This window comes from Psychromonas sp. SR45-3 (assembly GCF_014163575.1).
Taxonomy (GTDB): Bacteria; Pseudomonadota; Gammaproteobacteria; order Enterobacterales; family Psychromonadaceae; genus Psychromonas; species Psychromonas arctica.
This window is the reverse complement of sequence record NZ_JACJDP010000010.1, coordinates 57,672-115,342: the sequence shown is the minus strand read 5'-3', so window position 1 is coordinate 115,342 and position 57,671 is coordinate 57,672. Positions and strand designations below refer to the sequence as shown.

The following is a 57,671-nucleotide window of genomic DNA, read 5'->3' as shown; positions in this document are numbered from 1 at the left end:
TCACAATATCGCCTTCTACTTTAGCAATTTCGTTCAAACGAACTTCACCGCTAACTAGAGATTTACGAGATGTGAAACCAAATTTTGGTAAACGTTGTTTTAATGGCATTTGACCGCCTTCAAAACCAGGACGTACAGTACCGCCTGAACGAGATTTTTGACCTTTGTGACCGCGGCCACCTGTCTTACCTAGTCCAGAACCGATACCACGGCCTACACGTTTAGCAGCAGGCTTAGAGCCAGCCGCTGGAGATAGAGTATTAAGTTTCATTATTACCCCTCAACCTTAACCATATAGTAAACTTTATTAACCATACCACGTACAGCAGGAGTATCTTGCAACTCTACTGTGTGACCGATGCGACGCAGGCCTAGACCTGTTAATGTTGCACGGTGCTTTGGTAAACGGCCAATTGCACTTTTGGTTTGAGTTACTTTAATCGTTTTAGTAGCCATGCTGAATTACCCCAGAATATCACTAACGTTTAAGCCACGCTTAGCTGCGATTTGCTCAGGAGAGTTCATGCTCTCTAGTGCATCCATCGTAGCGCGGACAACGTTAATTGGGTTAGTTGAGCCGTAAGCTTTTGATAGTACGTTCTGTACACCAACAACTTCTAACACGGCACGCATTGCACCACCTGCGATGATACCAGTACCTTCCGATGCTGGTTGCATATATACCTTAGAACCAGAATGACGGCCCTTAACAGGATGCTGCAGAGTGTTACCTTTTAATTGGATTTCGCTGATATTGCGACGTGCTTTTTCCATAGCTTTTTGAATAGCTGCTGGAACTTCACGTGCCTTACCATAGCCGAAACCAACACGACCATTACCATCACCAACAACTGTTAGTGCTGTAAAGCTAAAGATGCGACCACCTTTAACTACTTTTGAAACACGGTTTACTGCGATTAGCTTTTCGTTCAGATCACCGGTTTGAGATTCTACTTTTGACATAATCTTTACCCTTAGAACTGTAGACCAGCTTCACGAGCTGCGTCAGCTAGTGCTGCAACACGACCGTGGTATTGGAAACCGCTACGGTCAAAAGAAATTTTAGAAATCCCTTTCTCTACCGCACGCTCTGCAACTAATTTTCCAATTAGTTGAGCTGCTTCTTTATTACCACCGTTCTTAACTAGTGCAATTACTTCTTTTTCTAATGTAGAAGCGCTTGCTACGACTTGTGCGTCTGCTGTAATTACCTGCGCGTAAGTATGGCGAGGTGTACGGTTTATCACAAGACGAGTTGCACCAAGATCTTGCAATTTCTTACGTGTGCGGGTAGCACGACGAAGACGAGATGCTTTCTTATCCATAGTGTCTTACCTTACTTTTTCTTCGCTTCTTTACGACGCACGTTTTCATCAGCGTAACGAACACCTTTACCTTTATAAGGTTCTGGTGGACGGAATGCACGAATCTCTGCAGCTACTTGGCCAACTTGTTGCTTGTCAGAACCTGAGATGATGATTTCTGTTTGGCTTGGAGCCGTAGCAGAAATACCTTCTGGTAATGCATATACAACAGGATGAGAGAAACCTAAAGTTAGGTTTACATCTTGACCTTTAACTTGTGCACGGTAACCAACACCTTGAAGAAGAAGAGTCTTCTTGAAGCCTTCAGTTACACCTACAACCATATTGTTAACGTTAGCACGTGCAGTACCTGCTTGTGCCCATGCGTCTTTAACACCTTCAACAGGTACGAAAGTTAACACGCCATCTTCAAAATTAACAATAACAGCATCATTAAGAGTACGAACTAATTCGCTTTTACCACTTTTAACAGTGATCTCTTGACCATTTACTTTTACTTCTACGCCAGCAGAAACAGTAATCGGTGCCTTAGCTATACGAGACATAGATTACTCCTTAAGATACGTAACAGATGATCTCACCGCCGATGCTTGCATTACGCGCAGCTCGGTCAGTCATAACACCTTGAGAAGTTGAAACGATCGCAATACCTAAACCAGCCATAACCTTAGGAAGATCATTTGCACCTTTATAGATACGAAGACCTGGACGGCTTACTCGTTTGATAGTATCGATTACTTTTTTGCCTTCGAAGTACTTTAAAGTAACTTCTAATTCAGGCTTTGTGTCACCAGCAACAGCGAAATCTGCAACATAACCTTCTGCTTTAAGCACAGTTGCAATTGCAACTTTTTGCTTAGAAGAAGGCATCTTAACAGATACTTTGCTTGCTGCTTGACCGTTACGAATACGCGTTAGCATATCCGAAATAGGATCTTGCATGCTCATAACTATTTACTCCGTGATTAATTGATTACCAGCTGGCTTTTTTCAGGCCAGGGATTTCTCCGCGCATCATATGCTCACGAACCTTAATACGGCTCATGCCAAATTTACGAAGATAACCATGTGGACGACCAGTAACGTTACAACGATTACGTTGACGTACTGAACTTGAATCACGAGGTAGCGATTGAAGTTCTAACACTGCATTCCAACGATCTTCGTCAGATGTATTTACATTGTTAATTGTTGCTTTTAATGCTGCACGCTTTTCAGCGAACTTAGCAACTAACTTCTCACGTTTTACTTCACGCGCTTTCATTGATTGTTTAGCCATTTTCTAACTCCTTACTTACGGAATGGGAAGTTGAACGCAGACAAAAGTGCGCGTGCTTCTTCGTCAGACTTAGCTGAAGTAGTAATTGTGATATCTAAACCACGTACTTTATCAACTTTATCGTAATCGATTTCAGGGAAAATGATTTGCTCACGAACACCCATAGAGTAGTTACCACGACCATCGAATGACTTAGCATTCAGGCCACGGAAATCACGTACGCGTGGGATAGCGATTGTTACCAAACGCTCAAAGAAATCCCACATACGTGCACCACGTAGTGTTACTTTACAACCAATCGGGTAGCCTTCACGAATTTTGAAGCCTGCCACAGAGCGGCGTGCTTTAGTGATCATTGGCTTTTGACCTGAGATTGCTGCCATATCTGACGCAGCGTGCTCTAGGACTTTTTTATCAGCCAGTGCTTCACCAACACCCATATTAAGGGTGATTTTCTCTATTCGAGGGACTTGCATGACAGACGTATAGTCGAATTGCTTTTGCAAATCAGACACCACGTTGTCTTTATAGAAATCATGCAGTTTCGCCATCGTAAACTCCAGTTACTTCACAAGTTCATTATTAGATTTGAAGAAACGTACTTTTTGTCCGTCTTCTAGTCTAAAACCAACACGATCTGCTTTACTCGTTGCCGAGTTGTAGATCGCAACATTTGATACTTCGATCGGTGCATTCTGTTCAATGATACCGCCAGTTACACCCGCTTGTGGGTTTGGCTTTTGGTGTTTCTTTTGAACATTTACACCTTCAATAATTACTTTACCGTTCGCTAAAACTTGAGAAATTTTCCCAGTTTTACCTTTATCTTTACCGGCAATAACAATTACTTCATCGTCACGTTTTATTTTTGCTGCCATTTTCGGTTCCTTACAGTACTTCTGGCGCCAGTGAAACTATCTTCATGAAATTTTCATTTCGAAGCTCACGGGTTACAGGGCCAAAGATACGTGTACCGACTGGCTGGTTGTTTGCATTCAAGATAACCGCAGCGTTGCGATCAAAACGAATAACAGAACCATCGGGACGACGTACACCTTTTCTGGTACGCACTACCACAGCTGAATGAACATCACCTTTTTTAATTTTTCCACGAGGAATTGCTTCCTTCACAGAAACTTTGATGATGTCACCGATTGCTGCATAACGGCGATGCGAGCCACCAAGGACCTTAATACACATTACGCGTCGAGCGCCACTATTGTCGGCGACATCTAGCACACTTTGCATTTGGATCATTATAGTGCTCCGCTATTTACTATTGATACTCTCTAATGAGTCGTGTTCCCATATTTTCAGGGAGCGGCATCATACCACCAACTTTATTAGAAAGATAGTCTAAAAAAACGGCACTCAAAAAATGAGCACCGCTTAGCTTATGTAATCAAATTTAACTTACTGAAAACAGTAGGTTATGCTTTGGTTACGATTTGTGCCAATGTCCAAGACTTAGTCTTAGATAAAGGACGACATTCACTTACTAGTACAATATCACCTTCATTACATTGGTTTGTTTCATCATGTGCATGTAGCTTTGTAGTACGCTTCATGAATTTACCGTATAACGGGTGCTTCACTTTACGTTCAACAGCTACAACGATAGATTTATCCATCTTTGCACTGATTACTTTACCTTGAAGAGTACGAGTGTTTTTTTCGCTCATTACGCACCTGCCTTCTGATTTAATACTGTCTTAACACGGGCAATGTCACGACGCACTTGTTTGATTGAGTGCGGCTTTTCTAACTGACCTGTGTTTAACTGCATACGTAAGTTAAATTGCTCACGTAATAAGTTTAGAAGTTCAGCATTAAGCTCTTCAACGCTTTTTTCTTTAAGTTCGTTAGCTTTCATTACATCACCTTACGAGTTACGAAAGTTGTTGCCACTGGCAATTTAGCTGCTGCAAGAGCAAACGCTTCACGAGCTAATGCTTCTGGAACACCTTCCATTTCATAAAGAACTTTACCTGGCTGAGTTTGAGCAACCCAATATTCCACGTTACCTTTACCTTTACCTTGGCGCACTTCTAACGGTTTGCTGGTAATCGGCTTATCAGGAAACACACGGATCCAGATTTTACCTTGACGTTTAACATGACGAGTCATTGCACGACGTGCTGCTTCGATTTGACGAGCAGTAATTCGACCACGACCAGTTGCTTTTAGTCCAAATTCGCCAAAGCTGACTTCCGCACCTTTAGAAAGACCACGGTTGCGGCCTTTCATCATTTTACGGAACTTCATACGTTTTGGTTGCATCATAGCGTATTTCTCCTACTTACCGCGACCTTTGCGTTTTGGTTTAGCTGGCGCTTCTTCTTGTTGAAGTGGTAAACCACCAAGAATTTCGCCTTTAAAGATCCAAACCTTAACACCAATGATACCGTAAACAGTCAATGCTTCTGATGTTGAGTAATCAATATCGGCACGAAGAGTATGTAGAGGTACACGACCTTCACGATACCATTCGTCACGAGCGATTTCTGCACCACCAAGACGACCACTAACTTGAACTTTGATACCTTTAGCGCCTAGACGCATAGCATTTTGTACCGCACGCTTCATAGCACGACGGAACATAACACGACGCTCTAACTGAGAAGAGATTGAATCTGCTACTAGTTTTGCGTCAAGTTCAGGTTTACGAACTTCTGAGATATTGATTTGAGCTGGAACGCCCGCCATTTTAGCAATAGCTGTGCGTAGCAATTCAACATCTTCGCCTTTTTTACCAATTACAACACCAGGACGAGCTGTGTGAATAGTCACACGTACGCTTTTCGCTGGACGTTCAATAGTAATTTTAGACAAAGAAGCATTTTTCAATTTCTCTGTTAAGAATTTACGGATTTGAAAATCACTGTATAAGTTATCTGCAAAATCTTTTTTGCCTGCATACCAAGTAGAGCTAAATGCTTTAGTGATACCTAGGCGAATACCGTTAGGATGAACTTTCTGTCCCATTGTTTAACCCCTGTCTGATACCACTACTGTGATATGGCAAGAACGCTTCATGATACGATCGGCACGGCCTTTCGCACGCGGCATGATACGCTTCATTGTTGGACCTTCGTCAACACAAATTTTTGTGATAACTAGCTCATCAACATCAGCGCCTTCATTATGCTCGGCGTTTGCAATTGCAGAATCTACAACTTTCTTAATCAAAACAGCGGCTTTCTTAGGGCTGTATGATAAAAGTTCTAGTGCTTTTTCTACTGGAAGACCACGTACTTGGTCTGCTACCAGGCGCGCTTTCTGAGCCGAAGAACGAGCATATAAATGTTTAGCTAAAGCTTCCATAATTACCTCTATTTCTTCGCTTTCTTGTCCGCGGTATGACCACGGTAAGTGCGCGTTGGTGCAAATTCACCCAGTTTGTGACCGATCATTTCATCAGTTACAAATACTGGCACGTGTTGACGCCCGTTATGGACAGCGATAGTTAGACCAATCATATCAGGAATGATCATAGAGCGACGAGACCAAGTCTTAATAGGCTTTTTCTCGTTACTGTCAACCGCTTTCTCTACCTTCTTCAGCAAGTGTAGGTCAATAAAAGGACCCTTCTTGAGAGAACGTGGCATGGCGATACCTCTACTTATTTCTTATTGCGACGACGAACAATATACTGATCAGTTTTCTTGTTCTTACGAGTTTTGTAACCCTTAGTTGGAACACCCCAAGGAGAAACAGGATGACGACCGCCACTTGTTTTACCTTCACCACCACCATGTGGGTGATCTACTGGGTTCATTACAACACCACGAACGGTAGGACGAACACCACGCCAACGCGTAGCACCAGCTTTACCTAATTGGCGTAGCATATGTTCTGCATTACCAACTTCACCGATTGTTGCACGACACTCAGCAGGGATTTTACGCATTTCACCACTACGTAAACGTAGAGTAACGTAAGCACCATCACGAGCTATAATTTGGCTGTATGAACCAGCAGAACGTGCAATTTGTGCACCTTTAGCGGGTTTCATTTCTACAGCATGTACTGTAGTACCTACTGGGATATTACGCATCGGTAAGCAGTTACCTGCTTTAATTGATGCATCTTCACCAGATTGGATCATATCACCAGCAACCATGCCTTTAGGGGCAAGGATGTAGCGACGTTCACCATCAGCATAAAGTACTAGTGCGATATTTGCACTACGGTTTGGATCATATTCCAAACGCTCTACTTTTGCCGGGATACCATCTTTATTACGTTTAAAATCAACTAAACGATAGTGTTGTTTATGACCACCACCGATATGTCGAACCGTAATACGACCGCCATTATTACGACCACCAGATTTAGATTTTGACTCTAAAAGTGGAGCGTATGGCTTGCCTTTATGCAGATCGTTATTTACCACTTTAACTAAGTGGCGACGACCTGGAGACGTAGGCTTACATTTTACAATAGCCATAAAATAATTCCTCTACTCAGCGCCATCGAAACTGATATCTGCACCTTCAGCCAGAGTAACGTATGCTTTTTTCCAGTCGCTACGGCGACCCATACGTTGACCTGAACGCTTGGTTTTACCCTTCACGTTTAGTGTGCGAACACCAGTAACTTCAACATCAAATAACTTCTGAACTGCCGCTTTGACTTCTGCTTTAGTCGCAGTACCTGCAACTTTGAACACCATAGTGTTATGGTTTTCAGCAGATAAAGTTCCCTTTTCAGAGACATGCGGGGCTAGAATAACTTGCAGTAAACGTGCTTCACTGATCATGCTAGGCTCTCCTCAATCTTTTTCACTGCATCAGCAGTTACTAAAACTTTATCAAACGCGATTAGGCTAACTGGGTCAATGCCTTGCACATCACGAACGTCAACTTTGTACAAGTTGCGCGCTGCTAAGAATAGATTTTCATCTAATTCTTCAGTGATGATTAATACATCTTTAAGATCCAGGTCTTTTAATTTAGCTGCAAGCTCTTTAGTTTTCGGAGCCTCAACAGTAAATTTCTCGACAACGATTAGACGATCCTGACGAACTAACTCAGAAAGAATACTTCTCACTGCACCACGATACATTTTTTTGTTAACTTTCTGGCTATGGTCCTGTGGACGAGCTGCAAAAGTTACACCACCACCAACCCAAATTGGGCTGCGGATTGTACCTGCACGTGCGCGGCCAGTACCCTTTTGACGCCATGGTTTTTTACCACCACCGCGAACTTCACTACGGGTTTTCTGAGCGCGAGTACCTTGACGAGCACCAGCTGCATATGCAACGACTACCTGATGTACAAGGGCTTCGTTGTATTCACGTCCAAAGGTAGTGTCAGAAACTTCAAGAGCACTTTGTGCATCTTTCAATACCAATTCCATTACTAACTCCTCGGCTATGCTTTAACAGCAGGTTTGATGAATACGTCGCCATTTTTCGCACCAGCTACTGCACCTTTAACGAGCAGTAAGTTGCGTTCAATGTCTACGCGTACAACTTCAAGGTTTTGAGTCGTAACACGCTCAGCACCCATGTGACCAGCCATTTTCTTGCCTTTAAATACGCGTCCAGGTGTTTGACATTGGCCAATTGAACCTGGAGCACGGTGGCTAATAGAGTTACCGTGAGTCGCATCTTGCATAGAGAAATTCCAACGCTTAACAGCACCTTGGAAACCTTTACCTTTAGATTGACCAGTAACATCTACTTTGTTTATTTCGTTGAACAACTCAACGCTTAGCTCAGCACCAACTTGAATATCTGCACCTTCGTCTTGACCAAGGCGGAATTCCCATAAACCACGACCTGCTTCTACACCTGCTTTCGCAAAGTGACCAGCTTCAGGCTTGTTTACACGGCTTGCTTTTTTAGAGCCAGCAGTTACTTGAATAGCTTGGTAGCCATCAGTATCAAGTGATTTAACTTGAGTAACACGGTTAGGTGAACATTCTAGAACTGTAACTGGAATAGAGACACCATCTTCAGTGAAGATGCGAGTCATACCAACTTTACGACCTACTAGACCGATTGTCATTGCGATAACTCCTCTCTAACCCAAACTGATTTGAACATCAACGCCAGCAGCTAAATCTAGCTTCATTAGTGCGTCAACAGTCTTTTCAGTTGGTTCTACGATATCAATCAAGCGCTTGTGAGTACGAATCTCATACTGATCACGTGCATCTTTATTTACATGCGGTGATGTCAGTACTGTGAAACGCTCTTTACGAGTAGGTAGTGGAATAGGACCACGTACCTGAGCACCTGTGCGCTTTGCAGTTTCAACGATCTCCGCCGTTGATTGATCGATCAATTTATGATCAAAAGCTTTAAGGCGGATACGGATTCTTTGGTTCTGCATGGACCAAAACTCCTAGTTAAAAATACAACATACAAATATACACCTGACAACCTATCCTAGATAGACCTCAAGTGTATATTCAAACTAGTAGCTCCCCAATTGGGAGACATTTTTGATAACCAATGATTCTGTTTTACAACAAAATCTGGCTATGGGTTAAAAAAACCCACCTGCCATATTGGCAAGTGGGCGTATAATACATTAACTACTTACTAAAGCAAGCAGTTATTGCCTATTTGTTTAAAAAACATTCAAAAGGATCTGTCTGACATTATTTGTACTTGGATCCAAGGTTAAAGGGGTGGTTGCTAGTATTAACACTCTCTTTTTATGTTACATTTTATGCTTATCGTGCAATCCATACTCATTTTATTGTTATTAGGATCTCCTGTGTCGGCTGCCATTAACTTTTACCAACAACGTAAACATATAGCAGAAAAATCTGCGCACAGACAGTTATGCTGCTTGCAAGGTAGTGACCTCTGGTGCCAGCAACAAGCACTGAGTATTATCGAGCACAGTGCCCTTCCCTATCGATGGTGTGGAGAAGCACCCTCATCAATAACATGCAGTGATGCTAAATCACTGCTAGGCCAAGATGTGTGCTTATTAATTTTGAATATGCACAAAACATTTGATGCCAATATGTTTGCGGCTGCTGAAGGCTCTGTATGTGCAGGGTCGGTTATTGTTTTATTACTTCCAGAGCAACAAAGTGAAATAGATTGTTTTTCTCATTACATGCAACAACAGCTTAAACGACATCAATTTCCAATATTGCTAGAAAATCAATCTATAGCAAATACACAGCCACACATCGTAACTGCAAAACCTTCCCCACTATTACGACAACATTTAGATATACCAGAACAACAACTCGCGATACACAAAATTATCAAAACCGTTACAGGGCATCGTAAACGTCCTTTAGTATTAACGGCAAATAGAGGAAGAGGAAAATCTGCAGCGCTTGGTATGGCGGCAGCTAAATTAATTAATCAAGGCTTAATGAAGATTATTGTTTGTGCACCGAGTAAACAAGCTGTAACTACTTTATACAAACACGCTAAATTAACCATTAATGATGCAAATAATTTACAACGATTACAATTCATAGCACCTGATGCATTGAATATAGAACAGCCAGCATGTGACTTATTGATCATCGATGAAGCGGCAGCTATCCCCATTAAACTGTTAGCTCAGTTTGCACAACGCTATTCTCGTGTTGTATTTGCCACGACTCAATTTGGTTACGAAGGTTCGGGGAGAGGATTTGCACTACGCTTTCTACAACAATTAAAGCTTATTTCACCTCAGTATCGAACTTTCCAGCTTGAACAGCCTGTGCGTTGGGCCAAAGGTGATCCAGTAGAAGCTTTTACTTTGAGTAGTTTATGTTTGATGGAATCGACTCTTGCAATGCATACATTAGAATCCCAACAGAAAACTCAAATCCGTGTGCTCAAAAAAACTGAATTGCTGCAATCAGGTACATTATTAAATCAAATTTTTTCGCTGTTGGTTAATGCCCATTATCAAACCAAACCTTCTGACTTAGTAGCTTTGTTAAACGATCAAGATTTAACACTGATTGTAATGCAACAAGAAGATAAAATATTAGCAGTGGCTTTAGTCAAACATGAAGGAGGGCTTGATAACATTACTAGCGAACAAATTTATCAAGGCAAGCGCCGTCCTGTTGGGCACTTAATCGCGCAATCACTGACTTTCCATAGCGGATTCGAACTTGCTGCTACTCAACGTTTCGCTCGTATACAGCGCATTGCTGTACAACCCGATCTGCAACAACAATCCTTTGGTAGCCAATTATTAAACTGGATAGTTGATTGGGCAACAACGCACGCATTTGATCACCTATCCGCTAGTTTTGCTGGAAGCGACTATTTACTGCGTTTTTGGTTAAAAAATCAGTTACAAGTATTACGCATTGGCACCCGCAAAGATAAAAGTAGCGGACAACACTCATTGATGGTTAATTTACCTTTAAGTCAGCAAGGTGAAGAATTACATCATCAAATACAGACTGAATTCCATAAACAGGTTAAAGTACAACTTAGTCGACAACTTAACCAATTAGACGCATCATTAGTGGCAATTTTATGGCCACAAATAGTAGTAACCAAGTCAATTCAGAATATAAAGCAATCATTATCAGCTTATATTAATGCGCATCGCGGTTATGAGAATGTTGAATACCTTTTAATTGAGTTATTACATATTACGTCGCTAAAGGGGTTAACTCAGCAACAACAAAGGTGTGTGATTGAAAAAATCATTCAAAATCACAGTTGGCAAAGTATCGTCCAAACACATCAATTTAGCGGACAAAAACAGGCGCAAACTTTTTTAAAAAACTGTATCTGCGATTTACTTACAAAAACCACGACGACCGAAGAGAATACACAACATAATGAGACTCGATAAATTTATCTGTGAATCAACAGAATTAACACGTAGCGAAGCAAAAAGTGCAATCCGTAAAGGCTTGATCAGTAATCAAACAGGCACCTTACGTAGTGGCTCTTATAAAGTAGATGCTAACGATATTATTGAGCTTAAAGGCAAAGTGCTCACAATCCGAGGGTTTCGCTACATTATGCTTAATAAACCGCAAGGATATATTAGCTCTAATGTTGATGAACAAATGCCAAGCTTATTAAACCTAATCGATATAGAAAAAAAGCAGAATGTGTTTATTGCCGGACGATTAGATGCTGATACAACGGGCTTAATTCTAATCACAGATGATGGTCAATGGTCGCACCAAGTTACTAGCCCACGTAAAAAATGTGAGAAACGTTACCGCATAACGCTACAAGACCCAATCAACGATGAAGCCGTTGCTTTATTTGCAGAAGGTATTCAATTAAAAAGTGAAACGAATCCTTGTTTACCAGCAAAACTACAAGTGCTTTCAGATCATGAGGTGTTGTTAACCATCAGTGAAGGGAAATACCATCAAGTAAAACGTATGTTTGCTGCGGTAGGCAACTTTGTGACAACCTTACACAGAGAACAAATAGGCAATGTAGAATTGGATCATAACCTAGCACTCGGTGAGTCTCGTTTTTTAACGGAGCAAGAGGTCAATGGATTCAAATAAGCCTTTTAACCAACAATGCTATGACCTGCTACGCCAAATACCAAAAGGCAAGGTGGTCACTTATGCAGATATTGCACATCGTCTAGGTGGCAAAGCTTATCAAGCAGTCGGTAATGCAATGGCTAATAATCCTGATGTCATTATTGTGCCTTGTCATCGTGTAGTTAATAGTAACGGTGCGATAGGAAAATATGCATTAGGTACAGAAAAGAAAATAACTTTATTGCAAGAAGAAGGTGTTGAACTTGATACTGATAAAGGCAAAGTACTTAATTTAGACAAGCAACGTCATACTTTTTTATAAAGTCTAAGTACGTCACTTAACCTAATACTCTATTGTTGCCACTTAACCTAATAATAGGGCTCTGTTACTTTTTTAATAAAGTCCAATAGAGGCCTATACACTTCTTCTGCCCGCTTCCCTCTTACAATAACGTGATGATCCGTATTGATACTGTGTAATTGCTTATCTTTACTCAATACTTTTTCTATTATTTCCTCCGCACCATCCACATCAATAGTTGGGTCGTTGCTTCCTTGAATAACTAATAATGGTAAAATAACGCGCTCTAAATGCTCTCTACAACTATCCTGCAACAAAAGTAGTTGCCTCAACCCTGCAATGTATATTCGGTCGTAATTACTATCAGAACATTCAGGCTCATTGTCTACCCATTTGATAGTGCCAGTTTCCATGGAAAAACTGCTTAACATATTATTCCAGCTATCTAATAAAGAAGAAAAGAACACTGATTTTTGTTTTAAGACTAATGCCGGATTAATTGCCACTACCCCGGCAATATTATCGACATTTGCACAGCTTTTAATCAACGCCAATAAAGCGCCCGCTGAAAAACCAACGACAACAACCTTTTGATGATAATGAGATAAAACAGCATAGCCACGATTAACAGATTCTAACCAACCTTTAACCGTACAATTTCGCATCTCTTTGGATAACGTACCATGACCACTTAAACGTACCAAATATACCCCATAACCTAATTCATTAAGTTTTTGTCCCAAGGCTTCCATCTCTTTTGGTGAAGCTAAAAAACCATGAATTAAGATGATCCCTGGTTGGTTGGCTTTACCCGATAAATATTGGGGTTTACCAATATCACGACTTTTTGTATGTAAACGGTCAAAAGACCGCATACGTTCATCTTCAAATAAGCAACAATCTGTTTTCAATACTTGAGCTGACACTTGCAAAGATAATTTTTTAGGTGATGTCGCAATCAGTCGCTTTATATGCTTCACATATTTAGTCATTACTTCAAATTCATTAGCAAGCACACTAACGGTACTTTCGATACGCATGCGATGAAAAGAGTAAGGCATCGCAAATTTTTCATGATTAACCATGATTTGTCCATTTTCGATAGTCGCGGCTTGTTCATTCAACACTAATTTAATGATTAACTCATAGGGGCCATAGCGTTCACCAGACACAAGGTTGATCACCCCTTCCGATAAACTTTGATGAACACGGCGCTGTTTGTTCTCTTTAATATTAATAATGGCAAGATAGATAACTTTTTTGAAGTCAGTCTCTTTGATCCCCTGCGCCGGAACAAAACGTAATGCTGTTGCTACTAGATGATCCATATTAATAGTCAGGCTACTGTACACCCTTAACATAAACTCATTAGTTAATCGGTGGCGCATTGCTCCCATTAAATAATCCATGCGTTTAGCAGGAGAAATAAAAGGACTGAGTAATGCAAAGAAGCGTCGGTATGGTTTAGTAAAGCGTCGTAAATCAATTGCGTGCCCAAAGGAGATCGAAATATCACACTCTTCCAGAATAATGTTGCCCTCTACTAAAAGCTCTTCTTCCACAAAATCAGGAATATCCTTGAAAAAAAGCTGAGCCCCCGAAGATAACAAGTTTTTACCCGGCCGAAGTGGGTAATAACTAATATTAACCGGTACAATATGTAAATCTAAGGGAGACAGGTCCGACGGACCATGCAAGCTATAGGTTTCTTGATAGTAACTAATTAATGTTTCGTTATTATCTATAATTGCCTTTTTATAATCCTCTTTTTTAAGAAAGGTTTGTAACGCTAACATTGCAGCACCAGTGTGCGGGGCACGTGCCGTTGCATCGGATATTTGCATCGATAAACGGCCTTTATCTACTACTTTTTTATTTTTAACCATCGCACCTTCAGGATAAATAACCCAATTATAAGTACCACGCATTAACTCTGAGATAATTTTTTCATTACGCCCGGGTAAATTTAAAGGCAGCGCACCAACTGACTCTAAAATACTGCCAAACTTACCTACAAATAACGAGCTGTCAGCAAGCGAGTGCACCATTTGCCCGTTAAACTTATATAACGCCTGTGGTAACAAGGCCGTTTCCATACGCGTAAAGTGATTAACAACAAACAGAGTAGGGTTATTACTTAGGTACTCAACCCCCTCCGCAGAAACAGAAGACTTGGTAAATTTTTCAATAATTTGGATCAACCATCCTGATAACAAAAAAGAAGAACTAGGTTTTTCCAATGTAGGACGATCGCGCATAGCAATTATCCTCCCTCAGCAATAGGGTAAATACCTGCTTCCAACCATTGATACTGTTCACTCAAAATATCTTCAGCAATTGCTTTAGCGGTGCTACGCTGTGGAGTAGATAATGCTTTAAAATGCGCTTCTACCCTTTCCGTTGCTAGCACACAATGGTGATCCGCTAATGCAGTCGCATTTTCATGACCGAGCGCAACTTGGTTTTTTGCATAGGAGCAAGTTACTGCCATTGCAAACAATTCACAACCAATGGTCATTAAGTGACCTAACGTTTCTTGGCGCAACTCAAGTTTTTCACGATGTAACAACATCTGTTCAAATAGAACACGCGCTAAACGGTGTGAGGTACGTTGGCAATAATTAACATGTTCGGCTAAAGTGCCACTGAGAGTAAATTGTGTAATAAACTCTTTATTAATGATTTGTGATGGGTACCAAGAGGCATATTCTTTAAACAGTTTAAAAGCAGCATCACGCTTAGTAGTGAAATCAGCGCCTGGTTTAATAAGGTCAGAAGCCAAAGTTAAGTGCGTATCTAACGCTTCACGGCTTAAAAATAACTCCATAACATCAGTGGTGCCTTCAATAATACGATTAATACGACAATCACGTAACATGCGCTCCACTGGGAAAGGTAACTCTCCGCGGGCTTTTAATGAACTGGCTTTTTCATAACCTCTACCGCCAAACATTTGCACCGTTTCGTCCATCACACTCCATGCCATTTCACTACAAAATAGCTTCGCCATTGCAGCTTCCATACGAATATCCACATCGCCCTTATCAGCCATAAAACTAGTTATCCAAGTAACGCCTTCCATCGCAAAAGTAGTAGCCGCGATATAGGCAATACGATTTGAACCTTTCTCATGCTTTGCAATAGGCGAGCCCCATTGCACACGCTTTCCTCCCCAACGACGAGTCATATTTAAACACTGCTTGGCCATACCAGTACTCGCAGCGGGAATCGTTAAACGACCGGTGTTTAGGGTTGCTAATGCTATTTTTAGTCCTTGTCCTTCCTCTAAAATTCTATCTTCCACAGCGACTTCCACGTTTTTAAATTCAATTAAGCCATTTTGAATACCGCGGATACCCATGAAATCACAACGATGTTTGATAGTGATCCCAGAACTTTTTCCTTTTACGATAAAAGCAGAGATTTGCTTAACCTCTTTTCCATCAACTATTTTAGGCGCCGTGCAGGCCATCACAACCAAATAATCCGCAATCAATCCATTGGTACACCAGAGTTTTTCACCGTTAATAAGATAATGGGTTCCGGCGGCATTTAAGGTGGCAGTTGTTTCCATTTGTGCAGGATCGGAGCCTACACTAGGCTCAGTTAAGGCAAATGCAGAGATAGCACCATCTTTAAAAAGCGGTAAAAAACGTTGTTTTTGCTCTTCTGTTCCAAATAATTTAATCGGTTGTGGCACACCGATACTTTGATGGGCTGAAACGAGCACAGCGGTAGATCCACAATGACTGGCGATAGCCATAAGTACACGATTGTAGTTAACTTGCGATAGACCTAAACCGCCATACTGTTTAGGGATTTTCATAGAAAACACCCCTATTCCAGCCAGAGCTTGCATCGCTTCGGTGGGGATATTACGCGTTTCATCAACCAAATCAGCATCTAAAGTATCGGCTAATACTATGCCTACTTTTTCTACCAATTGATCGCCAACTAATTTATCTTCTGCGGTTTGAGTTGGGAAAGGGAAAATAGCATCAGATTTAAACTCCCCCATAAATAAGGATTTAGCAAAACTAGGGTGCTGCCACACAGATTCACGTGCCGCTTCGGTAAGGTTTAACGATGAGGCTTTTTCATCGCTCATCTTAGAGGTATCAATCACTACTTTTTTATCTTCAGGAAAACTCATAATAGCTCCTTAACTAACTACTTATATCCAGCCAATCAAATAGTGGAACAATTTTATCTCTTACAATGAGTTATTAGCTCTTTATTCAACTAACTCACTCAAGTAATGGTTGTTAATCTATTAATAATAGTGGGGTAACAGCCATTACTATTTACTCATGAATCCAAGTAATAAGTGCAATCGTTTCTCTACTTAAACCTAAAATATATTTCAACATTAAATAAACTTAATGATAGAAACCATGCCCCTGTTCGACACATTTCAACAGATAAGGAGCAACTTCGTAACGGTTTCCTACTTGTTGATGTAATTTCTGTAAGCGTTTCACCACTTCATCACAACCAATGCTATCTGCCCAACGGCATAAACCGCCTCGCCACGCTGGAAAGCCAGTTCCCATTATCATGGCAAGATCTAATTGCCCCGCATTAGTCACGATATCCTCATCAAGACATCGAGCAGCTTCATTGACCATCACCAGCATCAAGCGGTCAACAATATCTTGATCGCTAAAGTCTTGACTGTCAGCAACACAATCTGCTTGATACAATAATTCGTTAACTTCTATCTGTTTATTTTTATAATGATAAAAACCTCGTCCCCCTTTTTTACCCGATAATTTCAACTTATCGTGTATATGTTCCAGTACAGGCGCAACCGTCATCCGCTCACCAAAACCGTCTTGTAAAATTGCAGCTACTTTATAACCAACGTCAATGCCCACTTCATCGGCTAATTGGAAGGGGCCCATCGGCATACCAAAACTATTAATCGCCAAATCCACCTTTTCAATATCAGCTCCTTCCTGTAATAAATAAGCGGCTTCATTTAAGTAGGGTAATAAAATACGATTAACCAAAAATCCCGGACAATCGCCAACCACTATCGGTACTTTCCCCCACGCCTTACTAATAGCAATCGCTTTGGCAATGGTTTGCTCACTGGTTTGCTGACCTTTCACGATTTCTACTAACGGCATTCGATTAACTGGGTTAAAAAAGTGCATACCACAAAACTGCTCAGGACGCGCTAACACCGAAGCCATTTCAGTGATCGATAGCGCCGAAGTATTAGAACAAAGCAAACTATCTTCAGGCAGCTCGGCCTCCGCCTCTTGTAATACCTGTTTTTTAACCGACATCACTTCAACAACGGCTTCAATGGCAACGTGTGTCCGATTAAAGCCAGTAAACTGCAATGAACCACCAATCCGATTCATTGCATAGTCAATCGCACCTTGCTTAATACGACGTTGCTTTTGTAACTGACTAAAATAGCTGGCAGCTTGCTGATAACCGAGTTCAATAGATGCCCAGTTAATATCTTTAACACGAACCGACAACCCTTTATAACTCATTAACCAAGCAATGCCCCCGCCCATCACGCCAGCACCGATCACCGCGCCTGAAGTAGGTAATTCTACATTTTGTGGATAACTCTCAGATTGCTCTTTTTTAACTTGTTCATTGAGAAAGAATAAACCGATAAGATGTTTACAGATAGCCGTTGATGCTAAATCTGAAAAAGCCGCTAACTCTCGTTTTAAGCCTTCTTCAAAACTGCATTTGTTACGATATACGTCGAGCACTGCGAGTGGTGCAGGATAAAAACCTTTGCTGGTTTTCATTACATTCTGTTGCGCCTTCTTCAGGATCAGCAAGCGAGCAGGATGCGTCTGCATCGCAAAGGCAGTCACTTTTTGTAAGGGGCTTTTAGGTTGTCTTCTTTTTAATAGGCTTGCCTGAAAGGATTTATGTTTGAGGTTTTCTAAGAACTGTTCAACGTGCACATTAAATTGCGCAGATGAAACCACTTGATCAACAAGTTTTATACGATATGCCTTTTCTGCACTAACTAGCTTACCCGGCAGTATAATAGCCAGAGCCTCGGGTAACCCTATCAAACGTGGTAAACGTTGCGTGCCTCCCCAACCAGGAATAATGCCTAATTTAACTTCTGGTAAGCCTATTTTAGTTTTTGGGTTATCTGAGGCTAAACGAAAATCACAGGCTAAAGCTAACTCACAACCACCACCAGCACATGCACCATCGATAATTGCAATCGTTGTTTGTGGTAAGGCATCGAGTCGATTAAAAATTTCTTGCCCTAAGCGTGCTTTTTCTTTAGCCATTTCAGGGCTATCAATTTTTTGTAGCTCTTGGATATCCGCCCCTGCGATAAAAATATTGTTTTTAGCGCTTTCAAAGCTAACAACTTGCTGTGGTGAAGATTTAATGTCTCCTAGCAAAGAATCTAGCTCTTGCATTACATCAGATGAGAGCTTATTAATCTTTTGCTCTTGTAAATCAAAAGTAACGCGGATTAACCAATCATTTTTTTGTACGTGAATGTGTTTCATTACTCCACCTCCAACGCTAATGCAGCACCTTGCCCACCGCCAATACATAAAGTTGCTAAACCACGCTGTAACCCTTGACGTCTAAGCTCATGTAGCAGAGTTAAAATTAAACGTCCCCCGGTTGCGCCTACTGGGTGCCCTAAAGCAATAGCACCGCCATTAACGTTTAACTTGCTCGGGTCTAACTCACCCAATGCCTGCGTTCTTTGTAAATATTGTTGAGCAAATGCTTTACTCTCAAAGGCACATTGATTGGCAATCACTTGAGCCGCAAATGCTTCATTTAATTCAACCAAATCAAAATCAGAAAGTGCCAAACCTGATTTATCTAATAACTTAGCAGTAGCATAGGCAGGACCTAAGCCCATTCTATTTCCTGCTAATCCGGCATAACTATAATCAGTTAAATAACCTAATGGTGTTAATCCCATGGCTTTTGCCTTCGATTCAGCCATCACAGTAAACGCAACCGCACCATCGGTAATAGGACACGCATTCCCAACCGTAACACTCCCAGCTAGGCGGTCGAAATAAGGGCGTAACTTAGCCAGAGCGGCAAGGGTTTGATTATCACGAGGGCCATTATCTAAATGTTGCATATGCTGATACTTAGGCGCAATTGCAACGCTAATAATTTCATCGGCGAATTTGCCAGATTGTTGCGCTTTTATCGCTTGTTGATGGCTATTTAAAGCAAATTGATCTTGTTGTTCACGCGTAATAGCGAATTCTTTAGCAAGCACCTCTGCCGTTTGCCCCATGTTTAAGCCACAAACAGGGTCGGTTAAACCTTGTTCAATACCAATCACAGGCTTCAAAAAAGATAAACGAAATTGAGATAGGAGTTTGAGTTTTGCAATTGGTGTTTTAGCAAACATCATTTGCATCATGAACTTAGTCATTTTAGGGCTATACAGAAGTGGCACGCTAGACATAGATTCACTGCCACCAACCAATGCGGTGTCAATTTCTCCAGCCAATATTTTATTGGCAGCAGTAGTCATAGATTCCATGCCTGAGGCACAATTGCGATTGACGGTATATGCACTAGTGGAAACAGGAAACCCGCCCTGTAATGCAATCACTCGGGCAATGTTCGCCGCATGACCTGGTTGAGCAACGTTGCCCATGATCACTTCATCAATATCCGCATAGTCTAGTACCGAGTTGGCCATCACCTCGCGGACAACAACCGCCCCTAATTGATCTGCCTGCATGCCTTTGAATTCCGTACCGGCTTTACAGAATGGGCTACGCCAACCTTCAATAATCGCGAGTCTTTCTTTCATTAACCACCTCCAGCATTATTTCTATGCTTTAAAACAGCCATAAAAATAATAAAAATGCTTTCCTGAAGGAGTCAATAAATACCCTCAGGGCATAAAAATTAACAATTCACAGTAACTTTAAAAATGGTAAAAAGATGAGCATGATGTTGTAAATAGTAAGTATTTCATGACCACTTGCTTATATTACATACGATCTTCAGTATAAAGATGCTTTATTTTTGAGCAAGGCAAATACAATAAGGTCCATCGAATTCGCGAGGGGCATCGCATAAGTTACCTTTAAAAGGAGAAAAATAGCATTAAGAGCCATAAAATACAGGAGGTTATTATATCGCTCTTATGATATGAAATATTGAGGAGTGTGATCTTAAAAGTAAGCTCTCATGTTCACTTAAAGCTATTTAACTTTGAATTAAGCTTTCATTAAGCAAGCTTTCTAAGCAATGTTCTTGGATCCCATAATAGGTTTTAATATTAGCAATCTGAGTTAAAATTTTAGCTTGTTCTTTGGCATTAGTTGATGGTTTTTTGATCGCTAAAATCATCTTATTTTTGTTGGTATGCTCTAAACTAATAAACTCAAATACTTTAGTAGTATAACCATTAGCCTCTAATAATAGAGCCCTTAACGAATCAGTTACCATTTCTGCTTGCTGACCTAAATGCACACCATATTGTAACATTGGTTGAAATAATTCCGGGCTTTGCATTTGTGGGCGGATCTGTTTATGACAACATGGCGAACACATAACAATACTGGCGTTAGCACGGATCCCATAATGAATGGCATAATCAGTAGCAATATCACAGGCATGCAATGCAATCATGACATCAGTTTGTTTAGGCGCATGGGTTTTTACATCACCACACACAAAATCCAACCCCTGATGATCTAATGTTGCCGCAGTTTGATTACATAAATCAGCTAAAGCTTGACGTAACTCTACCCCTGTAACTTGTGCGTCATTTTGTAATGTATGGCGCAAATAATCATGAATAGCAAAGGTTAAGTAACCTTTACCAGATCCAAAATCGACAACGTTAAGTGGTGTGCTTGTATCCCTTGGAGAAACCTCCAATGCTTGGCTAAAAATTTCAATAAACTTATTGATTTGCTTCCACTTATTAGACATAGCAGGGATCAATTTTTGGTTTTTATCAGTGACTTTTAGTGCTGTTAAAAAAGGACGCTGAATATCTACATAACGATGTTTCTCACGATTATGAGTAGCTGGCGTAGCTTGTATTTGCTTGGCTCTATGTTGCGATATTTTTAACTTACCCTTTTTACTAAACTCTAATTGGATTTCTGAATCCTGCAGCGTTAGATAGGCACTTTTGAAGTCATCCCCCAAAAGTGCAGTGATCTCAAGTAGCCCATTTTGATGGCTATGGTTTTTGGTAATATGGTTAGTTTGATGTTCATAGACAAAACTTAATACCGCTTCATTTTGCAAAGTAAGTGGTCGAATATTGAGCCGATTTAAGCTTTTATCTTGACCTCGATATTTGCTCAAGAGTAGCTTCACCACCCCATTACTCTCAAGTTGAGTTGACAGTAATCGATAAAAATCTTCAAGCGAATTAAGTACAGGAGCTGACATAGTAATTTCCGAGAGAGTCTAAAATAAAATAGTAAGTCGCATTCTAACAGTTAAGTGATCTTAATAATAATTTAGCTAAATCTGAACCTATTTTCAGTTTAATTTCTTAAATAAATCTATGTTGATTCGGAATACTTTTTAGATACGCTATTTTTAACTTAATAGTGTTTAATATGAGGCCTATGCCAAATGACCATAACTTAGATATTCTATCTGAGTTTACCTAGTAATAAACAAACAAAAGCAATTTTATAGCTAACACTCTCTTTTTATAACTAGTATTAGGTAATTAAGTTGATAATATCTTACTCTTGGCTTTTAATAATAAAATTATAACTGACCCAATAAGGTTTCCATAATTGTGGATCAAACATCTGTTTATTATAACGTGTTCACTCACTCTCTATAGGATAGGAAACCCAATAAAGGCTGTTTAGTTTGAAATATAGCAAATAGCCATTTTTTTAGTTTAAAAGGAATTAACATGAACTCATTATCAGTACAGTGGAAAATAACTTTGCTTTCTGGAATTTGTATTTTATTTGTAGCCATCTCATTAATCGGTTTTACCCTCGTATCTTCAACCTCTAATCAAAAAATAATACAAGTACAGAGTAGTAAATCAGTCGCTGATAAGTCTGAAAGTTTGCTAATGAGTGAAGCAAATACACAAGCATCAATCGTGCAAAAATATTTAGATGAAGCGGCTTACCGTGCTGAAATGCTAGCTGAAAGTATTCTGTTTTTACAGTTAAATGCCGAAGACAACTTTACTAGCAGTGAACTATTAAGAGTATCAGTGTCGGAGCTCTTGAAACGTTCCGTACAAAACTTCGATAACATGCATGCAGCATTCACTACCTTCATTCCTGATATGCTTGATAGTGAAGATGGTAATTATATTGACGCCAGTTACGTAAGTTCAAATGATAAAGGTCGCTTTTCTCCTTATTGGTATAAAAATGATAACAATGAAGCAACCTTAAGTATCAAAACTGAAAAACAATTAAATGACAAATCCGCACTTTCTAATGGTCAAGATAAAAACAGTTGGTATACCTGCAGTATTGATAATAAACGCATGTGTATCATCGATCCTTATTTATCTAATGATGCAGGTGTAGGAAGTTTAGTAACAACTATTACTGTTCCATTGCGTAAACAAGGTGAGATTATTGGAGTAACTGGTATTGATCTTAAAATAGACATATTAAAACAGTTTGCACAACAGGCAGATCAAGCACTATTTAATGGTGTAGGCGAAGTTCAAATTGTTAGTAGTAATGCACTATTAGTTGCAGCAGATGGAAATACCCCTACATTTAGCAAACTCACTTCTCAGCCACAATTACAACAATGGTTAAGTGCGGGAGTAACACAATCTAAATGGAGTGCAGACCAACAGTTTTTAACTGTATTTATGCCTATTAAGCTACATGCTATAAATTGGGGCATTATTATTACAATGCCAAGAGAAGAAGTATTAGCAGATGCACTTTCGCTTAATAACTTAATTGAACAACAAGTCGCCCAAACGCTTAAAGTTCAAGTTCTAACAAGTCTCGTTGTTACCCTGATTGGTTTAATTATTATTTGGTTTGCGTCACTCAAATTAGTTGCTCCAATTAAAAACGTTGCTCTTCGTTTAAAAGATATTGCCAGTGGTGAGGGTGACTTAACACAGCGCCTTGAAGTCAGTTCAGCAGATGAAGTTGGCGAACTTGCAATATGGTTTAACCGCTTCCTAGATAAAATACAAGACACTATTAAAGATGTCATCAGTACATCAGATGCTCTGAGCAAAACATCAAAAGAAGCAAAAAATATAGCTGAACAATCCCGAAAAGGCAGTGAATCGCAATTCAAAGAAGTTGATATGGTTGCAACCGCATCAGAGGAGATGACACAAACTTCTGCATTAGTATTAGAAAATGCAGATAAGGCTGCTGTAATGGCAAGCGAAGCTGAAAAGTTAACTGAAAGTGGACACCTTGTGGTGCAGCAATCAGCAAACTCGATGCAAGAGTTGGTAGAAAAAATGGCAATGGCAGTGCCGATTGCTAATGCGCTTGAGAAAAATAGTGTCAATATCAGCGATATATTATCGGTTATTGAAGGAATTTCAGCGCAAACCAACTTGTTAGCACTTAACGCTGCAATCGAAGCAGCTAGGGCCGGCGAACAAGGTAGAGGTTTTGCAGTAGTCGCGGATGAAGTAAGACAATTAGCACAAAGAACTCACGACTCTATCGATCAAATAAGGGTTGTCATCGAACAATTGCAATTAGGTACTCGCAGTGTGACTAGTGCCATTACTGAAGGTAATCAGCTCGCTCTTGAAACAGCAACACAGGTAACTCAAGCTGTTAGCTGCTTGGGAGATATTTCATTATTTTTTGTCGATATTGAACGTATGAGTAATGAAATTGTTAATGCAGCAAGTGAACAAAATTCTGTTTCAAGTGAAGTGAATGGTAATGTTTCAAATATTCGAGACCTCAGTCAAGTCATCCTAGAGTCATCGACAGAAGCTGAAAAAATAGGCCAAGATATTGCTAAATTATCTGCGCAACAACAGCAACTGATGAAGCAGTTTAAAGTCTAAATAACCTCAGTTCTGGATAAGCACAGCGATACGACACCGATATTTACGCAGATTTATTCGTTAAATAGAAACAAATTCGCGATAATAACGGTGTGGTGGATCACAACGCCGCTTTATCAACACTTCGAACGCTATTTTAAACTGCCTTGGTTGCATGGTGCCGACCAAGAGCAGCTTCACCTAAGTAAGACGAATTTCCCTAAACAACTGTGCAAAGTTGTGTTTAAAACGCCCCGCTTCTGCCAGCTCTATTTTTCTTAAAAGCAGCAAAAATTAATGATCTTCACTTAAGTCTTTGTGTTTATGTACTAACCCAAAATCCGCAAGAACCGCGTACGCACTTGGAATAATAAATAACACTAATAAAGTGGAAGTGAAAATACCAAATACAATAGAAATCACAATCGGTTTCACAATTTGCGCTTGTAAGCTCGTTTCCAATAACAACGGTAACAAACCCGCCGCGGTGGTTAACGAGGTTAAAAATACCGCTCTAAAACGATCTCGACTAGCTTTCACCACTGCATCATAAACATCAGCACCTTGATCAATGTGATGTCGAATATATTGCACTAATAAAATGGAGTCATTAACCACAATACCCGCTAATGATATAAACCCTAAAATGGATGGCATAGAAAGGTTATACCCTACTAACCAATGTCCCCAGAGCACACCAATTAAAGCTAATGGAATTGCTAACATCACCACAAAGGGCTCTAAATAACTACGGAACTGGAAACTTAAAATAGCAAATAAACCAAATAGACCAATCATAAAACCTTTTAGCAATGAACTACCGGTTTTTGCTGACTCTTTAGCTGCTCCCTCAAAATCAACCTTTAAACCAGGGAATTGTTGTTGTAGCTCAGGCAAATAATTAAGTCGCATGTTACTTATCACTTCATTACCATTGGCCTTTCTATTATCGACATCGGCCATCACTGTGACAGTTCGCTGGCTATTAATACGTTGTATACGCACATAGGAACGATCACTTTGCAGCAAAGCAACAGCACTTAACGGAATCTGCCCTCCTTGATCTAGCATGATTGGGAAGTTAGCAAGTGTTTGTAAATTACCTGCCTGTTGTTCATTTAATAAAACTTGTATTGCTATGTTTTCTGAGCCCACTTGGATTTCATCAGCGGTTTGTCCGAAGTACGCGGCACGTAATTGATTGGCAATCATCTGCCCATCTAGCGCATAGTTTTCCGCGCCAGGTTTAAGGGTAATAACCACCTCTTCTTTACCCGGACGCATATCATCTAAAATACCATTGATACCCGAAAATTGGCTTAAATACCCCTGTAAAGCAACCGATGCTTGCTTTAATACGCTTAAATCTTCATGTTGCAAACGTATTTCAATATCACGACCCGCAGGCCCCATTGCAGGTTGTTTAAAAACTAAGGACAAAGGTTCTGCCAACTCACCTGTTTGCAAACGCCAAGATTCCATAAAAGAGTTGATTAAAGTATTACGGGTTTCCGCAGATAATAGATCTAAGCGCACCGTGGCAACATGTGCTCCGGTTTCTCCAGCATCAGCATTGGAGTTATAATGTGCAGTAATATCTTTTATTAACGATTCACTTTCCTGGTTTTCTTCCGTCGCCTTTTGTCCCACAACTTGTGCACTTTTGATCACCTTCGCGACGATTGCTTCAGTTTGTTGCAACGTTGAGCCTGGCGGTAAAATAAGTCGCGCTTCAGCGATATCGCCATCCAATGCAGGAAATGCTAAAAATTTTAATGCCCCACCAGTGACTAATGCAAAAGAAGTTAAGAGTAAACCGATCGTTATACCAATACTCAGGTAACGCCAGCGCACTACAAAGGCGACTTTATTGACTAAAGTAACATGCCGAAAGTGTTCAAATTTAGCTAAAAAGACACGTTTGAATTTAAATGTAGAATCTATTTTTTCTGGTTTAGCTAATGAATGGTTTAGGTGATTAGGTAAAATCAAAAAAGCTTCAATTAAGCTGATACTGAGCACCATGATTAATACCATCGGCACTACAGATAATACTTTCCCCATTTGACCATCTAACCACAATAAGCTGCCAAAAATAAAAATAGTGGTCAAAAAAGAAGATATAACACCGGGTGCCACTTTCTTAACACCTTCTATTACTGCGTCATTAACGCTAAGTTTCTTTTCAATGTGTGCAGCAATCGATTCTGCAATCACAATGGCATCATCCATCAGGATCCCAATCGCCATTAATAGGCCAACTAAAGACATAACATTAATAGAGACACCAAATGTACTCATCAAAAACAATCCCCCCATAAAGGAGACTGGCAACCCTGCGGATACCCAAAATGAATAGCGTAACGAAAAGAATAACCACATCGATAAAAAGACCAAAATGATCCCTTGCCACCCATTTTTTAATAACATCGATAGCCTGTCTTGCAACAAAGATGACATATCATTAGTTAAAGTCAGCGTGATACCTTCGGGTGCTGTTTTTTGTTCCATTTCTACAAAAGCACTAACCCGTTCTTTAATACGTAACGCATCATCTGCTTTATTCTTTTTAATCTTTAAAATAGCCGCCGGTTTATCATTAAACAGAATCTTATTGTACTCAAACTCAAAGGCATCCTGTAGTGTTGCAATATCTTTTAAACGCACCACACCACCATCACCTAGAGAAGCAATAATCATGTTGCCTAAAGCCTGAGTAGTTGTTTTCCTTTGGTCAAATCGAAGTAATAACTCCTTGTCACTTAAAGACACAGTACCCGCAGGCATTTTAACATTTTGACGGCCAACTTTATCTGCGACCTCTGCCACGGTTAACCCTAAACGGCGCATATCTTGTATATTCAGTTGCACTTTAAACTGATGATCTGAAAACCCTGAAATGCTCACCAAACTAACATCGTAGTCTAACTTTAAACGCTTTTTTAACGCTTCAGCATAAGCCTTTAAATGCGGCCAGCTTACGTCTCCAGCAACAGCGATATCAACCACTGGTTCTGCCCAATCAAGCTCTTTAACAGTGGGTGGTTCTATTTGCGTAGGAAAATCTTTAATGGCATTTATTTCAGTTTGAATATCAACTAATGAGCGGCCAACATCTGCATCATCAGCCATTTTAACTCTCAGTGATGCAGCCCCCTCTTGCGCATCACAGGTAACTTCTTCGATGCCACTTAATCCATCAACAGCATCTTCCATACGCAGACATAAGCTCTCTTCCACTTCGGCGGGAGAGGCTCCGGGATAAATAACACTAGCAATAACATAAGACGAAGAAAATTCAGGGAAAGTTTCACGCTTAATGTTACTAAGGCTGCTGAAACCAAGCACAAAAAAACTCAGCATGATCAAGTTAGCTAGCGTTGGGTGACGAGTAAAAAGTTTAATCACAGAGACGACTCCTGCTCTGACATCGCATCTTTTTGCGGTGCCTGTACTTTTAATGTCATCCCAGGGATCGCAGGCACTAAATCATTTAAAATTAACCACTCTCCTTCCTTTATATCTCCACTAATAGCAACACCTTGTTTATTTCTAAAGTGCACTTGTACTTTACGCATCGCAAGCTGTTTATTCTCTTCCATTATATAAACGAGGTCACCGTGTAATGCTTTTTCTGGGATCATAAATTGCGAAGAAGCAAAACCGTGGATATTAGCACTAACAAACATGCCTTTAGTAAGTGGAGGCTTAGCCCCTAACTGAAACTGTGTAATATCCTGCTCAACTTCTAGATAAAAACCAATCGTAGCTTGTTCAGCATCTATATTATCGGCGATACGTGTCAATTTAGCTGGCCATTGATGTTGCTTTGCACCAATTTGTAACTCAATATTGGCATCAAAACCAAGCTCTTCGACATTCGGCAGCGATACTTGTGTTGGAAATGATTGAACACTACTCATTAGGATGTCTGCATCTTGCAAAGAGAGCTCTGCTTTAACTTCTACAGTGCCCAACTTATACGCGTCAAATAAAACGCCACCTAATGCAACCACCTGCGCATTTTCCACATCAACATTCGCAATACGAGCATCAAAGGGCAATATAATTTGAGTATTCAGTAATTGTCTTTGTGCATCATCTAACATGGCTTGATTAACACTCAACTCTGCTAAAGCCACTTTATTATCGTCAGGCAAAAGTTTTAACGTACTACTTAAATCTAAAACTACGTTTTTTTGTGCCAGTAAGGTTTGTTTTTGTGTTTCCAAGTCAGAATTAGAGATCAAATTCTTTTTCTTTAACGATAGTTTGCGACGGTACTCTTGATCAACTAATTGTAATTTCTCCTTCTCAATCGCCAAACTGGCGCTTATATTTCTCTGCTGTTGTTGTAAACGTGTTAACTGGGCTTTACTGGCATTAACATTAGCAATGGCTTGTGCTTTTTTTAACTCGTATTCAAATGGATCAATTTTTAATACCAGTGTGCCCGCCTTTAATAAGCGACCTGACTCTAGCCCTGGATGTCGATAAATAACTTTACCATTCACTTCAGCAATCGCTTGCCAAGTCGTTTTAGGTAAAACACGTCCAAAGGCGAGAACCAGAGGTGCAGTTGGCTGTAGTTTTAATGCTTGCACCGAGACTAAACGTGCTTTATCGAAATTAGGTTGAATCGCTGGTGAAGATTTGAAAAAGATTGATAATGCCAAGATAATAATCCCAACCAAGACACCAAGGGTCATTAAGCGTTTTTTATTACTGCTCATTTTCATTATTTATCACTCTCAATAGTGTTGTTTTTAGGCGTATTTAAGCAACCAAACTGTAATAATTGAGCGTTTTGCTGCCCTAACTTCAACATAAATTCAGGGGTTATTTTGATGCCTATCGTATTTTTTATCCGATCAGGAATAAGAAATGGAAAAATCATCATACTGAAAAAACTAATTTGTGCGCACAGCGGGTCTACTCCGTCTTTTAGTAGTCCCTGCTGCTGCATTGAAGCAAACAAATTAATATGTTTTGGACGAAAAATTTGATCCAGAATATGTTGAAAATCGATATTTTTATCGCTGATTGGGGTTGAAGCGATTTTAAACATTAACTTAGGAAAATCGGGGTTTTCACTCATTACTCGATAGTAAGTCATCATTAATAACTCACTACTTTTTTCATCAATATTTTGGTTTGCTTTGCTTAATTGTTCGGTAACAGGTGCTGCAGTCTCTTTAAGCATCGCCATAAATAAACCCAGTTTAGATTGGAAGTAATAACGAATAAGCGCACTGTCTACTTGTGCTTTTTTAGCGATTTCACGAAGTGATACTTTGTCGTAGTCCTGCTCTACAAAGAGTTCCCTCGCTGACCTGATCAGCTTAGCTCGATTATCTCTATTTTCACTTGGGCGCCCTACTTTATTCACTTGCTTCATCGTAACCTTCCGTGTGCGAATCAATATTCTTCACTTGTAGAATATAATAATGCAACAGTGATGATTGAAGCTAATAAAACAATTCTTTAAAGTGAGCGGTTTAGTGAATAAAAAGAGAATTAGTTATCCACATCACACCTAACTATACCCGTTATCAATCGAGATGCTTTATTCAGTCGTTAGCTTGGACAGCAAGACGTAACATGATGACAATGGTTAGTCCTTATCGAATGTTGCAACGCAGAATTGCTTTTCGAGCTAATGACCCACAGGGCAAGTTGTGAGGCAAGCATGAAGTTCAAGACTAGGTGTAACTAAAAACAGTGCATAAGCAAAGACAGTGCAAATAATTAACCGCGTTAATTTTCTAGGAAAGGTGTAAAAGAGAGTGTCACTTTTAAATAATGGGTATTAAAGATAAAGAGGAGGCTCACAGAGAACTTAAGGACTTAAGTCCCCTGCAAGCAAGTAACTGGGATGACGGAGTAGCCATCGATAAACGAATGATAAAAAATAAAAAAAAGGTAATAGTTTATGATAGCTCAATGAAAATTAACAACTTCTCATTAAGCACTGTTATGACCTTTGTTAATACGAGTTTGATCAGCTAAATCATTAGCTAACACTTGATAAGCCTGACCAAATCCTTTCACATAAAGGCCCTGTTCTACTTTCAGCTTCACCAAATGAAAATCTGTGAATTGACTCAGCCCCTGTACCGTGTCACCTAGTCTGTTAACCATCAATTCAATTACATCTTGCCACTGTTGCGTTTCACGTGAAACGATCATGGCATCAGCATCAAAGGTTAAGCGTACCCTTGCGTATAAATTCTTAGCTTTCGATTCTTCTTCAATTAACATCAAAGAAGCATTGGGCTTGTTTAATATATTTTGTGTATGTCTAGCCAATTCCGAAATCAATACATAAAAACTCTGCTCAAAGTAAACAAAAGGCGCATAGCTCGCATTAGGTTTAGCCTTCACATCAACGGTCGCTAGTTGTAGTGTTTTTTTACCGTTTATAAAATCTAGAATTTCAGCCTCTAAAAGCAGATCAGCTTGAGATTTATTTAATATTCCTTCATCTAACGCCGACTGATTTACAATTGATTGTTTCATTACATGCCACCTTAGCTGAAAATTGAATACTCCATGTACCAATGCAATATATTTTGATTGGTAACAGGTATATTACATTTTCCAATTCTGCCTAGGTACCTTTAAAAAGCAATCAACCAGCTCTCATTGTGTAAAACAGTGAAACAATCTGTCTCTTTTTTATCCTAAGTACAAATAAAACAAACCACCAGATGATAGCTATTATCATCACCGATGATATATCTTAATAAAAATATAAACTTAATACAAATGATAATTGATCTCATTGTTAATTTAATTGATAATGAGTCCTGTTACCGAATAGAATTTTTATATTGGAGTTATATCGTTATGTTTCGTTACCTAAGTGCTGGAATATTGTCTGTCGCGATTCATGCTTTAATTTTTGCCCCACTGTTTGATCAGCCAGTAATGGCACAACCTATGAGCCAACAATCGCAAAGTGTCAGCATTAGTTTTAGTACCCCAAAACCTACACCTAAAAAGGTTGAAACAACACCCGTTCAAACAGAAACTCCGCCAGTTCCAGTAAAAGAAGCTGCACCTACAGTAGCTAAACCCAAACCAGTGGCCAAAAAGACAGTTAAGAAGCGCATCGTTAAAGAAAAGAGTGTGACTAAACAAGAGAAAAAGCAGGTTCCTAAAGCGACCCAAAAAGTAAAGAAGCAAGCGGCACCAGTAAAGAAACCAAAGAAAAAAATACAACAGTCTAACAAACCAACCGCGACAGCGGCGGCAAAGAAAGAAACAAAACAGATAGAGCAACCAACGGCAGCACCAAAAGCAAAGCAGACAGTCAATGCGAAACAAGTTGTAAAAACTGACAATGGTTTACAGGGTAAACCGCAGCTGATACAAAAAAGTCGTTTTTTAAGTAAACCTAAACCACCTAGATATCCTCGTTTAGCAAAAAGAAAAGGGATCGAAGGCACTGTCACTTACGAGGTGTGGTTAGATGAGAAAGGTAAACAAGTTAAATTATTATTAAAAGATTCTTCAGGCGCAAGAGTACTTGATCTTGCAGCTTTAAAAGCCATTAAAAAATGGAGATTTTCACCTCATAGTGTCAACGGGAAAACTGTTGCACATCGTATTTATGTCCCTATTAGCTTTCAATTGGATTAATCATGACTTTATTTAATTTAATACAACAACAACTTGGTTTAATGACTTGGCCATTATTAATTTGCTCGATTTTAACGTTAATGATCATAAGTGAACGATTATTAAAATTATTAAGCTTTGGTTCATTAAGCAAAAAAGAAATTACACAATTATTGAAAGCCCATGACCCAAAGCAAAGCGAGCAATTACAGTCGCTTAGCGTGCAACTAAAAACAGAAAAAAATCTTGCTAAACGCGGTATCGCAATGCTTTTTTCGCATCAACACTTTAGCCAACAATTGCGTGAAGATACTGCCAGCATTTGGGTACAAGATAAGCGTCAAGAGTTACACAGCGGATTAAAGCTATTAGCCTTGATTGGCGTGATCAGCCCATTACTAGGTTTATTAGGTACCGTATTAGGTTTAATTGAGATGTTTAAAGCCATAGCTTTAACCACAGGTTCAGTCACTCCCAATGACTTGGCTGATGGATTAGGCATTGCAATGCGCACCACTGCCGCGGGTTTATTAATTGCATTACCTGCTATTTGTGGCGCACAACTATTAGGGTTATGGGCAAATAAAGTAACTTATCGTTTAGAATTTACACTTAATTTTTGTAACCTTTGGTTACAAGGTGTTAGTTTCCCTGAGCAAAAACGCACTGCAAAAACAACTATCGCAACAACGCAGGAAGTTAACTCGTGATTAGAAGTCAACGTGCCAATGATCAACAATCATTTCAAGTTGATCTCACTCCCTTACTCGATATTATTTTTATTGTGATGGTATTTTTAATGCTCTCAGCAAATATTAAATTGCAGTCATTAGAAGTTGATTTACCAACTACAGATAGCAGTGCTAGCCAAGTGGTTGATGATAAGGCGATTACCATTAATTTACTTCATCAAGCACCACACTGGGCGATTGATGGGGTTGCACACGCAGATTGGCCAACGTTCCAACAAAAGTTAATTAAAATCACACAGGAAAAACCTGCAACACAATGGATTATTGCAGCGGATAAAACCGCTGATGTGCAATATATGGTGCAGTTACTAGGCTTTTTACAACAGCATAATATTCAAGCAACACAAATATTAATTGAAGAAGAGTCATCGCAAAATTAAAGTAATTTTTTAAAGGTATCGTATTAAAGCCATGCTATTAAAGGCACAGCATTAATGCTTCGATATGCTAATTACAATCAAAATGCATTTCTAAAAGGCTATTCAGCTACCCCTTAATTAATAAGGTAGACGAATAGCCTTTATGCATTTCAATGTTAAATTCGCCCATAAAAAATGTTAGACGTTTTAAAAGTAAACAACAAAACATATCGCTACTTTCCAACCTTTTACTTCAAAGTATTTACTTCAACCTTTTAGTCATATGAAGTACCTCCATTAATCAGTTACAAAGATGAAATCACAGTCCGATCGCTAAAAATATTGAATAAGATTAAAACCTATCTCAGGGATCTGATAAATTAATCACCAGATGACACTTTGAACATTGAAATATTTTCCATGTAAAGTGACACAACGAGCATATAATAATACAAATACTAACTTTTCAATTAATTTACGTTAATATTATCGAAGTATAATCCCTTTTAATCTGGCAACTGCCGTTACTAACAAGAGACTGAAAATGACTGACAACAATAATCAAACATTAAGCAATCAAGCTTGTATCAAAGCTGCACAGGAGCTATTAGCAAGACGTAAAAATAATCATAGAGGTGAAATGTTAACGGCTGATTGTCGTCCAACGAACCTAGATGATGCACTCGCAATACAGATGACAACAGTTAAAGAAAACGGCTCTAAAATTGAGGGCTGGAAATGTTTAGTGCCATTAAACCCTGAGCAAATGGTGGTTGCCCCAGTATTAGAAGGTACTGTACAACAAGGTGCAGAGTGCCTAGTCCAACCAACACAACCAGGCAAAACCTTAATTGAACCGGAAGTGGCATTTATCCTAGGCCAAGATTTACCTGCTCGAGAACAAGCTTATACTGAACAAGAAATCGATGATGCCATTGTATCTTGCCATATGGCACTAGAATTATTACAACGCCGTTACAGCCCTAATGATGACCTTGTTTTCTTTGATAATTTAGCAGATTGCCTACTTAACCAAGGTATATTTATTGGACCTGAAATCAGTAAAGAACAAGCTTACCAAGCCTCTGAAATCAATATTGGTCTCACTACCATTGCAGCCGATGGACAACCTGAAACAAAAAATTACGATGGCAAGCACCCTAACCTATCGGCACATAAACCGGTTTATTGGTTAATTAATTTCATGCGAAATAGAGGTGTCGGCTTCAAAAAAGGACAAGCTATCATCACTGGCTCTTATGCTGGTGCGATAGAAGTACCTATTGATACAACAGAAATTAAATATCAAGATCTAGGTAAATACCAAGTAACCTTTAAAGCAATTTAGATTATAGCTATTTAAATTATAGCAATGGAGTACTTAAATCTTTGCAAGTACTCCATTGCTACTGCTAATAAGCCTTGCGTAACTTCTTCTTAAATGAAAACCCTGTCACTAACACGGTACCGGTGATCACTAATATTGCCCCTAATAACGTATTTAAGCCAATCGCTTCCCCTAAGAATAAACGCCCCCATAAAATCCCAAACAACGGCACTAAAAAGGTCACCGATAATGCCGATGCAGGACCATCATCTTTCACTAATTTAAAATATAATAAATACGCAATACCTGTGCAGACAACACCAAGCACCAATACCGAAAGACTAATAGGTAAAGTAATGGGATCTCTAATAGGTATAAAAGGAAGCAATGGTAGTACCAGAATCACTGATGCCCACATGCTACCATGTGCATTTTCAAACGGTGCTACCACAGGTGCGACCTTAGTATAATTTGCAGAAAATCCATACATTAAAGCGGCTAGTAAACAGGCCGAGATAGCCAGTAGTCCCTGTTCACCAAGAGCCATTGCTTGCTGTCCAACCAATACCGAGACACCCAACATACCCACTAACAAACCTAGACAGGCTTTTAATGGTAAACGTTCTCTTTGCCACAAACTGGCTATCACAGCGCCAAACAACGGCGCTGTTGAGTTAATAATCGCAAGAGTCGATGCATTTAAAGTTTGTGCTGCATAAGCAAACATTAGAAAAGGAAAAGCACTATTAAAGGCACCAATAATAAAAAAATGTTTAATATAAGAAATAAACTGTAATTTTCGACCAAGATAGAGGCTCATTAACAACAAAAATAATGCCGCCGCTAATACCCGCCCCTCAATTAACACCGCAGGACCTAAACTATTAGCAGTCAGACGCATAAACAAAAATGAGCCGCCCCAAATAGAGGCTAATAAAATTAATCGTAAAACACTCGCGACAGGCATAGCAGGTCCTTTAAGTAAGCTTTAATGTAATAATTTGGCTTGAAAAAGCCCATTGAAATAAGTTTTCATAACTGCAAAGGTGGCAATAATAAACAGTGCTAAACAGCACTATAGATAAATGATATATAACATATTTTACAGGTTATGCCTTGCTATTAAATATTGTAATTGCGAACTAAGTCAACGCTATCATTTAGGGTCTAGCTAAATCAGGGTACCTACTTTATTAAACGTGTTTTTATTATCTATACGATTAATTTGTCAATGCGCAGCAAAGCAAAGTAGACTGATGGTAACGATAAACAGGAGGACAACATGCTAATTTTTTATATTATTTGTGGGTGTTTGATTTTTGCTATATCAGGTTTCATTGTGCAATATAATCGCTTAGCGATATATCGCCGCCGTGTCATTCGACACCTTGCGAATCAAAGTTCTCGAGTCAAATCAGAGCCCGCTCATCAACCACCTATTATTTTATCTGACCAACAAGAGCAGCAAATAAAACAGTGTTTTTTAAAAGGAGTTAGCATTCCACAATGCATTGACCAACTTTAATAGTAACTATTTTATAAGGTCTAGTGATGTTCTTCATAACTAGACCTCGACATGATTGAATAAACACCTCTCAAGCCTTAAGCTCCCAGTTAATGTTTTTTTCAAAAAATCAGTAAACCTTAATAAAATCAATTCAGGAATATAAGATGAGAATGGTGGCGGTTACTGCATGCCCAACAGGCATTGCACATACTTATATGGCAGCGGAAGCTTTAATCAAATCTGCAGCCAGTTTTGGTATCCAAATACAAGTCGAAACCCAAGGAGCAATGGGTATTGAAAATCAATTAACCCATCAAGATATTCACCAAGCAGACCTGATACTGATTGCGTCCGATATCAACATTGAAAACGCTGAACGATTCCAACAATATCAAGTAATTAACACAACAATCGTTGAAGTCTTAACTGACCCAAATAAAGTCATTCAAGATTGTATCAAGCAAACTAGTTAATCATCATGTCAACAATACGTATTACTCTGTATTTAGGGGAAAGTGGACTTACAGCTTGGTTAATTAAGGGTATTAACCAGCGCTTACGTGACATACAAGGCGCTGCTGAGTTAATCAAAATAGATACGTTGCAGCGAGTCAATGTACAACACCAGTTAGCAGTACTTAGTCTCGCTTTTAAGCCCTTTGATCTATGCCAAATTTTTCTTATTGGGGAGAATCTACAAACCCAGGTTGAGGCACTAAAGTTATATTTACAACAATACTGTGTATTGGTGACAGATACATACACGGCAACGATTCATTCAAGCTCTCCAATGTACAATGATAACTTTCAGTTTCATCACTTCTCAGTACCCAATAAAATGAGCGCCAAACACCGTTACCACATCATGCCCTTTGCTAAGGATGCCACCATAGTCGATAAAGCACGCATCCTTAAACTGATTGCCAAAATGGCTTCAATCAAACACTATAAAAAAATAGAGGTACAACTCATACAAAGAGAGCAATTGTCTTCAACTGATATGGCAGGAGGCATTGCACTACCGCATATAGTGAGTGAATATATTGATCAACCAATGATGATTTGCTTAACATCTAAAACAGTGATTGACTGGCAGTCGGCACATGGTGGAGTGACTCATATCGTAGCGTTACTATTACCCAAACCTTGCACTAAAGAAGCCATTTTAGCGGTGCGGCATTTAGCAGTTAACTTACTCAATGCTGATAAAAAACAATTTATTACTTATCATTATATGGGCGATCAATTACAAGCCATTTTAGCTTGTTTCATGCGGCCTACCGAACAGCCTATTGAACAATCTCCATAACCCTTTTGAGGTTATTTATCCCCCACAGCAGTAACCCGAATTAAGAAGGTCGTTGTTGATCACTGTAGATCGCCCTAAATTCACTCGGTGTACGACCTAATTTACTTTTAAAAACACGATAGAAATAGTTAACATCATTAAACCCACAACGTAATGCAACTTCGCTAAGTCGAAATGAATAGCGTGTTAACATAAATTTTGCACGCTCTAACCGTACCCATGTAATGTAATCAGCCAAACGCATGTGTCCTTGTTGACGAAATAAACGCGATAGATGATTGGGGCTAACATTGAAATGATGAGCGATATTATCGCGACTGATATGGCGATGAAAATTTTCTTGAATATAAATACAGACTCCCTGATACAAATCTTCACTGCGCCCTTGGTTAGCGGTCTCGGGAGATAGCAACATACCATGACAATAGGTCATAAGGGCCATCAATAAATGTCCTCCAGTTGGATGCTGAATTTTCTCTTTTGCTAAGGTATTTAACGCATTTAAAATATGATCCAAGGCATGGCCTGTACGAGTTTGCAGGCTATACTTTTGCACATCAAAAAAGGCTTCCTCCCCTTTGCGCTTTTGCACCAAACTAAACCCTAACTGACGCTTGCCAAATAATAAACTAAGCACACTACAGTCGCTATTCCACTCAGGTTTATTCCAACTATTAGGTGGAATATATAAAATATCTCCGGGTAATATTTTCACCTCAGTTAAACCAAATTCAGGGTCTTCAATTTGATTGATGTACTCACCAGTGATTACAAATTCCATACGCGGAAAATTGACCTGATAACTAAATGAAGGAGGTGTTGAATGGTCACTGGCAAACCACACTCGATTAAACTGCTCTATTTCAGACAACACACCTTCTAATACATTAATAAATACTTGGCTCATGGTTATTATTCACTTTTATTGTCAATGGAAAATAAGTTTAAATGTGATATCAATATAGTAACCCCTGGTATTTGTTACAGATAGAACCACCCAGTGACCCACTTCACAAAGGGATATTCAGGGTACAATAATCCAGTAAATGAATTTACTGTACACTATTTTTTATCCATAAAATATCTAACAATTACCTCCATAAACTAAAATAATATTTTACACAGAGGAGGTGCAATCATGATTACTCAAATGATTAATGAAAAGTTGATATGCTTAAATCTTAAAGCCACAACTAAAGATGAAGTACTAAATGAGATGGTCGACCTATTAGCCCAACAAGGCAAACTAAGCGACCCAGATAGCTTTTTAAAAGATGTCTATGCGCGTGAAGCAATTGATAACACAGGTTTTGAAGAAGGTGTTGCCATACCTCACGCTAAAAGCTCGGCAGTCATTGAACCAGCTGTAGCCATTGGTATTAGTAAATCTGGTATTGAATACGGTGCTGAAGATGGTAAAAATTCAACACTCTTTTTCATGATAGCTTCTCCCGATGGTGGTTTTGATCATCACATAGAAGTGTTAGCAGAACTCTCCTCTAAATTAATTGAAGATGGGTTTATTGATGCAATGCATAAAGCAATATCAACTAAACAGGCGCTCGCTTTATTATTAGAGAAAAAAGAAATAACCGATAAAGTCGCCTTGGATAAAGGCTTCATTATTGGTGTAACGGGTTGCCCAACTGGCATTGCTCACACCTATTTAGCAGCGGAAGCATTAGAAAAAGCAGCGGCACAAATGGGGTACGAAATTAAAGTAGAGACCAATGGTTCTATTGGCGTAAAAAACGCACCTACAGCAGAAGAAATTGAACGCGCTGTGGCGATTGTTGTAAGTAGTGATAAGCAGGTTGATATGGCTCGCTTTGATGGTAAAAAGCTCATTCAAACCCCAGTAAAAGCGCCGATTAGTAATGGTAAAGCAGTTATTCAACAAGCATTGGATGCACCTGCTTACCAAGCTGACTCAAAAAACTCATCACAAAACAATTCCTCTGTAACTTCAGGTAGATCTAACCTTTATCGTTATTTAATGAATGGTGTATCGCATATGATCCCATTTGTGGTCACCGGCGGTTTGATGATTGCGCTATCGCTTGCTTTGGGGGGAGAGCCAACAGCTAATGGCATGCAAATCCCTGAAGGTAGTCTATGGAATCAAGTACTTAATGTAGGTGTCGTTGCCTTTACCCTTATGATCCCTATTCTGGCCGGTTACATTGCTTATGCCATTGGTGATCGCGCAGCGCTTGCTCCAGGGTTCATTGGAGGTTGGATTGCTAATAATGGTTCATTTTATGATGCTTCTGCAGGAACTGGGTTCATCGGAGCCATTGTTGCAGGTCTATTAGTGGGTTACTTTGTGCGCTTTATTGCAACACGTGAGTACCACAAAATGGTCGCGCCACTTGTACCTATTATGATCGCGCCCATTTTAGGCACCATTTTTATCGCTTCGCTATTTATTTTTGTCATTGGTGCACCTATTGCCAATTTAATGGAATGGTTAAACGCTGTTCTCACTGAAATGAGTACCGGTAATGTCATTTTATTAGGTATCGTATTGGGCGGCATGGCTGGCTTTGATATGGGCGGACCATTTAACAAAGTGGCTTTCCTCTTCTCCGTAGGCATGATCGCAAGCGGTCAAACTCAGTTTATGGGTGCAATGGCGGTCGCTATTCCAATTGCTCCACTGGGTATGGCATTAGCCACCGTGATTGGCCGTAAATTAGAAATATTTGAAGACAGTGAAATCGAAGCGGGTAAAGCAGCCGGTGCGATGGGTCTAGTTGGTATCTCTGAAGGTGCGATCCCTTTTGCAGCACAGGATCCTCTATCAGTCATTCCTGCCAACGTACTAGGCTCAATGGTCGGCGCAGTAATGGCATTCTCCTTCGGTATCACTAATAGTGTTGCTCATGGCGGTCCAGTTGTTGTATTACTTGGCGCAATGAACAAACCTGTGATGGCGATTATATGCATGGCGACGGGCACAGTCGTTACCGCTTTAGTTTGTGTAACATTGAAAAAAATGCGCATTGCACGTAAAGCAAAACAGCTAACTTCAGCTAGCGCATAAAAATTAGCGTATAGGCTAAATCATAAAAGGCAGATAATGTTCCCATTATCTGCCTTTTTCCGTCACCGCCAACAGCGTCTATTCTTACCGTTTATTAGAGAGTTATGTGTATCGCTAATAAACTTAATTAATTTTATCCGCCGGAAAAACAACCCCTGTTTGGCGACGGATCTCTGTTGTCATACGAGAAACACTCAATGCTCTCGCCTTGGCTTTTTCACATAATTTACCCTGTTTAATTTGCTGAGCAAAAAAGCTCGCTTCATAGGTCATGGTGTTTTCAACCTGTGCAACTTTAAACTCTTGCGCTGCTTCTCCACGACGCTGTAGGGAAATATGATCACACTCAGAAATATGCGGAACTAACATCACTCCTGCCTCTCCTTGTAACTCACTTGGTAAGGCTGAATCAGAGACTTTAGAATGGCGGATCACCACTTCAAAATCAGGATAATAAAAAATAGCAGCACCATGTGCATCGACACCTGAGTCAAGTAAATGCGCACTCGCTTTTATTTTTAATGGCTCACCGAACAAAGCAACAACACTGGAAACACAATAAAAGCCGATATCCATAATCGAGCCGTTAGAAAAAGCAGGATTAAAGGTATTTGGATTTTCTCCATCAAGATAACGCTGATAACGTGATGAGTATTGGCAGTAGTTAATGCTGACTTTATGTAAGCGACCTAATTTAGGTAAGTGTTCAGTGATTAAAGCGAAGTTAGGTAGATATTCAGTTTTAAATGCTTCAAACAATACTACATTGTTTTTTTCAGCAACCTCAAACATATGTTCAGCTTGGGTTATATTGGAAGCCACAGGTTTTTCGCAAATGACATGTTTGCCATTCTCTAGCATCAGAATACTTTGTTCGTAATGTAGTGAGTTTGGGCTAGCAATATAGATGGCATCAAAGGCATCGCTTTTAGCCATTTCTGTTAAATCAGTAAAACTAACAGCTGCACCATTGAAAGGAGCTGAGAATGCCTGTGCACGCTTTGCATCTCGAGAATACACTGCTGTTAATTCAAACTCTTGAGATGCTAGCGCAGCTTCGACAAAACGTTCAGTGATCCAGTTGGTACCAATAATAGCGAGACGTAACATCTTTCCTCCAGTGCTTTTCATATAAAAATTATGCCTGAATATATCATGATCTAACCCTAATCACGTCCACACAGTGAAAAATTTGGATTATAAGATGACATCCACCAGCTAGAAATTGTTAGCAGCAAGAAAAACGAGCGACAATAACATTGGTTAATAATAGTAACGAGCGACAAGGCAATGCCACATTATTTTATGCGGCTTTCACGAATATAAAACGTATCACTTTGTTTATAAATGTAATCATCAGTTCGAAAAGCTAATAGCAATGATAACGTTTGTTGAAGCTGTGGCTGGTGGATATGAATGATTACATGACTTTGTAATTGATGCGTGAATTGACGTAATAAAGTAGCACCTTGTACCGTATGAAGACTCGCAATCAGCGCAACATTTAGCAACAGCGTAAACATAAACACCACTCTAAAAGATTGCTTTTGGCTTTTATGGCGTAACCTTTGTTGTGCAATAATTGCACCTGGCCAACCACATAAAATAGAACAGAAGTGTAAGGTTTTTTCAGGCGTTCGCCATCGATTAAGACGCGCTGCTTTTTTATCTTTTGCATAAATGAAATAAGTCACTAGGCTAGCAACCGCAAAAACAACAAAAATGAAGAGTGGCATGTATCCAAGAAAATAAGAAACTGCTAAACCTACAATAGCCAAATATATAGGCAGGTAATGATAATTCATAAGTTCTCTAACTATGCTGTATAAGGTTTATTGGAAGTGATTTTAGCTAAGCCATTAATAATACGATAAATAGACCACACCCAAGTCACAAACAAAACAAAGTAACCCACAACAAAGAAAGCTAATATCACTCCCACTACTGACCAGGCTAATACCCACCAAAACGTACTCATAATATTGGTATAGTGATCTTCAAACAAAGTACCCCGTGCATCTTCTCTTTTAACCATTACCCAAATAGCACCGATTAACCAAAATATGCCGGTAAACATACCTAGAATCATCAAACCATAACCAATTAGCGCACTGGTTTTTGCTGCATCATCTTCAATAGATAAACTCAAGTTTGAGCGTAAATCGTTCATTTTAATCTCTTTTAATTTTTTATTTATATTAGGTCAATTCGTCTGAATAATTGATCACTTTATTAAGCGCAATGCTATTAGAGGAATCAATACTCATTGAACTCATGTTTTAAATCAGCACAGAGGTTGAAACGGTTACTTATCTTAATACGCCGTTAACATTTAAAAATGCATTACAGCATAAAAATAACACGAACAGAAGGTTAGTGACAGGAGGCAGGAATCACTGGCTTTGAAATGTTAGCCAGTGATTATTTGTGCTTATCTTGATAGGTTAAAACGCAGCTTCAATGGTGCCTTTGTATGTTTTATCTAGAAATTGACGAGTTGCTTCAGATTGAAGGATCTTAACAAACTTCTTATAAGTTGCATTGTCTTTATCTTGTACACGCGCAGCAACATTCATCACAGCAAACTCCGCATCTTTCGCTTCTAAATAAATACCTTGTTCAGCAGGGTTTAAACCCGAAGACATAACGTAATTCATAGTAATAACCGATGCATCAACATCATCTAAAGTACGTGGTAATTGCGCTGCTTCCACTTCAATAAATTGAAAGTTTTTAGGATTTTCAACAATATCGTAAACCGTCGTTTTTGCACCAGCATCTGGCTTTAACGTGATCAGTTTTGCATCAGCTAATAACAGTAAACCACGACCACCATTGGTTGGATCGTTAGGAATTGAAATTTTTGCGTTGTCAGGTAAATCATTGATCGACTTGTACTTAGTCGAGTAAATCCCCATACGCATTAAAATAGAATGACCGATAGAAACAATTTTTTGCTCGCTGTTACTATTAAAGTTACTCATGAAAGGTTGGTGCTGGTAACTGTTAAGATCCAGGCTACCATCCGCTAACGCAGCATTAGGCGTGATGTAATCAGAGAATATGACAACTTCAACGTTCAAACCTTGCTTAGCGGCTTCAATAGCGACAGCTTCAATAACTTCTGCATGAGGACCAACGGTTGCGCCTACTTTAATCACTTCAGTGTTTTCTTCTTGTCCACAGGCTGCTAATCCAAACGCTAAGGGTAAAAGATAAAATAACCTTGAGATTTTCTTATTAAACATTTTCAGTTCCTTTAAAATAAATGGCCGTATAGACGGCTAAATAAGATAATACAATAAAGATTATAATAGTCATAACTATTTTAACGGTGCTTGATATAACGGATGGTTATAAGTAATAGATATTATTACTTTATTTTTGTCACTAAAAACAAAAAACGGCTACTCAATTGAGTTAGCCGTTTTCTATTAATGCATTGCTTTCTATTAATTCATTGCTTTATTAACTCAAGTGCTGCTATCAATTAGCAACATGAGATTAGCCATGAGTAGCGCGATCACCCCAAATCTCTTTTAAGCGTTGGTCTCGCCCACAGTTCCAGCGATATGCTTTGTACCGTAGAGGACTGTTTTTATAATAATCCTGATGGTAGCTTTCGGCGCCTTTAATAGGATAAAAAGTACTGCTATCTAAGATAGGTGTTACAACTTTTTGCTTAGGGAACTCAGCAATCACTGCCTGTTTAGATTTTTCAGCCAATGCTCGCTCCTGTTCGTTTGCAACAAAAACAGCACTTAAATAACTTTCGCCTTTATCACAAAATTGCCCTCTTCCATCAAAGGGATCAATGTTTACCCAGTAATGATCTAATATCTGTTGATAGCTCACTTGCTTGGCATCATAAGTAATTTCAACGGCTTCATAATGCCCTTGATGATTGCCTCGATAAGTTGGATTTTCTAAGGTGCCACCAGTAAAACCGGACACAACATCAGTCACTCCCGGTAATTTTTCAAAATCAGATTCCATACACCAAAAACAACCACCCGCTAATACAGCTTTTTCAGCACTTGCGAATGACACATAAAAAAGCATCAATGTTGATAAAACTAATCCTAATATTTTTTTCATAGATATCTCGCCCTGCTAAATGAATAAAAAATGCTGTAGATCCGAGTAAGTAGACCTGACGTTGATAAAAATTATTTCATTAATAATTAAATGATGAATTCTGAATAGGAATAAGTATTGAACTAAAGATTTGCAATAAAGGTCAACTAAAGCATAAAACCTTAATAACGAAGATGAGAAGAACGCAAACTCTCTATTTTTCTTATATTTAAGAAGTGAGCAAATGAAAAGTGTCAAATAAATTTATAACTCACTCATTTCTACTTTCGAAAAAATGCAGTTTCAGTACAGAGCCAATGAGTATTGCTTTTATGGACTTAGGTTTGGCAGGGCTATACTGTTCACGAAAAAAGAAATTTAGACTAGAACAATAACAACCTTCACTGACTTATATATGAATACTTTTAAATCAATCAATGGAAAAGCTAATAATACCCTCTATGAACAAATTATTTCTCTAATCCCCTAACTCCGCTATCACAAAGTCGATAAAGCTACGTACCTTTGCTGACATATGCTTTCTGCTCGGATACACCACATAGACTCCTATTGGCGGCTTAGGCCAATCACAAAAAATCTCTACTAATTTCCCTGTTTCCACTTCATCTTTTAAGGCAAATTGTGGCACCCGAATAATGCCTTGGTCAGCAACGGCGAGGTCTATTTCTAAGGTCGCATTATTGGTCAACACATGACTTTCAACATGAACCTGAATGGTTCCTCCTTGATGATCTCGGAATGGCCAAATATTAGGTTGCTTCAAATTACTATAACTGACGATTTTATGACGATCTAAATCATAGGGGTGACTTGGAGTACCATGTTTAGCTAAATAGCGAGGAGAAGCTAATACTAAAGCTTCTGATTGACTCACCCTGCGACTAATTAAACTAGAATCTTCGAGTTGCGTAGAGGCTCTGATAACGACATCAAAACCATCGGCAATAAGGTCTACTTTTCTATCATTCAGTTCTAATTCAAGTTGGATTTTTTGATGCTTTTCAGTAAACCGACTCAAAACAGGACTCAGGTTAGACAAACCATAGGAGATAGGACAACTTATACGTAGTTTTCCTCTAGGCTCCCCTTGATTACCACTAATACTATTTTCTGCTTGTTCGGCATCTTCAATAAGTTGCTGGCACAATTGAAAATACAATTCACCTTCCTGCGTTAAACTCAAGGATCGTGTGGTTCTATGTAACAGGCGAATACCCAAACGTGCTTCTAGCTTATTCACTTCTTTACTAATGTAAGAAGTGGAATGGCCACTACTCTCAGCGGCTAAGGTAAAACTACCTAATTTTGCTACATCAACAAAAACAACCATACCATCAAATAATTTGCTGTTATTCGCCATCACATCACCTTTTAGTTAAATAGAACACTACAAGTCATTTGGAAACAATCTATGCACAAAATGACTATTACTCAGCAAATGATAATAATTTAAAGTGTATCCATCCACTGAGAGAAAGAACAGGAATTAATAATGAAAGTACTCGCATTCGCAGCAACAAGTAGCAAAAGCTCTATTAACAAACAGCTAGCTAATTACACAGCAAAACAAATTAACAACGCACAAGTAGAGTTGTTAGATATCAACGATTATGAAATGCCACTATTTAATGAAGACCGTGAAAAAGAATTAGGACAACCAGCGCGAGCTAAAGCCTTTTATCAAAAATTGGGGGATGCTGATGTGATTGTTATCTCTTTTGCAGAGCATAACGGTTCTTATACTGCGGCTTATAAAAATTTATTTGATTGGACTTCTCGTATTGATCAAAAGCTATTCCAAAACAAACCCGTCATTATGCTGTCAACTTCACCGGGCCCTGGTGGTGCCGCTAGCGTATTAGCATCGGCACAAGCTTCTGCACCATTTTTTGCAGCAGAGGTGAAAGGTACCATTTCAGTACCTAGTTTCTACGATAATTTTGATCTGGAAAATGGCCAATTAACTAACCAAGACTTGGTTGATAAAATAATGAATGTCATTACTAAGCTGTAAAACATTAACAAAACAAGACTTCACTTGTTATAACAGGTTATTTCCTTTACCAAAATTTATAGCAGAAATGGTTCATTTGAAAACATACGATTAATCTGATAAATCACAGATTAATCGTTAATAATTTCAAATATTTAAAGAATTATAGCATGACTGTTTTATGCAGCTAAGCGCTAAACACGTTTTGCTGTAATACGTCGCGTCAACCCCAATCCAAACAATCCAAGGCCCAAAATAACAAATAAGCTAGGCTCTGGAATTACAACAGTACCTCCGGGTCCGATTAGCTTTGATGAGCCTGAGCTAAAATTCGTCGCCCCTTTGATACTTTGTACACGCATTCCAACACGCTGGTCTTGAAACTGAGACTCAAGAAGTCCTGCAATCTTTAGATCGAAACTGATAAATTGATTAAAGCCGCCACTCTTACCATTTTCACCAACCACAAGCCCTAAATCCCAATTATTTTCGCCTGAACCATTAATATTCACGTTTCCTCCCAATGAATAACTCACTGCATTTTCACTAAAGCTAATCACAGGAGTGGTGCTTGCGGAATTTGCACTAATGCTGGCGGAACCAGACAGTGCACTGAAGTCCGCTAAATCGAACCACAAACCTAATATATCACCTTGTGTAAGTCCAGCATTGATAGGTGAACCAATATCTGCGGTAATCGTAACAGTATCTACTCCGTTATTTACAAAGCTCACATCGGCAAAAAAACCTCCGCCATTAGTGACATCTTCTAGGTTACTTATTGGCCCTGCTTGAGTAGCGCTACATACTCCAACTAAAACAAGAGCAGAAATTATTTGATAAAAATATTTCATATGAACAGCCCCTTTGGTTACTTACCATTAAATAGCTTTACACATAAGTATCAGCAATAAACAAGCCAAATAAATTACATCTTTTATTTCATATGCTTACAAAAAACCCAAATCTTTCATTGTAAATTTTTTCGGCAACTAAAAATCTACCAGAGCATATTATTGCTAATTACCAGGGCCCCCATTGCGCCGAAATAAATAAGTATCAAATAGGTTGCCAATAAAGCACTAAAAAGCATAGCTTGAATAAGCTGAAATAGGATATTTAGTTAATAAAAAGCCGAAGTAAATCGGCTTTTAACATACTAATAAATAAAGACTTAATTTGTGATTTATTCCACTGTAACCGCTTTTGCTAGGTTACGTGGTTGGTCTACGTCGGTACCTTTAATCAATGCCACATGGTACGACAATAATTGCATCGGTACAGTATGGAAGATAGGTGCGATGATTGGATTTACATGAGGTAATGAAATAATTTTCATTCCATCACATGCTTCAAAGCCTGAGTTTTCATCGGCAAATACATACAATAAACCACCACGTGCACGTACTTCTTCAACGTTGGATTTTAATTTTTCTAACAAATCATTATTCGGAGCAACAACGACAACAGGCATATCAGCATCAACTAACGCTAATGGACCATGCTTTAGTTCACCTGCAGCATAAGCTTCAGCGTGAATGTATGAGATCTCTTTTAATTTTAAAGCCGCTTCCATCGCAATTGGGTAATATTCGCCACGACCTAAAAATAATGTGTGGTGTTTATCTGCAAAGTCAGGGGCTAGAGCGGCAATTTCTTTATCAAACGCTAATGCTTTTTCAATTTCAGTTGGTAATGAGTGTAGCGCATGTACAATTTCAGCTTCTTTTTGCGGGCTAATAGTACCTTGCTCTTTACCAATCGCAGTCACCAAGATCAACATTGCAGCAAGCTGAGTGGTAAATGCTTTAGTCGATGCCACACCAATTTCAGTGCCAGCGCGAGTCATAAATGCAAGGTCAGATTCACGTACTAATGAAGAACCAGATACGTTACAGATAGACATCGCAGACATGTAACCTTTTTCTTTCGCTAAACGTAACGCAGCTAAAGTATCAGCTGTTTCGCCGGATTGAGAAAGTGTAAGCAATAAGCTATTTGGACGAACAACAAAATCGCGGTAACGGAATTCAGAAGCGATTTCAACATCACAACTTACGCCAGCAAGTGATTCAAACCAATAACGCGCCGCCATACCTGAGTTGTATGAAGTACCACAAGCGATGATTTGAACATGTTCAACTTTAGATAAAATTTCTTTTGCGCCATTACCAATGCTTTCAACAATGATACTGTCTTCGCTTATACGACCTTCTAATGCACTGATTAATGCAGTAGGCTGTTCAAAAATTTCTTTTTGCATAAAGTGACGGTATTTACCTTTACTACCCGCATCATGCTCAACGGTAGATTCAATCACTTCGCGTTCAATCGCTTCGCCACTTGCATCAAAAATATTAACTTCGCGACGAGTAATTTCCGCTACATCACCTTCTTCAAGGTAAGTAAAACGACGTGTTACGTTTAATAGCGCTAGTTGGTCTGAGGCAAGGAAGTTTTCACCAATACCATGACCAATAACAATTGGGCTACCTGAACGTGCAACCACTAAACGAGATGGGTCACGGCTATCTAATGCAACCATACCGTAAGCACCTTCTAATTGAGGCACTGCTTTTTGTACTGCTTCACGCAATGAAGCCGCAGTTTTTAATTCCCATTCCACTAAATGTGCAATAACTTCAGTATCAGTTTGAGATTCAAAAACATAACCACGCTCTTGTAACAAACTACGTAGTGATTCGTGGTTTTCGATAATACCGTTATGTACGATTGAGATAGCACCAGAAACATGTGGGTGAGCATTAACTTCTGAAGGTTCGCCGTGTGTTGCCCAACGTGTATGAGCAATACCAGTTCCACCCATTGTATGCATTGCATCAACGGCATCAGCCAATTCTTTTACTTTACCTAAACGACGTACGCGAGTTAATTTACCTTCGCTATCAACAATGGCAACACCTGCTGAGTCATAACCACGATATTCTAATTTTTTTAACCCTTCTATTAAAATTTCAGACACTTCTCTTTGCGCAACTGCACCAACGATACCGCACATAAACTACCCCTTGTAATTAGTTTCAAATTATATAAACACGCACTCTAGTGCATTTTTAAACATAAATCACTTAAAAAAACGCATAAACGCGCATAAAACTTATATTCAACATCATTTAGTCAAACTAAAAGCAAAAAGGTGCAAAATAATGCTGCATTTATTGATCGTTAAACTCTCGTAGATAACGTGCGCTATGCTTATTTTTTACGCTTGCCTATTCACTTCTTTATAATTACTGGTTAAAGTTACAGTTCTTACGTTGTCGATTGGAAAAAACATGTTGAATCACCCGCTTACTCAAGCATTATCCTTAGCTTGGAAACTACTAACAGTTTTGATCTTACCTGTCATTATGGCTGTCTATGTAGAAGTGGTGGACACCTATTATATTGCGTTTTCTTTTTCTGATTTAGACCAAGGTAAAAATTTACATAAATGGGCTATTCTCGGGATTTATCTGCTATTTCTACTGTGTTGGAATAGACTTAACCCTCATGTGATCAATACATTAAAGAAAATGGAATATTAGATGCCAGCAGATTTATTGGCAAATAACAGCTTATTATTAATGAGCATTATAAGTGCTGTACTTTTTATCAGCTTATTAATCGCCCTTAACCGTTTATCTCACAGCAAAACAGATCTTAGCGAGCAGTATTTAGCTCTGAAGCTAAGTGAACAAAATCTGCAACACCAAACGCAACAAAATCAATTACTAGACAGTAAGATAGCGGCTTTATCGTTACACAATGAAAGCTTGCAGGCACAGGTCAGTAAATTAACTACACGTGTTAGAGAGTCCGACGTTCGCTTGCAGGCAGGAGAGCAGCGGCTACAAGATCAACAGGCAACAGAGGCGAAATTAAGCCAACAGTTTGAGGTGTTGTCACAGCGTATTTTTAACGACAAATCGACACAGTTTCAGCAATTAAATAAGCAATCCATCAAACAACTATTAGACCCTTTAAGTACTCAACTGGAAGGTTTTAAAAAGCAAGTCAACGATTGTTATATCAATGAAAGCAAAGAGCGTTTTAACTTAAAACGAGAAATAGACCAACTAGCTAACTTAAATAGCCTAATGCATCAAGAAACTCAGAACCTGACTAACGCCTTGAAAGGCGACAATAAGCAGCAGGGAAACTGGGGTGAGGTAGTTTTACAGCGCATACTAGAAAATTCAGGCTTACGTGAAGGGCATGAGTACCAAACTCAGGTTAATTTGAAGGATACACGAGGACAACGCTTTCTTCCTGATGTGGTGGTTAATTTACCGCAACAACGCAATATCATTATTGACTCAAAAGTGTCTTTAGTGGCCTATGAACGTTACTTTAATAGCGAAAATATTGGTGAACAAAAACAAGCAATTGATGCGCATTGTTTATCTATCCGCCAACATATTAAGGGCTTAGGGAAAAAAGACTATCAGGATTTAATTGGCACCAACACACTCGATTATGTATTGTTATTTGTGGCCGTTGAACCTGCCTTTATTACTGCTTTAGAGCACGACCCAAGCTTAGTACAACTCGCACTCGATAATAATATTCTGTTAGCCAGCCCAAGTAATTTAATGATTGCCCTACGTACTATCGAAAACTTATGGCGCTTTGAAAGACAAGAGAAGAATGGTCAATTCATTGCGCAGCAGGCAAGTAAGTTATACGACAAATTACGCTTATTCAGCGATAACTTTTTAGAAGTTGGCTCACAACTAGATAAAGCACAGAAAACCTACCACACTGCACTTAAACAACTTAGTGCAGGGCGTGGCAATGTTATTCAACAGGCAGAGCAATTAAAAGAATTAGGTGTACCGATCAAAAGACCAATTTCAGAGCAACTTACTCAGCACAATACTGAACCACAACAGTTAAACGAATAACATCATTGAAGATACTTTTTCACCCTAAAAGGTGCTTTATTTTATCTTCAAACCATTGATAGCGTGAAGGTAATTGGCGATAACGCTTTTGAGTTAAATACAAAGGCTCTTGAATTGCATGAGTTAATGGCAGTACCTTTAATTGTTGCTGTTGACTAAACTGCTGCACCGCACGCTTTTGCAAAATGGTATATCCCACTCCTTGTGCAATGGGTAACAGTATTTGCTGCAGCTGATTTACATAACCTTTAATATTAAGGCTATTCAAGCCTTTATATTCTGCCGTAAAGTTGCTTGAAAAAACCTTTTTAAGAAAATGTAAACCATCGGGGTGGTTAATAAATCCGATTTGGTTGAGTGCAGCAAAATTCCAATCCTGATTTAAATCTACACTCGCGGGTAATACTAGTTGTAACTCTTCATACCCCACCAGCGTTTGTTTCAATTGTTCATGTACCGTCTGTCGAGTGACAATGCCAAGGTCTATTTTATTACTGAGTAAGTCAGTAATAATATTTTGATTCGGGGCTGCTTCAACAAAAACACTTAATTGTGGATATACACTTTGTTGTTGCACAAAGTAGGGGTACAGAAAGTTAGCGAGCGCACCTGAGCAGGTTATTGAGCAAATACCTCGTGTTGCATCATCATGATTAATGCTTTCGCTTAATTGCGCTTCTAAAGTGCGCATACTTAATCCCATTTGATATAACTTTTCACCGGCTAAGGTTAGTTCAAACTGCTTCCCATAACGGGCTAATAGCAAGGTATTAAAGTGCTTCTCAAGCTTTTTGATGTGTTGTGTGACACCTGGTTGCGTCATAAATAACTGTTCAGCAGTATGTGTAAAATGCTTAGTCTCGACCAATTTCATAAACGTATTTAAATGCTTTTGATTAATCACTTTTTATCTCCTCATTTTTTGCTGAGCACTATTATTGAACATTGTACGAAACAAGCAGACTCTTCATCACTATTCAAATATTGCTTTCAAATTGCGCCTTAAATTATAACAAAATATTATTAAAATAATAACAAATGATAATTTCAAGGAGACACTGCATTTCTTTATTATTTATCTCACTTAAACAAATTTGCATTTTGCAAGCAGGAGATAAAACATGAACACCCCCTACCCACGTAGTTTTTCACATATTGGTATTTCAGTCCCTGATTTAGACGCCGCAGTAAAGTTTTATACTGAAGTTTTAGGTTGGTACACCATCATGGAACCCAGCGATGTACTGGAAGATGAGAGTGCTATTGGTGAAATGTGTACCGATGTTTTTGGTGCTGGCTGGGAGCGCTTTCGTATTGCACACTTATCGACAGGCGATCGTATCGGTGTTGAATTATTTGAATTTAAAAACCAAGAAAACCCTGATAATAACTTTGAATATTGGAAAACCGGTATCTTCCACTTTTGCGTACAAGATCCAAACGTTGAAGAGTTAGCAGAGAAAATTGTTGTCGCTGGTGGTAAGCGTCGAATGAAAGCCCCCCGCTATTATTACCCAGGTGAAAAACCTTACCGTATGATCTATATGGAAGACCCATTTGGTAATATTCTAGAAATTTATAGCCACAGTTATGAGTTACATTATGCGAGTGGTGCTTATCAAAAATAAGTTATCAATATACGTTAGCATTATATCTAACCTCAATTCTGGTTAATGAAAGCGGAATTATATTTAAAATCATAAAATTATATTTTTTGGCTATACAGTGCCGCTAGTTTTGCGTAATTCAAGCCGCGTAGTTCAAGACGAATTATCTCTCAACAACTGGTTATTGAGAGATAATTTAACGAATAAATCCGCGGAAATAGCGGTGTTGTATCGCTTTGCTTATCCAGAACTAAGGTTATTTACAAACATAATGCTTTGGTCATAAAACTAGACTCAGCAATCAACCTAATGAATGGGGTTGATTGCCATTCTTAACGACGCCAAAAATGTCCAGTAAACATCACTGCAACAGTTAATATCTCTAGGCGTCCCATTAACATGCAAATAGATAATATCCACTTAGAAGCATTTGGCAGTTCAGCAAAATTACCCGATGGTCCTATCGAATCAACTAACCCAGGCCCGACGTTTGATACCGCAGTAATTGATGCTGTTAATGCCAGCATGGCCTGCGAACCAAATAGAGTAAGCAATAGAGTAGAGACTGCAATGGTCGCCATATAGGCAATCACAAAGGCCACTAATGAACGTAAGATTTCATCACTCACTTTGCGATTATTGTATTTTTGCGTCAACAACGCATGCGGATGCATTAATAACATTAGATGACGTTTTAATAAGCTGAAGGCTATTTGAAAACGGAAAATTTTCATACCACCAGAAGTGGATCCAGAACAAGCACCGGTAAATAACAACCCCGCAAAAATGAGCAAACTGAAATCCCCCCAGGTCAGAAAATCATCTAAACCAAAGCCGGTGGTGGTGACCACCGAAACCACATTAAAGACACTCAGCCTAATGGCATCAAGCCATGAGAACTGACCACTGATCACTAAATAAACACTTAAACTTAATGAACAAGCAATCACCAACAAGGCAAAACCTTGAATTTGGGCATCTTTCCATAACGGTTGTAATGACTTTTGCTTCATACCTCGAATCAATAATAAAAAAGGTAACCCGCCTAAAAACATAAAGATAACCGCATTCCAATGTGCAATATGCGAAAAGTGTCCCATCGAACTATCGGAGGTGGAATACCCTCCAGTAGAAATGGTTGTCATAGCATGATTGACGGCATCAAAATTATCCATGCCTGCAATCCGATAACCAATAAAACAACAGATAGATAAAAACACGTAAACAAATAAAATATCTAAGGCAACACGACGTGTTTTAGCAGTTGATTTCTCTGACCAATCCGAAGACTCGGTTTGGAATAAGCGCATACCACCGACATTTAAAAATGGCAGGATCGCCACGCCCATCACAATGAAACCAACACCACCTAACCATTGCAAAATAGATCGCCAAAGCAAAATACTAGGATGCATGGTATCTAAACCATGTAACACCGTACTACCGGTTGTAGTAATACCAGACATAGTTTCAAAAAAGGCATCGCTATAACTAATATGCTCAATAAAAACAAAGGGTAATGCTGCAAATAAACTAGAAAGTAACCACACACCTGTGGTTAATAAAAACATCTCTCTTACACCTAAATGTGAATGTTGTTGCTCACCACCAAAGTATAAGAAGATAGCAGACGCAAGATGCGTAATAATAATAGAAATGAAAAATTCGACGCCGCCCAAGGTGTTATTGTAAAAAGCTAATAACATAGGGAAGTACATAAAGACCGCCATTTTAGACAGTACTAAACCTGTAATAAAAAACAGCGGACGATAGGTCATATTACACAGCTTATAAGAAGAATGGACTTGGTTGGAATAGTTTTTCGATGTCGTTAATGTACTTCTTATTCACTAAGAACAAGATCACATGATCATCACTTTCAATTACCGTATCATCATGTGCAATTAACACTTGTTCATCACGAACAATTGCCCCCACACTAGTTCCTTTTGGCAATTTCAACTGTGATATCTCTTTACCCACCACTTTCGAGGTCATGTTGTCGCCTCGCGCAACAATCTCAATCGCCTCTGCTAAGCCTTCTCGCAACGAATAAACGTGTTTTAAGTCAGCTTTACGCACATGCGTGAGTAGTGCGGATAACGTCGCCTGTTGTGGTGAAATGGCGATATCCAGAATATTACCTTGGATCAGATCCACATAAGCATTACGCTGAATAAGCACCATTGCTTTTCTTGCCCCTAATCGCTTCGCTAACATCGCCGACATAATATTGGCTTCATCATCGTTAGTCACAGTGATAAACAGGTCGGTCTGATCAATATGTTCTTCTAGCAGTAAATCTTGGTCAGAAGGGTCACCACAAAAAACGATAGTATTGGATAAGGTTTCAGATAAATACTCTGCTCGACGAAAATTCTTTTCAATCAATTTAACTGAGTTTTCTTTTTCTAGACGCTTCGCTAAGCTTTCACCAATATAACCACCACCGACAATCATAATACGCTTATAAGGGTGCTCAAGCTTTTGCATTTCTCCCATAATGGCACGAATATTCGGGCTTGCGGTGATAAAGAATACTTCATCATCGGCTTCGATTATGGTTGTACCCTGCGGGCGAATGGCTTTACCACGCCTAAAAATTGCCGCCACACGAGCTTCGATATTGGGCATATGCTCTTTTAAAGCAGAAATAGCGTTACCGACTAAAGAACCACCATAATAAGCACGGATCGCCACTAATCCAACCTTGCCATTAGCAAAGTTAGCCACTTGTAAAGCACCCGGATATTCAATTAGCTGTGTTATATAATCACTCACTAATTTTTCAGGGGCAATAATATGGTCAATCGGAAAGGCATCTTTATTAAATAATTCCTTCTCATGCATAACCACACTTTGAGAACGAATACGGGCAATTTTCTTAGGTACGTTAAACAGGGTAAATGCAATCTGGCAGGCAACCATATTAACTTCGTCACTATTGGTTACCGCAATCAACATATCCGCATCGATAGCACCAGCATCTCCTAGAGTATGTGGACTTGACGCACTACCTTGAACGACGCGTAAATCAAAGCGATCTTGTAACTCTTGCAAAGCTTCGTGGTTTTCATCTACCACCGTGATATCGTTATTTTCGCCGACCAAGTTTTCCGCTAAAGAAGCCCCCACTTGCCCTGCACCTAAAATAATAATTTTCATGTTATCTCACTGCTTATCGATTTACTGAATATCGCTGATTACTTATAACGCTTTTTGCAACTTAGCGTAATAAAACCCATCCATTTTTTCTTCATTTGGTAAAATTTGGCGAGTTACTGCTTGGCCATTATAGTGTGCAGCTAATGGTATTAGTGATGCATCACTTGTTGCGGCTAAAAATGCCTTAATTTGTTGGTCATTTTCATCGGGTAAAATAGAACACGTTGCATATAACAACACCCCACCCGGTTTTAATTTTTGCCATAACGCATGTAAAATATTTTTCTGTAAAGCAACCAGTTCACTAATATCACTATCGCGTCGTAACCAACGAATATCTGGGTGGCGACGTATCACTCCGGTTGCACTACAAGGCGCATCACATAAAATACGGTCAAACTGCTCTCCTGACCACCAATCATCTGGTTTCGCTGCATCACCATGGATCACAGTCGCTTGTAAATTAAGCCTTTGTAGATTTTCATTAACACGTAATAAACGTTTTTCATCAAAATCTACGGCAACCATCTGCTTCAGCTCAGGTTGTAACTCTAAAGTATGCACGGTTTTGCCACCGGGCGCAGAACAAGCATCCAGAACTAAATCACCCGGTTGTGCATCTAAATAATGTGCGGCTAATTGCGCAGCACCATCTTGTACAGATACCCAACCGTCTTCAAAGCCCGGAAGTTGGTAAACATCACAAGCATTTTCTAAACATAGTGCATTGTCATTAAACGCTGTTATTTCTGCTTGTTTATCTTGCTCGGTTAATAAAGCAAGATATTGTTCACGATCATGAAAACGTGAATTTACACGTAACCACATTGGTGCTTGCTGGTTATTTTCAGCCATAATTTGAGCCGCTTTTTCTTCGCCATAAGCAGACTGCAAACGTTTTACTAACCAACTTGGATGACAATACAGTAAAGCAGGTTGTTGATCCGCCTGAGTAATTAAGCTTTCTTGTTCACGTAAAAAACTACGTAACACACCGTTGACCATGCCCTTTAACGCAGGCTTTTTAAGTGCTTTAGCACCATTAACGGTTTCACCCACCGCAGCATGGCTAGGAATACGCGTATATAGCAGTTGATAAATACCAACGAGGATTAAAAAATGCAGATCTCTTTGTTTACCCGTTAAAGGTTTTTTCATTAATGAACGACAGAAAAAATCTAAACGAGGCAATGTACGCAGTACGCCATAACAAAGCATTTGTACTAAGGCTTTATCTTTAGGGGAAAGCTCTTGCTGAATAGCGGGCAATGCTTGTGATAGTGATTGACCCTTTTCTACAACTTGATTCAACACTTTAGCGGCAATCGCACGTACATTCATTATCATTAACCTTGTTCGAGTAAGTTGCTAGAAACTGTAAACAGTTCACGGCGAGAATTTAAAACATCTTGGACTGGCATTGCTTTTTTTCCTGCCAGTTGAATCACTTCAAGGTTGATCACACCTTGGCCTGTAGCAACTTGAATCCCCTTTTTATCAACCTCTAGAATAGTGCCCGCTGTCGCAGTGCTAACCTTATCAACTAGCGTCGCTTTATGTACTTTAATGACTTGCCCCGCCCATTCAAAGTAGCTAATAGGCCAAGGGTTAAAGGCACGAATACATCGGTC

The 57,671-nt window shown here is 39.2% G+C and carries 61 protein-coding genes (2 of these 61 cut by a window edge); 16 read left to right on the top strand and 45 right to left on the bottom strand.

Annotated features, from left to right (window positions below):
- From rplO to rpsJ, 21 genes are all read right to left on the bottom strand, one after another.
- Positions 1 to 271: the 5' portion of a 50S ribosomal protein L15 gene (rplO, locus tag H5084_RS08115; RefSeq protein WP_028869297.1), read on the bottom strand. It extends 164 nt beyond the left edge of the window; the window shows 271 of its 435 coding nt (coding positions 1–271); it begins with the start codon at positions 269 to 271; the stop codon falls past the left edge of the window.
- Positions 272 to 273: 2 nt separating this feature from the next.
- Positions 274 to 456, bottom strand: coding sequence for a 50S ribosomal protein L30 (gene rpmD, locus H5084_RS08110; RefSeq protein ID WP_025563066.1), 183 nt, complete (start codon positions 454 to 456; stop codon positions 274 to 276).
- A 6-nt stretch (positions 457 to 462) separates the two neighbouring features.
- Complete coding sequence (rpsE, locus tag H5084_RS08105) at positions 463 to 963, bottom strand: 30S ribosomal protein S5 (RefSeq protein ID WP_025563067.1); 501 nt, start codon at positions 961 to 963, stop codon at positions 463 to 465.
- A gap of 11 nt (positions 964 to 974) precedes the next feature.
- Positions 975 to 1,325: a 50S ribosomal protein L18 gene (gene rplR / locus H5084_RS08100; RefSeq protein WP_025563068.1), complete on the bottom strand. Its 351-nt coding sequence runs from the start codon at positions 1,323 to 1,325 to the stop codon at positions 975 to 977.
- 11 nt (positions 1,326 to 1,336) lie between these two features.
- Complete coding sequence (rplF, locus tag H5084_RS08095; RefSeq protein ID WP_028869298.1) at positions 1,337 to 1,870, bottom strand: 50S ribosomal protein L6; 534 nt, start codon at positions 1,868 to 1,870, stop codon at positions 1,337 to 1,339.
- A gap of 10 nt (positions 1,871 to 1,880) precedes the next feature.
- A complete protein-coding gene (gene rpsH / locus H5084_RS08090) occupies positions 1,881 to 2,273 on the bottom strand; it encodes a 30S ribosomal protein S8 (protein ID WP_028869299.1) in 393 nt (130 codons plus the stop codon).
- Between the two features lie 25 nt (positions 2,274 to 2,298).
- On the bottom strand, positions 2,299 to 2,604 hold the full coding sequence (gene rpsN / locus H5084_RS08085) for a 30S ribosomal protein S14 (RefSeq protein ID WP_028869300.1): 306 nt from the start codon (positions 2,602 to 2,604) through the stop codon (positions 2,299 to 2,301).
- 11 nt (positions 2,605 to 2,615) lie between these two features.
- Positions 2,616 to 3,155: a 50S ribosomal protein L5 gene (gene rplE, locus H5084_RS08080; protein WP_025563072.1), complete on the bottom strand. Its 540-nt coding sequence runs from the start codon at positions 3,153 to 3,155 to the stop codon at positions 2,616 to 2,618.
- A 12-nt stretch (positions 3,156 to 3,167) separates the two neighbouring features.
- Positions 3,168 to 3,482, bottom strand: a complete 315-nt coding sequence (rplX, locus tag H5084_RS08075; protein ID WP_028869301.1) for a 50S ribosomal protein L24 — start codon at positions 3,480 to 3,482, stop codon at positions 3,168 to 3,170.
- 10 nt (positions 3,483 to 3,492) lie between these two features.
- Positions 3,493 to 3,861: a 50S ribosomal protein L14 gene (rplN, locus tag H5084_RS08070; RefSeq protein ID WP_025563074.1), complete on the bottom strand. Its 369-nt coding sequence runs from the start codon at positions 3,859 to 3,861 to the stop codon at positions 3,493 to 3,495.
- A gap of 173 nt (positions 3,862 to 4,034) precedes the next feature.
- Positions 4,035 to 4,286, bottom strand: a complete 252-nt coding sequence (rpsQ, locus tag H5084_RS08065) for a 30S ribosomal protein S17 (protein WP_028869302.1) — start codon at positions 4,284 to 4,286, stop codon at positions 4,035 to 4,037.
- The gene (gene rpmC / locus H5084_RS08060) at positions 4,286 to 4,477 is read right to left on the bottom strand and encodes a 50S ribosomal protein L29 (protein WP_028869303.1); all 192 of its coding nucleotides are present in this window, start codon (positions 4,475 to 4,477) and stop codon (positions 4,286 to 4,288) included. The genes rpsQ and rpmC overlap by 1 nt, the downstream gene beginning before the upstream one ends.
- Complete coding sequence (rplP, locus tag H5084_RS08055; protein ID WP_025563077.1) at positions 4,477 to 4,887, bottom strand: 50S ribosomal protein L16; 411 nt, start codon at positions 4,885 to 4,887, stop codon at positions 4,477 to 4,479. Before rplP ends, rpmC begins: the two co-directional genes overlap by 1 nt.
- A 12-nt stretch (positions 4,888 to 4,899) precedes the next feature.
- On the bottom strand, positions 4,900 to 5,589 hold the full coding sequence (gene rpsC, locus H5084_RS08050; protein WP_025563078.1) for a 30S ribosomal protein S3: 690 nt from the start codon (positions 5,587 to 5,589) through the stop codon (positions 4,900 to 4,902).
- A gap of 3 nt (positions 5,590 to 5,592) precedes the next feature.
- Positions 5,593 to 5,928, bottom strand: coding sequence for a 50S ribosomal protein L22 (gene rplV, locus H5084_RS08045; protein WP_025563079.1), 336 nt, complete (start codon positions 5,926 to 5,928; stop codon positions 5,593 to 5,595).
- 8 nt (positions 5,929 to 5,936) lie between these two features.
- Positions 5,937 to 6,212 (bottom strand): 30S ribosomal protein S19, encoded by a 276-nt coding sequence (gene rpsS, locus H5084_RS08040; protein ID WP_028869304.1) that lies wholly within the window; start codon positions 6,210 to 6,212, stop codon positions 5,937 to 5,939.
- A 14-nt stretch (positions 6,213 to 6,226) separates the two neighbouring features.
- Positions 6,227 to 7,054, bottom strand: a complete 828-nt coding sequence (gene rplB, locus H5084_RS08035) for a 50S ribosomal protein L2 (RefSeq protein ID WP_028869305.1) — start codon at positions 7,052 to 7,054, stop codon at positions 6,227 to 6,229.
- A 12-nt stretch (positions 7,055 to 7,066) separates the two neighbouring features.
- Complete coding sequence (gene rplW / locus H5084_RS08030; RefSeq protein ID WP_028869306.1) at positions 7,067 to 7,366, bottom strand: 50S ribosomal protein L23; 300 nt, start codon at positions 7,364 to 7,366, stop codon at positions 7,067 to 7,069.
- Positions 7,363 to 7,968 carry a 50S ribosomal protein L4 gene (gene rplD / locus H5084_RS08025; protein ID WP_028869307.1) on the bottom strand — a complete coding sequence of 202 codons (606 nt, stop codon included), beginning with the start codon at positions 7,966 to 7,968 and terminating at the stop codon, positions 7,363 to 7,365. Before rplD ends, rplW begins: the two co-directional genes overlap by 4 nt.
- 14 nt (positions 7,969 to 7,982) lie before the next feature.
- Positions 7,983 to 8,621 carry a 50S ribosomal protein L3 gene (gene rplC / locus H5084_RS08020; RefSeq protein WP_028869308.1) on the bottom strand — a complete coding sequence of 213 codons (639 nt, stop codon included), beginning with the start codon at positions 8,619 to 8,621 and terminating at the stop codon, positions 7,983 to 7,985.
- A 15-nt stretch (positions 8,622 to 8,636) separates the two neighbouring features.
- Positions 8,637 to 8,948: a 30S ribosomal protein S10 gene (rpsJ, locus tag H5084_RS08015; protein WP_025563085.1), complete on the bottom strand. Its 312-nt coding sequence runs from the start codon at positions 8,946 to 8,948 to the stop codon at positions 8,637 to 8,639.
- A gap of 390 nt (positions 8,949 to 9,338) precedes the next feature.
- Between rpsJ and H5084_RS08010 the strand changes: the two genes are divergently transcribed.
- From H5084_RS08010 to H5084_RS08000, 3 genes are read left to right on the top strand one after another with little or no spacing between them, the layout of a single operon-like run.
- The gene (locus H5084_RS08010) at positions 9,339 to 11,396 is read left to right on the top strand and encodes a GNAT family N-acetyltransferase (protein ID WP_182690122.1); all 2,058 of its coding nucleotides are present in this window, start codon (positions 9,339 to 9,341) and stop codon (positions 11,394 to 11,396) included.
- Positions 11,383 to 12,075 (top strand): pseudouridine synthase, encoded by a 693-nt coding sequence (locus H5084_RS08005; protein WP_028869309.1) that lies wholly within the window; start codon positions 11,383 to 11,385, stop codon positions 12,073 to 12,075. Before H5084_RS08010 ends, H5084_RS08005 begins: the two co-directional genes overlap by 14 nt.
- Positions 12,062 to 12,379 (top strand): MGMT family protein, encoded by a 318-nt coding sequence (locus H5084_RS08000; RefSeq protein ID WP_182690121.1) that lies wholly within the window; start codon positions 12,062 to 12,064, stop codon positions 12,377 to 12,379. The genes H5084_RS08005 and H5084_RS08000 overlap by 14 nt, the downstream gene beginning before the upstream one ends.
- A 47-nt stretch (positions 12,380 to 12,426) precedes the next feature.
- On the opposite strand, the gene H5084_RS07995 is transcribed toward H5084_RS08000, so the two are convergent.
- The 5 genes from H5084_RS07995 to H5084_RS07975 form a co-directional block, all read right to left on the bottom strand.
- A complete protein-coding gene (locus H5084_RS07995) occupies positions 12,427 to 14,616 on the bottom strand; it encodes an alpha/beta fold hydrolase (protein WP_182690120.1) in 2,190 nt (729 codons plus the stop codon).
- Between the two features lie 5 nt (positions 14,617 to 14,621).
- The gene (locus tag H5084_RS07990) at positions 14,622 to 16,511 is read right to left on the bottom strand and encodes an acyl-CoA dehydrogenase family protein (RefSeq protein WP_182690119.1); all 1,890 of its coding nucleotides are present in this window, start codon (positions 16,509 to 16,511) and stop codon (positions 14,622 to 14,624) included.
- A 226-nt stretch (positions 16,512 to 16,737) separates the two neighbouring features.
- Positions 16,738 to 18,870 (bottom strand): 3-hydroxyacyl-CoA dehydrogenase NAD-binding domain-containing protein, encoded by a 2,133-nt coding sequence (locus H5084_RS07985; RefSeq protein ID WP_182690118.1) that lies wholly within the window; start codon positions 18,868 to 18,870, stop codon positions 16,738 to 16,740.
- Positions 18,870 to 20,159: a thiolase family protein gene (locus H5084_RS07980; protein ID WP_182690117.1), complete on the bottom strand. Its 1,290-nt coding sequence runs from the start codon at positions 20,157 to 20,159 to the stop codon at positions 18,870 to 18,872. The genes H5084_RS07985 and H5084_RS07980 overlap by 1 nt, the downstream gene beginning before the upstream one ends.
- 401 nt (positions 20,160 to 20,560) lie before the next feature.
- Complete coding sequence (locus H5084_RS07975) at positions 20,561 to 21,763, bottom strand: SAM-dependent methyltransferase (RefSeq protein WP_182690116.1); 1,203 nt, start codon at positions 21,761 to 21,763, stop codon at positions 20,561 to 20,563.
- 484 nt (positions 21,764 to 22,247) lie between these two features.
- On the opposite strand from H5084_RS07975, the gene H5084_RS07970 reads away from it, so the two are divergent.
- The gene (locus H5084_RS07970; RefSeq protein WP_182690115.1) at positions 22,248 to 24,368 is read left to right on the top strand and encodes a methyl-accepting chemotaxis protein; all 2,121 of its coding nucleotides are present in this window, start codon (positions 22,248 to 22,250) and stop codon (positions 24,366 to 24,368) included.
- A 273-nt stretch (positions 24,369 to 24,641) separates the two neighbouring features.
- Here the strand turns inward: H5084_RS07970 and H5084_RS07965 are convergent, their stop codons facing one another.
- The 4 genes from H5084_RS07965 to H5084_RS07950 form a co-directional block, all read right to left on the bottom strand.
- Positions 24,642 to 27,755, bottom strand: a complete 3,114-nt coding sequence (locus H5084_RS07965) for an efflux RND transporter permease subunit (RefSeq protein WP_182690114.1) — start codon at positions 27,753 to 27,755, stop codon at positions 24,642 to 24,644.
- The gene (locus tag H5084_RS07960) at positions 27,752 to 29,086 is read right to left on the bottom strand and encodes an efflux RND transporter periplasmic adaptor subunit (RefSeq protein ID WP_259396704.1); all 1,335 of its coding nucleotides are present in this window, start codon (positions 29,084 to 29,086) and stop codon (positions 27,752 to 27,754) included. The genes H5084_RS07965 and H5084_RS07960 overlap by 4 nt, the downstream gene beginning before the upstream one ends.
- On the bottom strand, positions 29,086 to 29,745 hold the full coding sequence (locus H5084_RS07955; RefSeq protein WP_182690113.1) for a TetR/AcrR family transcriptional regulator: 660 nt from the start codon (positions 29,743 to 29,745) through the stop codon (positions 29,086 to 29,088). The genes H5084_RS07960 and H5084_RS07955 overlap by 1 nt, the downstream gene beginning before the upstream one ends.
- A gap of 566 nt (positions 29,746 to 30,311) precedes the next feature.
- Positions 30,312 to 30,866, bottom strand: a complete 555-nt coding sequence (locus H5084_RS07950) for a pyridoxamine 5'-phosphate oxidase family protein (protein WP_182690112.1) — start codon at positions 30,864 to 30,866, stop codon at positions 30,312 to 30,314.
- Between the two features lie 330 nt (positions 30,867 to 31,196).
- On the opposite strand from H5084_RS07950, the gene H5084_RS07945 reads away from it, so the two are divergent.
- The 4 genes from H5084_RS07945 to H5084_RS07930 all read left to right on the top strand — a co-directional run bounded on the left by H5084_RS07945 (position 31,197) and on the right by H5084_RS07930 (position 34,429).
- Entirely contained in the window at positions 31,197 to 31,991 is a 795-nt protein-coding gene (locus H5084_RS07945) for an energy transducer TonB (protein ID WP_182690111.1), read from the top strand.
- 2 nt (positions 31,992 to 31,993) lie between these two features.
- Positions 31,994 to 32,680 carry a MotA/TolQ/ExbB proton channel family protein gene (locus H5084_RS07940; RefSeq protein ID WP_182690110.1) on the top strand — a complete coding sequence of 229 codons (687 nt, stop codon included), beginning with the start codon at positions 31,994 to 31,996 and terminating at the stop codon, positions 32,678 to 32,680.
- A complete protein-coding gene (locus tag H5084_RS07935) occupies positions 32,677 to 33,102 on the top strand; it encodes a biopolymer transporter ExbD (protein WP_182690109.1) in 426 nt (141 codons plus the stop codon). The genes H5084_RS07940 and H5084_RS07935 overlap by 4 nt, the downstream gene beginning before the upstream one ends.
- A 523-nt stretch (positions 33,103 to 33,625) precedes the next feature.
- Complete coding sequence (locus tag H5084_RS07930; protein WP_182690108.1) at positions 33,626 to 34,429, top strand: hydratase; 804 nt, start codon at positions 33,626 to 33,628, stop codon at positions 34,427 to 34,429.
- A 64-nt stretch (positions 34,430 to 34,493) separates the two neighbouring features.
- Here the strand turns inward: H5084_RS07930 and H5084_RS07925 are convergent, their stop codons facing one another.
- A complete protein-coding gene (locus H5084_RS07925; RefSeq protein ID WP_182690107.1) occupies positions 34,494 to 35,375 on the bottom strand; it encodes a DMT family transporter in 882 nt (293 codons plus the stop codon).
- A gap of 315 nt (positions 35,376 to 35,690) precedes the next feature.
- Here H5084_RS07925 and H5084_RS07920 point away from each other — a divergent pair, with 315 nt between their 5' ends.
- The 3 genes from H5084_RS07920 to H5084_RS07910 all read left to right on the top strand — a co-directional run bounded on the left by H5084_RS07920 (position 35,691) and on the right by H5084_RS07910 (position 37,224).
- On the top strand, positions 35,691 to 35,933 hold the full coding sequence (locus H5084_RS07920; RefSeq protein ID WP_182690106.1) for a hypothetical protein: 243 nt from the start codon (positions 35,691 to 35,693) through the stop codon (positions 35,931 to 35,933).
- A 146-nt stretch (positions 35,934 to 36,079) separates the two neighbouring features.
- Positions 36,080 to 36,388, top strand: a complete 309-nt coding sequence (locus H5084_RS07915) for a PTS fructose transporter subunit IIB (RefSeq protein WP_028869328.1) — start codon at positions 36,080 to 36,082, stop codon at positions 36,386 to 36,388.
- A 5-nt stretch (positions 36,389 to 36,393) separates the two neighbouring features.
- Positions 36,394 to 37,224 carry a PTS sugar transporter subunit IIA gene (locus H5084_RS07910; RefSeq protein ID WP_182690105.1) on the top strand — a complete coding sequence of 277 codons (831 nt, stop codon included), beginning with the start codon at positions 36,394 to 36,396 and terminating at the stop codon, positions 37,222 to 37,224.
- Between the two features lie 40 nt (positions 37,225 to 37,264).
- On the opposite strand, the gene H5084_RS07905 is transcribed toward H5084_RS07910, so the two are convergent.
- Positions 37,265 to 38,131: a helix-turn-helix transcriptional regulator gene (locus H5084_RS07905; RefSeq protein WP_028869330.1), complete on the bottom strand. Its 867-nt coding sequence runs from the start codon at positions 38,129 to 38,131 to the stop codon at positions 37,265 to 37,267.
- A gap of 231 nt (positions 38,132 to 38,362) precedes the next feature.
- Between H5084_RS07905 and H5084_RS07900 the strand changes: the two genes are divergently transcribed.
- Entirely contained in the window at positions 38,363 to 40,270 is a 1,908-nt protein-coding gene (locus H5084_RS07900; protein WP_182690104.1) for a fructose-specific PTS transporter subunit EIIC, read from the top strand.
- Between the two features lie 123 nt (positions 40,271 to 40,393).
- Here the strand turns inward: H5084_RS07900 and H5084_RS07895 are convergent, their stop codons facing one another.
- The 6 genes from H5084_RS07895 to H5084_RS07870 all read right to left on the bottom strand — a co-directional run bounded on the left by H5084_RS07895 (position 40,394) and on the right by H5084_RS07870 (position 45,728).
- Positions 40,394 to 41,401, bottom strand: a complete 1,008-nt coding sequence (locus tag H5084_RS07895) for a Gfo/Idh/MocA family protein (protein WP_259396703.1) — start codon at positions 41,399 to 41,401, stop codon at positions 40,394 to 40,396.
- Between the two features lie 167 nt (positions 41,402 to 41,568).
- Complete coding sequence (locus tag H5084_RS07890; RefSeq protein WP_051369185.1) at positions 41,569 to 42,075, bottom strand: DUF1294 domain-containing protein; 507 nt, start codon at positions 42,073 to 42,075, stop codon at positions 41,569 to 41,571.
- An 11-nt stretch (positions 42,076 to 42,086) separates the two neighbouring features.
- Positions 42,087 to 42,440 carry a YIP1 family protein gene (locus H5084_RS07885; protein ID WP_028869333.1) on the bottom strand — a complete coding sequence of 118 codons (354 nt, stop codon included), beginning with the start codon at positions 42,438 to 42,440 and terminating at the stop codon, positions 42,087 to 42,089.
- Positions 42,441 to 42,714: 274 nt separating this feature from the next.
- Positions 42,715 to 43,518, bottom strand: a complete 804-nt coding sequence (locus tag H5084_RS07880) for a MetQ/NlpA family ABC transporter substrate-binding protein (protein WP_182690102.1) — start codon at positions 43,516 to 43,518, stop codon at positions 42,715 to 42,717.
- 256 nt (positions 43,519 to 43,774) lie between these two features.
- Positions 43,775 to 44,368 (bottom strand): peptide-methionine (S)-S-oxide reductase MsrA, encoded by a 594-nt coding sequence (gene msrA, locus H5084_RS07875; RefSeq protein WP_182690101.1) that lies wholly within the window; start codon positions 44,366 to 44,368, stop codon positions 43,775 to 43,777.
- A gap of 457 nt (positions 44,369 to 44,825) precedes the next feature.
- Complete coding sequence (locus H5084_RS07870; protein WP_028869336.1) at positions 44,826 to 45,728, bottom strand: LysR family transcriptional regulator; 903 nt, start codon at positions 45,726 to 45,728, stop codon at positions 44,826 to 44,828.
- Positions 45,729 to 45,860: 132 nt separating this feature from the next.
- Here H5084_RS07870 and H5084_RS07865 point away from each other — a divergent pair, with 132 nt between their 5' ends.
- Positions 45,861 to 46,382 carry an NADPH-dependent FMN reductase gene (locus H5084_RS07865; RefSeq protein WP_182690100.1) on the top strand — a complete coding sequence of 174 codons (522 nt, stop codon included), beginning with the start codon at positions 45,861 to 45,863 and terminating at the stop codon, positions 46,380 to 46,382.
- A 173-nt stretch (positions 46,383 to 46,555) separates the two neighbouring features.
- Here the strand turns inward: H5084_RS07865 and H5084_RS07860 are convergent, their stop codons facing one another.
- Together H5084_RS07860 and glmS are read right to left on the bottom strand one after the other, a co-directional pair.
- Positions 46,556 to 47,215 carry a hypothetical protein gene (locus H5084_RS07860; RefSeq protein WP_182690099.1) on the bottom strand — a complete coding sequence of 220 codons (660 nt, stop codon included), beginning with the start codon at positions 47,213 to 47,215 and terminating at the stop codon, positions 46,556 to 46,558.
- Positions 47,216 to 47,547: 332 nt separating this feature from the next.
- Entirely contained in the window at positions 47,548 to 49,380 is a 1,833-nt protein-coding gene (glmS, locus tag H5084_RS07855; protein ID WP_182690098.1) for a glutamine--fructose-6-phosphate transaminase (isomerizing), read from the bottom strand.
- Between the two features lie 277 nt (positions 49,381 to 49,657).
- Here glmS and H5084_RS07850 point away from each other — a divergent pair, with 277 nt between their 5' ends.
- Positions 49,658 to 49,909, top strand: a complete 252-nt coding sequence (locus H5084_RS07850; protein WP_028869371.1) for a hypothetical protein — start codon at positions 49,658 to 49,660, stop codon at positions 49,907 to 49,909.
- On the top strand, positions 49,910 to 51,268 hold the full coding sequence (gene rmuC, locus H5084_RS07845; RefSeq protein ID WP_182690097.1) for a DNA recombination protein RmuC: 1,359 nt from the start codon (positions 49,910 to 49,912) through the stop codon (positions 51,266 to 51,268).
- 19 nt (positions 51,269 to 51,287) lie between these two features.
- On the opposite strand, the gene H5084_RS07840 is transcribed toward rmuC, so the two are convergent.
- Complete coding sequence (locus tag H5084_RS07840; RefSeq protein WP_310735742.1) at positions 51,288 to 52,172, bottom strand: LysR family transcriptional regulator; 885 nt, start codon at positions 52,170 to 52,172, stop codon at positions 51,288 to 51,290.
- A 217-nt stretch (positions 52,173 to 52,389) separates the two neighbouring features.
- Between H5084_RS07840 and H5084_RS07835 the strand changes: the two genes are divergently transcribed.
- A complete protein-coding gene (locus tag H5084_RS07835; RefSeq protein WP_182690096.1) occupies positions 52,390 to 52,896 on the top strand; it encodes a lactoylglutathione lyase family protein in 507 nt (168 codons plus the stop codon).
- 311 nt (positions 52,897 to 53,207) lie between these two features.
- Here the strand turns inward: H5084_RS07835 and H5084_RS07830 are convergent, their stop codons facing one another.
- The 4 genes in view from H5084_RS07830 to fmt are tightly spaced (at most 42 nt apart) and all read right to left on the bottom strand, a layout consistent with a single transcriptional unit that may run on beyond the window.
- Positions 53,208 to 54,653, bottom strand: a complete 1,446-nt coding sequence (locus tag H5084_RS07830; protein ID WP_182690095.1) for a TrkH family potassium uptake protein — start codon at positions 54,651 to 54,653, stop codon at positions 53,208 to 53,210.
- A 10-nt stretch (positions 54,654 to 54,663) separates the two neighbouring features.
- Positions 54,664 to 56,040 carry a Trk system potassium transporter TrkA gene (trkA, locus tag H5084_RS07825; protein WP_028869375.1) on the bottom strand — a complete coding sequence of 459 codons (1,377 nt, stop codon included), beginning with the start codon at positions 56,038 to 56,040 and terminating at the stop codon, positions 54,664 to 54,666.
- A gap of 42 nt (positions 56,041 to 56,082) precedes the next feature.
- Positions 56,083 to 57,381, bottom strand: coding sequence for a 16S rRNA (cytosine(967)-C(5))-methyltransferase RsmB (rsmB, locus tag H5084_RS07820; RefSeq protein WP_182690094.1), 1,299 nt, complete (start codon positions 57,379 to 57,381; stop codon positions 56,083 to 56,085).
- Between the two features lie 5 nt (positions 57,382 to 57,386).
- Positions 57,387 to 57,671: the 3' portion of a methionyl-tRNA formyltransferase gene (gene fmt / locus H5084_RS07815; protein WP_182690093.1), read on the bottom strand. Its footprint extends 669 nt past the window's final position; the window shows 285 of its 954 coding nt (coding positions 670–954); its start codon lies beyond the right edge, outside the window; its stop codon occupies positions 57,387 to 57,389.

Excerpts from the sequence above, each read along its gene's own strand:
- rpsS (WP_028869304.1), bottom strand. The coding sequence starts at position 6,212 with ATGCCACGTTCTCTCAAGAAGGGTCCTTTTATTGACCTACACTTGCTG.
- rpsN (WP_028869300.1), bottom strand. The coding sequence starts at position 2,604 with ATGGCTAAACAATCAATGAAAGCGCGTGAAGTAAAACGTGAGAAGTTA.
- rplN (WP_025563074.1), bottom strand. The coding sequence starts at position 3,861 with ATGATCCAAATGCAAAGTGTGCTAGATGTCGCCGACAATAGTGGCGCT.
- rpmC (WP_028869303.1), bottom strand. The coding sequence starts at position 4,477 with ATGAAAGCTAACGAACTTAAAGAAAAAAGCGTTGAAGAGCTTAATGCT.
- H5084_RS07970 (WP_182690115.1), top strand. The coding sequence starts at position 22,248 with ATGAACTCATTATCAGTACAGTGGAAAATAACTTTGCTTTCTGGAATT.
- H5084_RS07885 (WP_028869333.1), bottom strand. The coding sequence starts at position 42,440 with ATGAACGATTTACGCTCAAACTTGAGTTTATCTATTGAAGATGATGCA.
- H5084_RS07985 (WP_182690118.1), bottom strand. The coding sequence starts at position 18,870 with ATGAAACACATTCACGTACAAAAAAATGATTGGTTAATCCGCGTTACT.
- H5084_RS07895 (WP_259396703.1), bottom strand. The coding sequence starts at position 41,401 with ATGAAAAGCACTGGAGGAAAGATGTTACGTCTCGCTATTATTGGTACC.
- H5084_RS07950 (WP_182690112.1), bottom strand. The coding sequence starts at position 30,866 with ATGAAACAATCAATTGTAAATCAGTCGGCGTTAGATGAAGGAATATTA.
- rpsC (WP_025563078.1), bottom strand. The coding sequence starts at position 5,589 with ATGGGACAGAAAGTTCATCCTAACGGTATTCGCCTAGGTATCACTAAA.
- H5084_RS07990 (WP_182690119.1), bottom strand. The coding sequence starts at position 16,511 with ATGAGTTTTCCTGAAGATAAAAAAGTAGTGATTGATACCTCTAAGATG.
- H5084_RS07910 (WP_182690105.1), top strand. The coding sequence starts at position 36,394 with ATGTCAACAATACGTATTACTCTGTATTTAGGGGAAAGTGGACTTACA.
- H5084_RS07865 (WP_182690100.1), top strand. The coding sequence starts at position 45,861 with ATGAAAGTACTCGCATTCGCAGCAACAAGTAGCAAAAGCTCTATTAAC.
- rplP (WP_025563077.1), bottom strand. The coding sequence starts at position 4,887 with ATGATGCAACCAAAACGTATGAAGTTCCGTAAAATGATGAAAGGCCGC.
- H5084_RS07905 (WP_028869330.1), bottom strand. The coding sequence starts at position 38,131 with ATGAGCCAAGTATTTATTAATGTATTAGAAGGTGTGTTGTCTGAAATA.
- rplX (WP_028869301.1), bottom strand. The coding sequence starts at position 3,482 with ATGGCAGCAAAAATAAAACGTGACGATGAAGTAATTGTTATTGCCGGT.
- H5084_RS08000 (WP_182690121.1), top strand. The coding sequence starts at position 12,062 with ATGGATTCAAATAAGCCTTTTAACCAACAATGCTATGACCTGCTACGC.
- rplB (WP_028869305.1), bottom strand. The coding sequence starts at position 7,054 with ATGGCTATTGTAAAATGTAAGCCTACGTCTCCAGGTCGTCGCCACTTA.
- H5084_RS07920 (WP_182690106.1), top strand. The coding sequence starts at position 35,691 with ATGCTAATTTTTTATATTATTTGTGGGTGTTTGATTTTTGCTATATCA.
- H5084_RS07955 (WP_182690113.1), bottom strand. The coding sequence starts at position 29,745 with ATGAAGCAAGTGAATAAAGTAGGGCGCCCAAGTGAAAATAGAGATAAT.
- rplR (WP_025563068.1), bottom strand. The coding sequence starts at position 1,325 with ATGGATAAGAAAGCATCTCGTCTTCGTCGTGCTACCCGCACACGTAAG.
- H5084_RS07860 (WP_182690099.1), bottom strand. The coding sequence starts at position 47,215 with ATGAAATATTTTTATCAAATAATTTCTGCTCTTGTTTTAGTTGGAGTA.
- H5084_RS07930 (WP_182690108.1), top strand. The coding sequence starts at position 33,626 with ATGACTGACAACAATAATCAAACATTAAGCAATCAAGCTTGTATCAAA.
- H5084_RS07900 (WP_182690104.1), top strand. The coding sequence starts at position 38,363 with ATGATTACTCAAATGATTAATGAAAAGTTGATATGCTTAAATCTTAAA.
- msrA (WP_182690101.1), bottom strand. The coding sequence starts at position 44,368 with ATGAAAAAAATATTAGGATTAGTTTTATCAACATTGATGCTTTTTTAT.
- rpsJ (WP_025563085.1), bottom strand. The coding sequence starts at position 8,948 with ATGCAGAACCAAAGAATCCGTATCCGCCTTAAAGCTTTTGATCATAAA.
- rmuC (WP_182690097.1), top strand. The coding sequence starts at position 49,910 with ATGCCAGCAGATTTATTGGCAAATAACAGCTTATTATTAATGAGCATT.
- H5084_RS07835 (WP_182690096.1), top strand. The coding sequence starts at position 52,390 with ATGAACACCCCCTACCCACGTAGTTTTTCACATATTGGTATTTCAGTC.
- H5084_RS07940 (WP_182690110.1), top strand. The coding sequence starts at position 31,994 with ATGACTTTATTTAATTTAATACAACAACAACTTGGTTTAATGACTTGG.
- trkA (WP_028869375.1), bottom strand. The coding sequence starts at position 56,040 with ATGAAAATTATTATTTTAGGTGCAGGGCAAGTGGGGGCTTCTTTAGCG.
- rplC (WP_028869308.1), bottom strand. The coding sequence starts at position 8,621 with ATGACAATCGGTCTAGTAGGTCGTAAAGTTGGTATGACTCGCATCTTC.
- H5084_RS08005 (WP_028869309.1), top strand. The coding sequence starts at position 11,383 with ATGAGACTCGATAAATTTATCTGTGAATCAACAGAATTAACACGTAGC.
- H5084_RS07850 (WP_028869371.1), top strand. The coding sequence starts at position 49,658 with ATGTTGAATCACCCGCTTACTCAAGCATTATCCTTAGCTTGGAAACTA.
- rplW (WP_028869306.1), bottom strand. The coding sequence starts at position 7,366 with ATGATCAGTGAAGCACGTTTACTGCAAGTTATTCTAGCCCCGCATGTC.
- rpmD (WP_025563066.1), bottom strand. The coding sequence starts at position 456 with ATGGCTACTAAAACGATTAAAGTAACTCAAACCAAAAGTGCAATTGGC.
- rplE (WP_025563072.1), bottom strand. The coding sequence starts at position 3,155 with ATGGCGAAACTGCATGATTTCTATAAAGACAACGTGGTGTCTGATTTG.
- H5084_RS07925 (WP_182690107.1), bottom strand. The coding sequence starts at position 35,375 with ATGCCTGTCGCGAGTGTTTTACGATTAATTTTATTAGCCTCTATTTGG.
- H5084_RS07830 (WP_182690095.1), bottom strand. The coding sequence starts at position 54,653 with ATGACCTATCGTCCGCTGTTTTTTATTACAGGTTTAGTACTGTCTAAA.
- H5084_RS07915 (WP_028869328.1), top strand. The coding sequence starts at position 36,080 with ATGAGAATGGTGGCGGTTACTGCATGCCCAACAGGCATTGCACATACT.
- rpsE (WP_025563067.1), bottom strand. The coding sequence starts at position 963 with ATGTCAAAAGTAGAATCTCAAACCGGTGATCTGAACGAAAAGCTAATC.
- H5084_RS07870 (WP_028869336.1), bottom strand. The coding sequence starts at position 45,728 with ATGGCGAATAACAGCAAATTATTTGATGGTATGGTTGTTTTTGTTGAT.
- H5084_RS07995 (WP_182690120.1), bottom strand. The coding sequence starts at position 14,616 with ATGCGCGATCGTCCTACATTGGAAAAACCTAGTTCTTCTTTTTTGTTA.
- rpsH (WP_028869299.1), bottom strand. The coding sequence starts at position 2,273 with ATGAGCATGCAAGATCCTATTTCGGATATGCTAACGCGTATTCGTAAC.
- rsmB (WP_182690094.1), bottom strand. The coding sequence starts at position 57,381 with ATGAATGTACGTGCGATTGCCGCTAAAGTGTTGAATCAAGTTGTAGAA.
- rpsQ (WP_028869302.1), bottom strand. The coding sequence starts at position 4,286 with ATGAGCGAAAAAAACACTCGTACTCTTCAAGGTAAAGTAATCAGTGCA.
- rplD (WP_028869307.1), bottom strand. The coding sequence starts at position 7,968 with ATGGAATTGGTATTGAAAGATGCACAAAGTGCTCTTGAAGTTTCTGAC.
- glmS (WP_182690098.1), bottom strand. The coding sequence starts at position 49,380 with ATGTGCGGTATCGTTGGTGCAGTTGCGCAAAGAGAAGTGTCTGAAATT.
- H5084_RS07945 (WP_182690111.1), top strand. The coding sequence starts at position 31,197 with ATGTTTCGTTACCTAAGTGCTGGAATATTGTCTGTCGCGATTCATGCT.
- rplF (WP_028869298.1), bottom strand. The coding sequence starts at position 1,870 with ATGTCTCGTATAGCTAAGGCACCGATTACTGTTTCTGCTGGCGTAGAA.
- rplV (WP_025563079.1), bottom strand. The coding sequence starts at position 5,928 with ATGGAAGCTTTAGCTAAACATTTATATGCTCGTTCTTCGGCTCAGAAA.
- H5084_RS07880 (WP_182690102.1), bottom strand. The coding sequence starts at position 43,518 with ATGTTTAATAAGAAAATCTCAAGGTTATTTTATCTTTTACCCTTAGCG.
- H5084_RS07960 (WP_259396704.1), bottom strand. The coding sequence starts at position 29,086 with ATGAAAATGAGCAGTAATAAAAAACGCTTAATGACCCTTGGTGTCTTG.
- H5084_RS07975 (WP_182690116.1), bottom strand. The coding sequence starts at position 21,763 with ATGTCAGCTCCTGTACTTAATTCGCTTGAAGATTTTTATCGATTACTG.
- H5084_RS07890 (WP_051369185.1), bottom strand. The coding sequence starts at position 42,075 with ATGAATTATCATTACCTGCCTATATATTTGGCTATTGTAGGTTTAGCA.
- H5084_RS07980 (WP_182690117.1), bottom strand. The coding sequence starts at position 20,159 with ATGAAAGAAAGACTCGCGATTATTGAAGGTTGGCGTAGCCCATTCTGT.